The organism is Streptomyces dysideae (assembly GCF_001514305.1).
Taxonomy (GTDB): Bacteria; Actinomycetota; Actinomycetes; order Streptomycetales; family Streptomycetaceae; genus Streptomyces; species Streptomyces dysideae.
In genome coordinates, this window is sequence record NZ_KQ949111.1 from 1 (window position 1) to 56,200 (window position 56,200).

The 56,200-nt window shown below is 70.5% G+C and carries 51 protein-coding genes and 5 pseudogenes; 42 read left to right on the forward strand and 14 right to left on the reverse strand.

What is annotated here, in order from left to right; genetic code table 11:
- Positions 1-147 precede the first annotated feature (147 nt).
- The 3 genes from AQJ91_RS38875 to AQJ91_RS38885 all read left to right on the forward strand — a co-directional run bounded on the left by AQJ91_RS38875 (position 148) and on the right by AQJ91_RS38885 (position 4,557).
- Positions 148-843, forward strand: coding sequence for an HAD family hydrolase (locus AQJ91_RS38875; RefSeq protein ID WP_067031697.1), 696 nt, complete (start codon positions 148-150; stop codon positions 841-843).
- A gap of 459 nt (positions 844-1,302) precedes the next feature.
- The gene (locus AQJ91_RS38880) at positions 1,303-2,907 is read left to right on the forward strand and encodes an ABC transporter substrate-binding protein (RefSeq protein WP_067031700.1); all 1,605 of its coding nucleotides are present in this window, start codon (positions 1,303-1,305) and stop codon (positions 2,905-2,907) included.
- 69 nt (positions 2,908-2,976) lie between these two features.
- Complete coding sequence (locus AQJ91_RS38885; protein WP_067031703.1) at positions 2,977-4,557, forward strand: ABC transporter substrate-binding protein; 1,581 nt, start codon at positions 2,977-2,979, stop codon at positions 4,555-4,557.
- A gap of 59 nt (positions 4,558-4,616) precedes the next feature.
- On the opposite strand, the gene AQJ91_RS38890 is transcribed toward AQJ91_RS38885, so the two are convergent.
- Both AQJ91_RS38890 and AQJ91_RS38895 read right to left on the reverse strand, forming a co-directional pair.
- On the reverse strand, positions 4,617-5,288 hold the full coding sequence (locus tag AQJ91_RS38890) for a response regulator (protein WP_030946450.1): 672 nt from the start codon (positions 5,286-5,288) through the stop codon (positions 4,617-4,619).
- Between the two features lie 14 nt (positions 5,289-5,302).
- Positions 5,303-6,283 (reverse strand): RecB family exonuclease, encoded by a 981-nt coding sequence (locus AQJ91_RS38895; RefSeq protein ID WP_067031706.1) that lies wholly within the window; start codon positions 6,281-6,283, stop codon positions 5,303-5,305.
- A gap of 174 nt (positions 6,284-6,457) precedes the next feature.
- On the opposite strand from AQJ91_RS38895, the gene AQJ91_RS38900 reads away from it, so the two are divergent.
- The 3 genes from AQJ91_RS38900 (at position 6,458) to AQJ91_RS38910 (ending at position 10,396) form a co-directional block, all read left to right on the forward strand.
- The gene (locus AQJ91_RS38900; RefSeq protein ID WP_067031709.1) at positions 6,458-8,632 is read left to right on the forward strand and encodes a site-2 protease family protein; all 2,175 of its coding nucleotides are present in this window, start codon (positions 6,458-6,460) and stop codon (positions 8,630-8,632) included.
- 38 nt (positions 8,633-8,670) lie between these two features.
- On the forward strand, positions 8,671-9,573 hold the full coding sequence (locus AQJ91_RS38905; RefSeq protein WP_067031713.1) for a tRNA (adenine-N1)-methyltransferase: 903 nt from the start codon (positions 8,671-8,673) through the stop codon (positions 9,571-9,573).
- A gap of 244 nt (positions 9,574-9,817) precedes the next feature.
- Complete coding sequence (locus AQJ91_RS38910; RefSeq protein WP_067031716.1) at positions 9,818-10,396, forward strand: hypothetical protein; 579 nt, start codon at positions 9,818-9,820, stop codon at positions 10,394-10,396.
- A gap of 57 nt (positions 10,397-10,453) precedes the next feature.
- Here the strand turns inward: AQJ91_RS38910 and AQJ91_RS38915 are convergent, their stop codons facing one another.
- The gene (locus AQJ91_RS38915) at positions 10,454-10,759 is read right to left on the reverse strand and encodes a ferredoxin (protein ID WP_067031719.1); all 306 of its coding nucleotides are present in this window, start codon (positions 10,757-10,759) and stop codon (positions 10,454-10,456) included.
- A 244-nt stretch (positions 10,760-11,003) separates the two neighbouring features.
- On the opposite strand from AQJ91_RS38915, the gene arc reads away from it, so the two are divergent.
- From arc to prcA, 6 genes are all read left to right on the forward strand, one after another.
- A complete protein-coding gene (arc, locus tag AQJ91_RS38920) occupies positions 11,004-12,770 on the forward strand; it encodes a proteasome ATPase (RefSeq protein ID WP_067031721.1) in 1,767 nt (588 codons plus the stop codon).
- Between the two features lie 245 nt (positions 12,771-13,015).
- Complete coding sequence (gene dop / locus AQJ91_RS38925) at positions 13,016-14,527, forward strand: depupylase/deamidase Dop (RefSeq protein ID WP_407696989.1); 1,512 nt, start codon at positions 13,016-13,018, stop codon at positions 14,525-14,527.
- Positions 14,528-14,716: 189 nt separating this feature from the next.
- Positions 14,717-14,935 carry a ubiquitin-like protein Pup gene (locus AQJ91_RS38930; protein ID WP_020128324.1) on the forward strand — a complete coding sequence of 73 codons (219 nt, stop codon included), beginning with the start codon at positions 14,717-14,719 and terminating at the stop codon, positions 14,933-14,935.
- A gap of 129 nt (positions 14,936-15,064) precedes the next feature.
- On the forward strand, positions 15,065-15,577 hold the full coding sequence (locus tag AQJ91_RS38935) for an endonuclease VII domain-containing protein (RefSeq protein ID WP_234383306.1): 513 nt from the start codon (positions 15,065-15,067) through the stop codon (positions 15,575-15,577).
- A complete protein-coding gene (gene prcB, locus AQJ91_RS38940; RefSeq protein WP_067031965.1) occupies positions 15,529-16,374 on the forward strand; it encodes a proteasome subunit beta in 846 nt (281 codons plus the stop codon). The genes AQJ91_RS38935 and prcB overlap by 49 nt, the downstream gene beginning before the upstream one ends.
- A gap of 69 nt (positions 16,375-16,443) precedes the next feature.
- Positions 16,444-17,181: a proteasome subunit alpha gene (prcA, locus tag AQJ91_RS38945; protein ID WP_067031730.1), complete on the forward strand. Its 738-nt coding sequence runs from the start codon at positions 16,444-16,446 to the stop codon at positions 17,179-17,181.
- A gap of 67 nt (positions 17,182-17,248) precedes the next feature.
- Here prcA and AQJ91_RS38950 read toward each other — a convergent pair whose 3' ends face one another.
- On the reverse strand, positions 17,249-18,265 hold the full coding sequence (locus tag AQJ91_RS38950; RefSeq protein ID WP_067031733.1) for a LacI family DNA-binding transcriptional regulator: 1,017 nt from the start codon (positions 18,263-18,265) through the stop codon (positions 17,249-17,251).
- Between the two features lie 108 nt (positions 18,266-18,373).
- Here AQJ91_RS38950 and AQJ91_RS38955 point away from each other — a divergent pair, with 108 nt between their 5' ends.
- The 12 genes from AQJ91_RS38955 to AQJ91_RS39010 all read left to right on the forward strand — a co-directional run bounded on the left by AQJ91_RS38955 (position 18,374) and on the right by AQJ91_RS39010 (position 30,723).
- Complete coding sequence (locus AQJ91_RS38955; RefSeq protein ID WP_067031735.1) at positions 18,374-19,633, forward strand: MFS transporter; 1,260 nt, start codon at positions 18,374-18,376, stop codon at positions 19,631-19,633.
- A gap of 9 nt (positions 19,634-19,642) precedes the next feature.
- Entirely contained in the window at positions 19,643-21,004 is a 1,362-nt protein-coding gene (gene pafA, locus AQJ91_RS38960; RefSeq protein ID WP_059196529.1) for a Pup--protein ligase, read from the forward strand.
- Between the two features lie 163 nt (positions 21,005-21,167).
- Complete coding sequence (locus tag AQJ91_RS38965) at positions 21,168-22,160, forward strand: FKBP-type peptidyl-prolyl cis-trans isomerase (RefSeq protein ID WP_067031738.1); 993 nt, start codon at positions 21,168-21,170, stop codon at positions 22,158-22,160.
- A gap of 59 nt (positions 22,161-22,219) precedes the next feature.
- Complete coding sequence (locus tag AQJ91_RS38970; protein ID WP_067031741.1) at positions 22,220-22,591, forward strand: FKBP-type peptidyl-prolyl cis-trans isomerase; 372 nt, start codon at positions 22,220-22,222, stop codon at positions 22,589-22,591.
- A gap of 152 nt (positions 22,592-22,743) precedes the next feature.
- Complete coding sequence (locus AQJ91_RS38975) at positions 22,744-23,793, forward strand: helix-turn-helix transcriptional regulator (protein ID WP_067031744.1); 1,050 nt, start codon at positions 22,744-22,746, stop codon at positions 23,791-23,793.
- 17 nt (positions 23,794-23,810) lie between these two features.
- Positions 23,811-24,863: a helix-turn-helix transcriptional regulator gene (locus AQJ91_RS38980; RefSeq protein ID WP_067031747.1), complete on the forward strand. Its 1,053-nt coding sequence runs from the start codon at positions 23,811-23,813 to the stop codon at positions 24,861-24,863.
- Entirely contained in the window at positions 24,860-25,153 is a 294-nt protein-coding gene (locus tag AQJ91_RS38985; RefSeq protein WP_067031750.1) for a hypothetical protein, read from the forward strand. The genes AQJ91_RS38980 and AQJ91_RS38985 overlap by 4 nt, the downstream gene beginning before the upstream one ends.
- A gap of 10 nt (positions 25,154-25,163) precedes the next feature.
- Positions 25,164-25,358, forward strand: a complete 195-nt coding sequence (locus AQJ91_RS38990) for a hypothetical protein (RefSeq protein ID WP_067031752.1) — start codon at positions 25,164-25,166, stop codon at positions 25,356-25,358.
- 258 nt (positions 25,359-25,616) lie between these two features.
- Positions 25,617-25,907, forward strand: coding sequence for a Sec-independent protein translocase subunit TatA (gene tatA, locus AQJ91_RS38995; protein WP_067031755.1), 291 nt, complete (start codon positions 25,617-25,619; stop codon positions 25,905-25,907).
- A 47-nt stretch (positions 25,908-25,954) separates the two neighbouring features.
- Entirely contained in the window at positions 25,955-26,896 is a 942-nt protein-coding gene (tatC, locus tag AQJ91_RS39000) for a twin-arginine translocase subunit TatC (RefSeq protein ID WP_067031758.1), read from the forward strand.
- A 43-nt stretch (positions 26,897-26,939) separates the two neighbouring features.
- Positions 26,940-27,830, forward strand: a complete 891-nt coding sequence (locus AQJ91_RS39005; protein ID WP_067031761.1) for a diacylglycerol kinase — start codon at positions 26,940-26,942, stop codon at positions 27,828-27,830.
- A gap of 40 nt (positions 27,831-27,870) precedes the next feature.
- On the forward strand, positions 27,871-30,723 hold the full coding sequence (locus tag AQJ91_RS39010) for a DEAD/DEAH box helicase (RefSeq protein ID WP_067031765.1): 2,853 nt from the start codon (positions 27,871-27,873) through the stop codon (positions 30,721-30,723).
- 225 nt (positions 30,724-30,948) lie between these two features.
- Here AQJ91_RS39010 and AQJ91_RS39015 read toward each other — a convergent pair.
- Positions 30,949-31,341 (reverse strand): annotated as a pseudogene (locus AQJ91_RS39015) (allophanate hydrolase-related protein); the annotation flags it as partial.
- Between AQJ91_RS39015 and AQJ91_RS56620 the strand changes: the two are divergent.
- From AQJ91_RS56620 to AQJ91_RS39040, 6 genes and pseudogenes are all read left to right on the forward strand, one after another.
- Positions 31,325-31,471 (forward strand): annotated as a pseudogene (locus AQJ91_RS56620) (TetR family transcriptional regulator); the annotation flags it as partial. The pseudogenes AQJ91_RS39015 and AQJ91_RS56620 overlap by 17 nt on opposite strands.
- Positions 31,472-31,786: 315 nt before the next feature.
- Positions 31,787-33,391, forward strand: coding sequence for a sensor histidine kinase (locus AQJ91_RS39020; protein ID WP_079085551.1), 1,605 nt, complete (start codon positions 31,787-31,789; stop codon positions 33,389-33,391).
- On the forward strand, positions 33,388-33,795 hold the full coding sequence (locus AQJ91_RS39025; RefSeq protein WP_067031774.1) for a roadblock/LC7 domain-containing protein: 408 nt from the start codon (positions 33,388-33,390) through the stop codon (positions 33,793-33,795). The genes AQJ91_RS39020 and AQJ91_RS39025 overlap by 4 nt, the downstream gene beginning before the upstream one ends.
- Positions 33,792-34,208 (forward strand): DUF742 domain-containing protein, encoded by a 417-nt coding sequence (locus AQJ91_RS39030; protein ID WP_067031777.1) that lies wholly within the window; start codon positions 33,792-33,794, stop codon positions 34,206-34,208. Before AQJ91_RS39025 ends, AQJ91_RS39030 begins: the two co-directional genes overlap by 4 nt.
- Positions 34,189-34,809, forward strand: a complete 621-nt coding sequence (locus AQJ91_RS39035; protein ID WP_067031780.1) for a GTP-binding protein — start codon at positions 34,189-34,191, stop codon at positions 34,807-34,809. The genes AQJ91_RS39030 and AQJ91_RS39035 overlap by 20 nt, the downstream gene beginning before the upstream one ends.
- A 52-nt stretch (positions 34,810-34,861) precedes the next feature.
- Positions 34,862-36,352: a cytochrome P450 gene (locus tag AQJ91_RS39040; RefSeq protein WP_067031783.1), complete on the forward strand. Its 1,491-nt coding sequence runs from the start codon at positions 34,862-34,864 to the stop codon at positions 36,350-36,352.
- Here the strand turns inward: AQJ91_RS39040 and AQJ91_RS39045 are convergent.
- Positions 36,346-37,293 (reverse strand): pseudouridine synthase, encoded by a 948-nt coding sequence (locus AQJ91_RS39045; protein WP_067031786.1) that lies wholly within the window; start codon positions 37,291-37,293, stop codon positions 36,346-36,348. The two genes, AQJ91_RS39040 and AQJ91_RS39045, sit on opposite strands and share 7 nt — an antisense overlap.
- 84 nt (positions 37,294-37,377) lie before the next feature.
- Between AQJ91_RS39045 and AQJ91_RS39050 the strand changes: the two genes are divergently transcribed.
- Positions 37,378-37,980, forward strand: a complete 603-nt coding sequence (locus tag AQJ91_RS39050; protein WP_067031789.1) for a GNAT family N-acetyltransferase — start codon at positions 37,378-37,380, stop codon at positions 37,978-37,980.
- On the opposite strand, the pseudogene AQJ91_RS39055 reads toward AQJ91_RS39050, so the two are convergent.
- From AQJ91_RS39055 to AQJ91_RS39065, 3 genes and pseudogenes are all read right to left on the reverse strand, one after another.
- Positions 37,965-38,225: pseudogene (locus tag AQJ91_RS39055) on the reverse strand (amino acid permease); the annotation flags it as partial. The gene AQJ91_RS39050 and the pseudogene AQJ91_RS39055 overlap by 16 nt on opposite strands.
- A gap of 134 nt (positions 38,226-38,359) precedes the next feature.
- Positions 38,360-39,205 (reverse strand): siderophore-interacting protein, encoded by an 846-nt coding sequence (locus AQJ91_RS39060; RefSeq protein WP_067031795.1) that lies wholly within the window; start codon positions 39,203-39,205, stop codon positions 38,360-38,362.
- Between the two features lie 85 nt (positions 39,206-39,290).
- The gene (locus AQJ91_RS39065) at positions 39,291-40,220 is read right to left on the reverse strand and encodes a 5'-3' exonuclease (RefSeq protein ID WP_067031798.1); all 930 of its coding nucleotides are present in this window, start codon (positions 40,218-40,220) and stop codon (positions 39,291-39,293) included.
- A gap of 103 nt (positions 40,221-40,323) precedes the next feature.
- Between AQJ91_RS39065 and AQJ91_RS39070 the strand changes: the two are divergent.
- From AQJ91_RS39070 to AQJ91_RS39080, 3 genes and pseudogenes are all read left to right on the forward strand, one after another.
- A pseudogene (locus tag AQJ91_RS39070) lies at positions 40,324-40,590 on the forward strand (glycine betaine ABC transporter substrate-binding protein); the annotation flags it as partial.
- Between the two features lie 569 nt (positions 40,591-41,159).
- Entirely contained in the window at positions 41,160-41,726 is a 567-nt protein-coding gene (locus AQJ91_RS39075; protein WP_067031804.1) for a helix-turn-helix domain-containing protein, read from the forward strand.
- Complete coding sequence (locus AQJ91_RS39080) at positions 41,726-42,445, forward strand: helical backbone metal receptor (protein WP_067031807.1); 720 nt, start codon at positions 41,726-41,728, stop codon at positions 42,443-42,445. The genes AQJ91_RS39075 and AQJ91_RS39080 overlap by 1 nt, the downstream gene beginning before the upstream one ends.
- Here the strand turns inward: AQJ91_RS39080 and AQJ91_RS39085 are convergent.
- Positions 42,357-43,468, reverse strand: a pseudogene (locus AQJ91_RS39085) (TDT family transporter). The gene AQJ91_RS39080 and the pseudogene AQJ91_RS39085 overlap by 89 nt on opposite strands.
- 71 nt (positions 43,469-43,539) lie before the next feature.
- Here AQJ91_RS39085 and AQJ91_RS39090 point away from each other — a divergent pair.
- Both AQJ91_RS39090 and AQJ91_RS39095 read left to right on the forward strand, forming a co-directional pair.
- On the forward strand, positions 43,540-44,499 hold the full coding sequence (locus AQJ91_RS39090; protein ID WP_067031810.1) for a LysR family transcriptional regulator: 960 nt from the start codon (positions 43,540-43,542) through the stop codon (positions 44,497-44,499).
- A gap of 200 nt (positions 44,500-44,699) precedes the next feature.
- Positions 44,700-45,668 carry an aminoglycoside phosphotransferase family protein gene (locus AQJ91_RS39095; protein ID WP_067031968.1) on the forward strand — a complete coding sequence of 323 codons (969 nt, stop codon included), beginning with the start codon at positions 44,700-44,702 and terminating at the stop codon, positions 45,666-45,668.
- Here AQJ91_RS39095 and AQJ91_RS39100 read toward each other — a convergent pair.
- The 3 genes from AQJ91_RS39100 to AQJ91_RS39110 all read right to left on the reverse strand — a co-directional run bounded on the left by AQJ91_RS39100 (position 45,637) and on the right by AQJ91_RS39110 (position 48,727).
- Positions 45,637-46,326, reverse strand: a complete 690-nt coding sequence (locus AQJ91_RS39100; RefSeq protein WP_234383307.1) for a gamma-glutamyl-gamma-aminobutyrate hydrolase family protein — start codon at positions 46,324-46,326, stop codon at positions 45,637-45,639. The genes AQJ91_RS39095 and AQJ91_RS39100 overlap by 32 nt on opposite strands.
- A 28-nt stretch (positions 46,327-46,354) precedes the next feature.
- On the reverse strand, positions 46,355-47,800 hold the full coding sequence (gene eat / locus AQJ91_RS39105) for an ethanolamine permease (RefSeq protein ID WP_067031817.1): 1,446 nt from the start codon (positions 47,798-47,800) through the stop codon (positions 46,355-46,357).
- 180 nt (positions 47,801-47,980) lie between these two features.
- Positions 47,981-48,727: a FadR/GntR family transcriptional regulator gene (locus tag AQJ91_RS39110; protein ID WP_067031820.1), complete on the reverse strand. Its 747-nt coding sequence runs from the start codon at positions 48,725-48,727 to the stop codon at positions 47,981-47,983.
- Between the two features lie 85 nt (positions 48,728-48,812).
- Here AQJ91_RS39110 and AQJ91_RS39115 point away from each other — a divergent pair, with 85 nt between their 5' ends.
- From AQJ91_RS39115 to AQJ91_RS39130, 4 genes are read left to right on the forward strand one after another with little or no spacing between them, the layout of a single operon-like run.
- Positions 48,813-50,177 (forward strand): glutamine synthetase family protein, encoded by a 1,365-nt coding sequence (locus tag AQJ91_RS39115; protein WP_067031823.1) that lies wholly within the window; start codon positions 48,813-48,815, stop codon positions 50,175-50,177.
- An 8-nt stretch (positions 50,178-50,185) separates the two neighbouring features.
- Entirely contained in the window at positions 50,186-51,565 is a 1,380-nt protein-coding gene (locus AQJ91_RS39120) for an aldehyde dehydrogenase family protein (protein ID WP_199848141.1), read from the forward strand.
- A gap of 7 nt (positions 51,566-51,572) precedes the next feature.
- On the forward strand, positions 51,573-52,355 hold the full coding sequence (locus AQJ91_RS39125) for a 3-oxoacyl-ACP reductase (protein ID WP_067031828.1): 783 nt from the start codon (positions 51,573-51,575) through the stop codon (positions 52,353-52,355).
- Between the two features lie 27 nt (positions 52,356-52,382).
- Complete coding sequence (locus AQJ91_RS39130) at positions 52,383-53,315, forward strand: DUF2510 domain-containing protein (protein ID WP_067031831.1); 933 nt, start codon at positions 52,383-52,385, stop codon at positions 53,313-53,315.
- Between the two features lie 24 nt (positions 53,316-53,339).
- On the opposite strand, the gene AQJ91_RS39135 is transcribed toward AQJ91_RS39130, so the two are convergent.
- Positions 53,340-54,542, reverse strand: a complete 1,203-nt coding sequence (locus tag AQJ91_RS39135) for an amino acid deaminase/aldolase (protein ID WP_067031833.1) — start codon at positions 54,540-54,542, stop codon at positions 53,340-53,342.
- Positions 54,543-54,862: 320 nt separating this feature from the next.
- Here AQJ91_RS39135 and AQJ91_RS57570 point away from each other — a divergent pair, with 320 nt between their 5' ends.
- Positions 54,863-54,994 (forward strand): hypothetical protein, encoded by a 132-nt coding sequence (locus AQJ91_RS57570; RefSeq protein WP_267891287.1) that lies wholly within the window; start codon positions 54,863-54,865, stop codon positions 54,992-54,994.
- Positions 54,995-55,138: 144 nt separating this feature from the next.
- A complete protein-coding gene (locus AQJ91_RS39140; RefSeq protein ID WP_067031836.1) occupies positions 55,139-55,384 on the forward strand; it encodes a hypothetical protein in 246 nt (81 codons plus the stop codon).
- Positions 55,385-56,200: the final 816 nt, after the last annotated feature.

Consider the following 56,200-nt stretch of genomic DNA (forward strand, 5'->3'; position numbering starts at 1 on the left):
GTCCCCGGGGCGTTGTTCCCATGTGCCCCGGGGCACTCCGGTTAAACGAGGCGTTTCGTCGCGGCACGACGTACACTGGTCGGTCCACCGCAGGCCGGCTCCCTTAGTGGGAGCCGGCCTGATCGTCCCTCAAGGAGGTGCGCCAGGATGACCAGTACGGTCCCCGCGCTCGGAACCCGTACGGGCGAAGGCTCTGCCCTGCAGGCCGTGCTCCTCGACATGGACGGAACCCTGGTGGACACGGAGGGTTTCTGGTGGGACGTCGAGGTCGAGATCTTCGCCGGCCTCGGTCACACCCTTGACGACTCCTGGCGCCATGTCGTGGTCGGCGGCCCGATGACCCGCAGCGCGGGGTTCCTGATCGAGGCCACCGGCGCCGACGTCACCCTGCCCGAGCTCACCGTGCTGCTCAACCAGGGCTTCGAGGACCGCATCGACCGCGCCCTGCCGCTGATGCCGGGGGCCGCCCGGTTGCTGACCGAGCTGGTCGAGTACGAGGTCCCGACGGCCCTGGTCTCCGCCTCACACCGGCGCATCATCGACCGGGTCCTCACCTCGCTCGGCACCCAGCACTTCGCGCTGACGGTCGCCGGTGACGAGGTGCCGCGCACCAAGCCGCACCCGGACCCGTATCTGTTCGCCGCGGCCGGGCTCGGCGTCGATCCGGCCAGGTGCGCGGTCGTCGAGGACACCGCGACCGGCGTCGCGGCGGCCGAGGCCGCGGGCTGCCATGTGGTGGCGGTGCCCTCGGTGGCGCCGATCTCCCCGGCCGCCCGGCGGACCGTCGTGCCGTCGCTCGAACAGGTCGATCTGGCATTTCTGCGCGGGCTGATGTCGATCTGACGGCGGCCGATGACGGAAATACGCGACGTGTTCACCCAGTGTGCAAGGCCGATAGCGGGGGCATTCCGCGCCCCCGTCTCCGTACGTCTCCGAAGGAATTCGAGCCGAGCCGGATGGCTGAATTCCGGCACACACCAAGACCGTTCAGTTGGTGACGTTCGCCACTTCATGAGGGGTCGACAGGCGGTCTTTCCTGTGGCGCCAACCCTTGCTGGAGGGTTCTGAGCGCACCCTTGTGTCCCAATTAGTGGGATGCCGCACGAATCCTTCCGCTGTCGGGTTTTCGGTGTGTCCACACCCGGTTTCGCTGCGTGATGGGGGCTCAACTCCGGTGACTGCGAACCCTCCTGCTGGTGCGGACTAATCTCGTCGCGAGAACATCGCCTTTACCCCGTGGGCCGCTGCGAACACCCCCGCATGCCGGGTGCACGGACTTGACAGCTCTGGAGAAACTCGAGCATGAACCGCAAGACTTTGGTGCTGCCGGCCGTCGTCGGCCTGCTCGCGCCGGTGCTCGCCGCCTGTGGTGGGGCCGACGGCGGGAGCGATGGCGACGGCATCGTCGTCGGCACCACGGACCGGTTCACCGCCTCCAGCGAGGTCCCGGCCCCGCTCGACCCGGCCTACGCCTACGACGTCGGCCTCTGGAACATCCTGCGCCAGACCGTGCAGACCCTGATGATCCTGCCGAAGGGTGACGGCGCCCCGGTGCCCGAGGCCGCCGAGAGCTGCCGATTCACCGACACCGGCAGCGAGCGTTACGCCTGCACCCTGCGCGAGGGCCTGAAGTTCGCGAACGGCGACGACGTCACCGCGGCCGACGTGAAGTACTCCATCGACCGCGCCATCAAGATCAACGCCGACACCGGCCTGGTCTCCGCCCTGCTCTCCACCCTCGACACCGTGGAGACCCAGGGCGACCGCGAGGTGATCTTCCACCTCAACACCGCCGACGCCACCTTCCCGTACAAGCTGACCACCTCGGTCGCGGGCATCGTCAACCCGGACGACTACCCCAAGGACAAGCTGCGCGACGGCTTCCACATCGACGGCTCCGGCCCGTACACGTTCCAGGCCGAGGAGAAGGACGGCGTCCTCGTCAACTCCGTGTTCACCAAGAACCCCAACTACAAGGGGAGTCTGGAGGTGAACAACGACAAGGTCGAGCTGCGTGCCTTCACCAGCGCCGAGGACATGGGCACCGCCCTCGAGAAGGGCGACATCGACGTGATGACGCGCACCATGTCGCCGGAGCAGATCCAGAAGCTCTCAGCCGACTCGGACGACAGCATCGGCCTCGTCGAGATGGCCGGCCTGGAGATCCGCTACCTGGGCTTCGACACCGACGCCCCGACCGTGAAGGCCAAGGCCGTCCGCCAGGCGATGGCCCAGGTCATCAACCGCAGCGAACTCGTCTCCAAGGTCTACGGCACCCAGGCCGAGCCGCTGTACTCGCTGGTCCCGGCCACCATCACCGGCCACTCCAACGCCTTCTTCAACAAGTACGGCGACCCGAGCGTGGCCAAGGCCAAGTCCCTGCTGACCCGGACCGGCATCACCACGCCGGTGAAGCTGACGCTGCACTACACGACCGACCACTACGGTCCGGCCACCAAGGAGGAGTTCGAGGTCCTCAAGAAGCAGCTCGACGGCAGCGGTCTGTTCGACGTCACCATCAAGGGCGAGCCCTGGGACACCTTCCGCCCGGCCGAGAAGAAGGGCGACTATGAGGTCTACGGCATGGGCTGGTTCCCGGACTTCACGGACGCCGACAACTTCCTCGCGCCGTTCCTCGACAAGGACAACACCCTCCGTTCGCCGTACGCCAACAGCCGGATCCGCAACACCCTCATCCCGGAGTCCCGCCGCGAGGCCGACCGGCTGTCCGCGTCGACCAGCCTGACGGACATCCAGGACATCGTCGCCGAGGACGTACCCGTGCTGCCCCTGTGGCAGGGCAAGCAGTACATCGCGGCCCGCGGCGACGTGACGGGCACCGCGTACGCGCTCAACTCCTCCTCGACTCTTCAGTTGTGGGAACTCGGCCGTGGCGTGAGCGGCTGAGGTCTCCCTGCCCGGGGTCCGGGACGACGGCTCCGGGGTTCTTCGAAACCGACGACAAGGCACTCGCAAGTGAATATCCGTAACCAGTGGCCGGTCCTGCCCGTCGTGGCAGGGCTGGCCACCGGCCTGCTGACCGGCTGCGGCACCCAATCCGGTGACTCCGAGGGGACCGGTTCCTCGGTGGTGATGGGGATGTCCGACGACGTCCTGGCCACCGACCCCGCCTCCGGCTACGACCCCGGCTCCTGGCTGTTGTTCAACAACGTCTTCCAGTCGCTGCTCAGCTTCCCCAAGGGCGTCACCGAGCCGCAGCCCGAGGCCGCCGAACAGTGCGTCTTCACCGACACGTCGACCAAGGTCTACAAGTGCACCCTGAAGGACGGCCTGAAGTTCAGTAACGGTGACGCGCTCACCTCGGAGGACGTCAAGTTCTCCTTCGACCGCATGCTGAAGATCAACGACGAGTCCGGCCCGGCGATCATGTTCCCCATGCTCGACAAGGTCGAGGCGCCGGACGACAAGACGGTCGTCTTCAAGCTCAACACCCCGGACGCCACCTTCCCGAGCAAGGTAGCCTCGGGCGCCGGCTCCATCGTCGACCAGCAGAGCTACGACGCCAACGGCCTCCGCAAGGACGGCGAGGCGGTCGGCTCCGGCCCCTACAAGCTGGACTCGTTCACCGAGGACGAGGCCGTCTTCTCGGTCAACGAGCACTACAAGGGCACCGCCGAACCGCAGAACTCCGGCGTGACGCTGAAGTTCTTCCACGGCGACCAGAGCGCCCTGAAGGAGGCCCTGCTCGACAGCAAGGTCGACATCGCCTACCGCGGTCTCACCTCGAGCGACATCACCGACATCCAGAACGGCTCGCCCGACTCCGGTGTCGAGGTCGTCGAGGGCACCAGCGCCGAGGTCCAGCACCTGGTCTTCAACATGGACGACCCGGTCGCAGGAAAGGCCGGTGTCCGCAAGGCCATCGCCCACCTGATCGACCGCGACGCCCTCATCAAGGACGTCTACCAGGGCACGGCCACCCCGCTGTACTCGATCATCCCGGCGGGCATCGCGGGCCACAACACGGCCTTCTTCGACACCTACGGCGCCCGCCCCTCCAAGGCCAAGGCCGCCGCCGCCCTCGCGGCCGACGGCGTCACCGGCAAGGTCAAGCTGACCCTCTGGTCGACCCCGTCCCGCTACGGGCCGGCCACCGACCAGGAGCTGAAGACGATCGCCGAACAGCTCAACGCCAGCGGCCTGTTCGAGGCCGACGTGCAGTCCGTCGCCTTCGACCAGTACGAGAAGGACATCGCCGACGGCAAGTACGGCGTGTACGTGAAGGGTTGGATCCCGGACTACCCGGACGCCGACAACTTCACGGCCCCCTTCTTCGGCAAGGGCAACGTGCTGAGCAACAACTACAGCAACCACTCCATCACCGGCACGCTCATCCCGCGCACCGCCGCCCAGAGCGACCGCGCCGCGACCGACGACGACTTCGGCCGGCTCCAGGACATCGTCGCCGAGGAACTCCCCGTACTGCCGGTCTGGCAGGCCAAGCAGTACGCGGTCGTCCGGGACGACGTGTACGGCCTGGAGTACTGCCTCGACGCCTCGACGGTGTTCCGCTTCTGGGAACTCAGCAAGGCCTGACCGTGAGCGGTTCGCTGTACGACACACCGTCGTACGGCGAACCGCTCACCGCCGGTTGCTCACTGTGCGCCGGGACGCACCAGCCCGCTCTCGTACGCGTACACCGCGGCCTGCACCCGGTCGCGCAGCCCCAGCTTGGTGAGGACGTGCCCGACATGGGTCTTCACCGTGGTCTCGCTGACGAACAGGTCGGCGGCGATCTCGGCGTTGGACAGCCCACGCGCCACCAGCTTCAGCACCTCCACCTCACGCTCGGTCAGCGTGTGCAGGGTGTCCGGAACCGGCTCGTCGCCGGACGGCAGATGCGTGGCGTACTTGTCGAGCAGCCGACGCGTGATGCTCGGCGCGAGCATCGCCTCACCGGCGGCCACCACGCGAATGGCCTGTACGAGCTCATTGGCCGGGGCGTCCTTCAGCAGGAACCCGCTGGCGCCCGCCTTGAGCGCCTCCACCACGTACTCGTCGAGGTCGAAGGTGGTCAGCACCAGCACCTTCGCCGGGCCGTCCCGCCCCGGCCCGGTGATCTGCCGGGTCGCCTCCACCCCGTCCATCCGCGGCATGCGGATGTCCATCAGAACCACGTCGGGCTGCAGGGCCCGCACCTGGTCGAGAGCCTGGAGGCCGTCTCCGGCCTCGCCCACGACCGCGATGTCCTGCTCGGCCTCCAGAATCATCCGGAAGCCGGTGCGCAGCAGCGGCTGGTCGTCGACCAGTAGGACGCGGATGGCCACGTAAGTCTCCTTCGCTAGTCCGGCCCCATTCTGCCCTGCGGCGCGTCGCCCGACTCGGCCGCCCTGACCGGCAGCGGATACGGCGGGGGAGTGCCGCCGAATTCCGGGCAGTGGGCCTGGTGGTCGCACCAGCCGCACAGCTTGGTGGGCCGCGGCCGCCAGTCACCCGTCTCCGTCGCCTGCCGGATCGCCTCCCACAGCGCCAGCAGCTTGCGCTCGACGCGCTCCAGGTCGGCGAGGACGGGGTCGTACGTCAGGACGTCCCCGCTGCCGAGATAGACAAGCTGCAGCCGCCGCGGCACAACGTTCTTCAGCCGCCAGACGACAAGGGCGTAGAACGTCATCTGGAACAGCGCGCCCTCGGCGTACTCGGGCCGGGGCGCCTTGCCCGTCTTGTAGTCGACGATCCGCACCTCACCCGTGGGTGCCACGTCGACCCGGTCGATGATCCCGCGCAGCCGCAGCCCGGATTCCAGCTCGGCCTCCACGAACAGCTCGCGCTCGGCGGGCTCCAGCCGGGTCGGGTCCTCGAGGCTGAACCACCGCTCGACCAGCCGCTCGGCCTCACCGAGCCAGCGTGCCAGCCGCTCGCCGTCGGGATCGTCGGCGAACAGCTCCACGACCTCCGGCCTGTTCTCACGCAGCCGGTCCCACTGGCCGGGGACGAGGGACTTGGCGCGGGGCGCGGTCCGCTCGGCGGCCGGGGCGTCGAAGAGCCGCTCCAGCACCGCGTGCACCAGCGTGCCCCGGGTCGCCGCCTCGCTGGGCTTCTCGGGCAGCCGGTCGATGACCCGGAACCGGTACAGCAGCGGGCACTGCATGAAGTCGCCGGCACGGGAAGGGGACAGGGAGGCGGGCGGTATGGCGGGGACGGCGGTCGGCGCCACGGCGTCATGGACCGCCCCGGACCGACCCTGAACCGCCACCACCGGCGTTTCCACCGGCGGAACTTCGCTGCTGTGGGCCTCGGCCGCACCCTCCGTGCTCGTTTCCATGACCACAGACCATACGGCCCGCCACTGACAGTGACCCAGCCGCGGCCGTGACCGGTGCGACGGAGGAGGAAACACAGGGGGTGCCGGGGCGGAACGCGTGACGACGGACGCATACCATCGACCCAGACCCTCCCGTCCGGCAGGCGCGGGAGACGCATCGAACGAGGGGACACCGTGGACGAGAGCGGCGGGAGCGGGCAGCCGCGGTCCGGCACCGACGAGTCGGCCGAGCGCCGGACGGCCCGAGTGACCCCGGGCCCCGACGACCCCACGCCCGCCCCGGCCGACGAACACGCCACGGACCCACGCCGGTCCACCCTCGACGACACCGCGCCGCACGAGACGCCGGGCAAGCCCGACACCGCCGCCGACGCTGCCCTGCGACAGCCCTCGAACGGCTCCGCAGACCCTGTCGTGGGCCCGGCCGCCCCGGCGACGGCCTCGGGTGCCGAACTCGACGGTGCCGCGCCCCGGCAGAGCTCGAGCGACGCGACCGACGGCGGTGAGGTTGGGCAGAGCCCGGTCGGCCGTGCCGGAGGCGAGGCGCCCTGGCCGAGTCCGGCCGGCCATGCCGAGGGGGAGACGTCCCGGCAGGACGCGACCGGTTCCGACGACAGCTTCACGGACCCGCAGGATGCGGCCGGGGCCGGGGCCGGGGCCCAGCAGGGTGGCGGCGATGCCGCGCACCCGGTATCCGAGGACCCCCCGCTCACCGACGCCGACCCCGATGGCGCCGAACTCGGTCGTCCCGCCGACGACCCCGCCGGCGACGCGGGCCACGCCGCAAACAGCACCGGCCTCCCCGAGGGCGACAGCCCGTCGCCGCCCGCCTCCGACTCGGCCGACCGTAAAGCGTCCCATGCCGACGCCGACGCCGACGCCGACGCCCGTGCCGCAGGGCAGGGCCCTGACTTGGGCAAGCGTCTGCCCTCCCCTGCCGCCGACGCCGGTGCCCGTGCCGCCGGGCAGGTCCCGGACTCGGGTGAGCGTCTGCCCTCCCCTGCCGCCGACGCCGGTGCCCGTGCCGCCGGGCAGGTCCCCGACTCGGCCGAGCGTCCGGCCCGCCCCGCCCCCGCCGCCCCCGACCACCCGGCCGAGAGCCGGCCGACCAACCCCGCGCCCCAGCCCCCGGTCGATCACCGCACCCTCGCGCAGTCCGGGGTGACCAAGGGGCGTCCGCCTAGGCGGCCCCAGGAGTCGTCGCGGGGTGGGCTGCTGATGGGGCGGCCGTTCGGGGTGCCCGTCTATGTCGCGCCCAGCTGGTTTCTCGTCGCCGCGCTGATCACCTGGGTGTTCGGCGGACAGCTGGACCGCGTGCTGCCCGAGCTCGGTGCCGCCCGCTATCTCGTCTCCCTCTTCTTCGCGGTCGCCTTCTACGCCTCCGTGCTCGTCCACGAGCTCGCTCACACCGTCGCGGCCCTGCGCTTCAAGCTGCCCGTCCGCCGGATCCAGCTCCAGTTCTTCGGCGGCGTCTCCGAGATCGAGAAGGAGTCCGACACCCCGGGCCGCGAGTTCGTGCTGGCCTTCGTCGGACCGCTGCTGTCACTGGTCCTCGCCGGCGTCTTCTACCTCGCCCTGCAGACCGTCGAACCCGGCACCGTCCCCGGCGTCCTGCTGGCCGGCCTGATGATCTCCAACCTCATCGTGGCCGCCTTCAACCTGCTCCCCGGCCTGCCCCTCGACGGCGGTCGTATGCTCCGCGCCATCGTTTGGAAGATCACCGGCAAGCCGATGAGCGGCACCATCGCCGCCGCCTGGGTCGGCCGCGCGCTCGCCGTCTCCGTCCTCATCGGGCTCCCGCTGCTCACCCAGTCCGGCGCCCTGGGCTCCGACGCCGTCGACAACGTCGGCATGGACACCGTCATGGACGCCCTGCTCGCCGCCATCCTCGCCGCGATCATCTGGACCGGCGCCGGCAACAGCCTCCGCATGGCCCGGCTGCGCGAACACCTGCCCGAACTGCGCGCCCGCACCCTCACCCGCCGTGCCGTCCCGGTCGAGACCGACACCCCTCTCTCCGAGGCCCTGCGCCGTGCCAACGCCGCCGGTGCCCGTGCCCTGGTCGTCGTCGACGCCGACGGCAACCCCCTCTCCCTGGTCCGCGAGGCCGCCATCGTCGGCGTACCGGAACACCGCCGCCCCTGGGTCGCCGTCGGCGGCCTCGCCCAGGACCTCACCGAGGGCATGCGCGTCTCGGTGGAGCTCTCGGGGGAGGACCTCCTCGATGCCCTCCGCGCCGCCCCCGCCAGCGAGTACCTGGTCGTCGAGGAGACCGGCGAGATCTACGGCGTCCTGTCCGCCGCCGACGTCGAGCGCGCCTTCGTGAAGGCCATGGCCAGGCCGTCCTAGTGGTCGGCGGCCCCCACAAACCCCGGTAGGCTGTTCACATGTCCGAACCGACCGGTGCCGCCCGCAGGCGCGGGCCCTTCAAGGTCGGGGACCAGGTTCAGCTGACCGACCCCAAGGGCCGCCACTACACGTTCACGCTCGAGGCCGGGAAGAACTTCCACACCCACAAGGGTTCCTTCCCGCACGACGAACTGATCGGCGCTCCCGAGGGCAGCGTTGTCCGCACCACCGGGAACGTCGCCTACCTCGCGCTGCGCCCCCTGCTCCCCGACTACGTCCTTTCCATGCCCCGCGGGGCAGCCGTCGTCTACCCGAAGGACGCGGGGCAGATCCTCGCCTTCGCCGACATCTTCCCCGGCGCACGCGTCGTCGAGGCCGGCGTCGGCTCCGGCTCGCTCAGCAGCTTCCTGCTGCGCGCCATCGGCGACCAGGGCATGCTGCACAGCTACGAGCGCCGCGAGGACTTCGCGGAGATCGCCCAGCAGAACGTGGAGCGCTACTTCGGCGGCCCGCACCCCGCCTGGCAGCTCACTGTCGGCGACCTCCAGGACAACCTCAGCGACACCGACGTCGACCGCGTCATCCTCGACATGCTCGCCCCCTGGGAGTGCCTGGAGGCCGTCTCCAAGGCGCTCGTCCCCGGCGGCATCCTCTGCTGCTACGTCGCGACCACCACCCAGCTCGCCCGGACCGTCGAGTCCATCCGCGAGATCGGCTGCTTCAATGAGCCGACCGCCTGGGAGACGATGATCCGCAACTGGCACATCGAGGGCCTGGCCGTCCGCCCGGACCACCGGATGATCGGCCACACCGGCTTCCTGCTCACCGCCCGCCGCCTCGCGGACGGCGTCGAGCCGCCCATGCGCCGCCGCCGCCCCGCCAAGGGCGCCTACGGCGAGGACTACGCCGGCCCCAACGCCGACGGAGGCTCCGGCCGCTGAGCCGCCCGGTACCGCAGTCAACGTACAAGCGCTGTGGCCGAGTTCCCGGACCTAGCCGGGAACTCGGCCACAGCGCCTTTCTGTTGACCCGCTTGACACGACGGCGCCGACCGACAAGCTCCCACGGTCACCTGCCGCAACCCGGCACCACAACTCCACACCCCCGCCGTTCCCCCTCCCTGTGACGTGTGGCACCATGCTGGCCACCCCCCCACCGGCACAGCCCTCACAGGAGACACTCCTAGTGCAGCAATCCGCCGTCCCGGAACTGGCACACACGCACACCCGCCCGATCCACTGGGTCGCGACGGCCACCGCTCTCGCCGGGGTGATGGCCCTGTCCTCGCTCCTGCAACCGGATTCGGCGACGGCGGCCCAGGCGGCGGGCCCGGAGTCGCGGACCGCTCCCGCGGTCACCGCAGCCCCCGATCCGGCGGGCGTCGACTTCCCGCTCGAGTGCGGTCCGGTGAAAGCCCTGGTGATGAAGAAGGCCTCCGGGGACCTCGACGGCGACGGCAGGCCGGAGACCGTGGCCGTCGTGCACTGCGACTCCGCCATGGGCACCCCGCCCGACGCCGTGTACGTCCTCACCCGGGCCGCGGACACCGCCGAGCCCCGCCTCGTCGCGACCCTCGTCGCCACACAGGAGCGCCGCACCGTCACCGAGCTCACCGTCACGGACGGTGAGGTCCTCGCGACCATGCTGGGCTACTCGTCGAGCGACGTACCGAGTTGCTGCCCGGACCTGAAGGACGGCGTGAAGTGGGCCTGGAAGAACGGCGCGTTCGTCCGCTCGACACCCGCCGGAGCCCGCAGCGTCTGATTCACGCCACCCGGCGTGTGAGAAATCAGACAGTCGTAACAGGCGGTGTCTGTACGGTCACTCCGCGTTCGGACCGTAGATCTCGACCCTGTCCGAAACCCGACGAACGTGGATGCAGTCGCCCGGGCACTCCTTCGCCGAGTCCACCACATCTGTGAGAAGCGGCAGCGGAACGGGCGTTGTGGCGCCCTTGTCCTGCAGGAGTTCGTCCTCGGCGCTCTTCACATAGGCCAGCCCGTCGATGTCCAGCTCGAACACCTCGGGCGCGTACTGAGCGCAGATCCCGTCGCCGGTACAGAGATCCTGGTCGATCCAGACCTCCAGCGCCTCGGCGCCGACCTCGGCTGCCTGCTCCACGCTCATCTCTCCTGCCGTTTCTGCGCCGAGCCGTACGGGAATCCGGCCAGCTCTGACGGGTGTTGAACGCTTCGAGCCTACCTGTGGCGGCTTCCCAATCATGTTCGGTGGGTATTCCCCTGGCGTGAGGGAGAGCGCAAGGGTGAAGATCGGACACACCTCGACAGTCTTTGTGATCTAGGGGTTTCAATCGACACCCACCCAGGTAGGGTCTGGAAGCGTCCAGCTCCCCTTGGAGGAGGTGAGGACCGTGGCAGCCCACGACGACGACATGAACCGCGGCATCCGCCCGGGACGAGGGTCCGACGACCCGTCCGGGCAGATTGCCTACCTTGAGCAGGAGATCGCCGTCCTGCGACGCAAGCTCGCCGACTCTCCGCGACACACGAGGATTCTCGAAGAGCGGATCGTCGAGCTGCAGACCAACCTGGCCGGCGTGTCCGCCCAGAACGAGCGACTCGCCAACACGCTCCGTGAGGCCCGCGACCAGATCGTGGCACTCAAGGAGGAAGTCGACCGGCTCGCGCAGCCGCCGGCCGGCTTCGGTGTCTTCCTGCAGGCGAACGAGGACGGCACCGCCGACATCTTCACCGGGGGCCGCAAGCTCCGGGTGAACGTCAGCCCGAGCGTCGAACTCGACGACCTCAGGCGCGGCCAGGAACTGATGCTCAACGAAGCGCTCAACGTGGTCGAGGCCATGGAGTACGAGAGCGTCGGCGACATCGTCACCCTCAAGGAGATCCTCGAGGACGGCGAGCGCGCCCTCGTGGTGGGGCACACCGACGAGGAACGGGTGGTACGGCTCGCCGAGCCGCTGCTGGACGTCACCATCCGTCCCGGCGACGCCCTGCTGCTCGAATCCCGCTCCGGCTATGTCTACGAGGTCGTACCGAAGAGCGAAGTCGAGGAACTGGTCCTCGAAGAGGTCCCGGACATCGGCTACGAGCAGATCGGCGGCCTGGGCAACCAGATCGAGATGATCCGCGACGCGGTCGAGCTCCCCTACCTCTACCCGGACCTGTTCAGGGAGCACGAACTGCGGCCGCCCAAGGGTGTCCTGCTGTACGGGCCGCCCGGATGCGGCAAGACGCTCATCGCCAAGGCCGTCGCCAACTCGCTGGCCAAGAAGGTCGCCGAGGTCACCGGCCAGGCCACCGGCAAGAGCTTCTTCCTCAACATCAAGGGCCCCGAGCTCCTCAACAAGTACGTCGGCGAGACCGAGCGGCAGATCCGCCTCGTCTTCCAGCGTGCCCGTGAGAAGGCCAGCGAGGGTACACCCGTCATCGTCTTCTTCGACGAGATGGAGTCCCTCTTCCGCACCCGAGGCTCGGGCGTCAGCTCGGACGTGGAGAACACCATCGTCCCGCAGCTGCTCGCCGAGATCGACGGCGTGGAGGGCCTGCAGAACGTGGTCGTGATCGGCGCCTCCAACCGCGAGGACATGATCGACCCCGCCATCCTGCGGCCAGGCCGCCTGGATGTGAAGATCAAGATCGAGCGTCCGGACGCCGAAGCGGCGAAGGACATCTTCCAGAAGTACCTCACCGAGCGCCTCCCGCTGCACTCCGAGGACGTCGGCGAGCATGGCGGCGACAGGTCCAGCACGGTCCAGAGCATGATCCAGACCGCGGTGGAACAGATGTACGCCGAATCCGAGGAGAACCGCTTCCTGGAGGTCACGTACGCCAACGGAGACAAGGAAGTCCTCTACTTCAAGGACTTCAACTCCGGCGCCATGATCGAGAACATCGTCGGGCGCGCCAAGAAGATGGCGATCAAGGACTTCCTGGAGCACAGCCAGAAGGGTCTCCGCGTCTCCCACCTCCTCCAGGCCTGCGTGGACGAGTTCAAGGAGAACGAGGACCTGCCGAACACCACCAACCCGGACGACTGGGCCCGTATCTCCGGAAAGAAGGGCGAACGGATCGTCTACATCCGTACGCTCATCACTGGAAAGCAGGGCGCGGACACCGGACGCTCCATCGACACGGTGGCGAACACCGGTCAGTACCTGTAAAAGACAGGGCGGCTGCGGGTGCCCTCACCGGGTACCCGCAGCCGACTGTTTTTCGGGCGACGACTGGAACAAGGGGCGCGCAAGGCAATGACGCAAATGATCTCCCCACCAGCGCAAAGGCGTTCTAGGCTCTTCGGTACCGCCGAGTCGCGCAGTGCGGGGACGGGCACCGCATACGCACCGGAGCGCCAGCGGTACTTGAGCGGCGCCCCCGACCGAGGGCGCCGCCGGGCAAGGAGGGCCGCATGACCGTACGGCGAGTAATGGGCATCGAGACGGAGTACGGGATCTCCGTCCCCGGCCACCCCAACGCCAATGCCATGCTCACCTCGTCCCAGATCGTCAACGCCTACGCGGCGGCGATGCACCGGGCCCGGCGGGCCCGCTGGGACTTCGAGGAGGAGAATCCGCTACGGGACGCGCGAGGATTCGACCTCGCCCGCGAGGCCGCAGACTCCAGCCAGCTCACCGACGAGGACATCGGCCTGGCGAACGTCATCCTCACCAACGGAGCGCGGCTCTACGTCGACCACGCACACCCCGAATACAGCGCCCCAGAGGTCACCAACCCGTACGACGCCGTCCTCTGGGACAAGGCCGGCGAGCGGATCATGGCGGAGGCCGCGGAACGGGCCGCCCAGCTGCCCGGGGCCCAGCCGATCCACCTCTACAAGAACAACACCGACAACAAGGGCGCCTCCTACGGCACGCACGAGAACTACCTGATGAAGCGGGAGACCCCGTTCTCGGACATCGTGCGCCACCTCACGCCCTTCTTCGTCTCCCGCCAGGTCGTCACCGGAGCCGGCCGCGTCGGCATCGGCCAGGACGGCCACGAGCACGGCTTCCAGCTCAGTCAGCGCGCCGACTACTTCGAGGTCGAGGTGGGCCTTGAGACCACCCTCAAGCGCCCGATCATCAACACCCGCGACGAGCCGCACGCCGACGCCGAGAAGTACCGCCGGCTGCATGTGATCATCGGCGACGCCAACCTGTCGGAGATCTCCACCTACCTCAAGCTGGGCACCACGGCCCTGGTGCTCTCGATGATCGAGGACGGCTTCATCGCCGTCGACCTGGCCGTCGACCAGCCCGTACGCACGCTGCACCAGGTGTCGCACGACCCGTCCCTCAAGCGTCTGGTCACGCTCCGCAGCGGCCGGACACTCACCGCGGTCCAGCTGCAGATGGAGTACTACGAGCTGTCGCGCAAGTACGTCGAGGAGCGGTACGGCTCGGACGCCGACGACCAGACCAAGGACGTCCTGTCCCGCTGGGAGGACACGCTCAACCGGCTGGAGAACGACCCGATGAGCCTCGCCGGCGAGCTCGACTGGGTCGCCAAGCGCGAGCTCATGGAGGGCTACCGGCGCCGTGACAGCCTCGAGTGGGACGCCGCCCGGCTGCATCTGGTCGACCTTCAGTACGCCGACGTACGCGCCGAGAAGGGCCTCTACAACCGCCTGGCGGCCCGTGGGCGCATGAAGCGGCTGCTGAGCGACGCGGACGTGGAGCGGGCGAAGGCGAAGCCGCCGGAGGACACGCGCGCGTACTTCCGCGGACGCTGCCTGGAGCAGTACGCGGACGACGTCGCCGCTGCCTCCTGGGACTCGGTGATCTTCGATCTGCCGGGCCGGGACTCCCTCCAGCGCGTTCCAACCCTCGAACCGCTTCGCGGAACGCGAAATCACGTCAAGGAGCTCCTGGACCGCTGTCGCACGGCGGAAGACCTGGTCAGGGTGCTGTCCGGCGGCTGACCCGGCACCCGGACCGAGGCGGCCGGGCAGGGTGGAAAACCCTGCGCCCGGGAATCATCGAGGTGGCTCCCGTACGGTGAAGAAACCACGGGGCCGATGTCAGACCCGGCTTGTAGGGTCTGATCATCACCGATCGGCAGGATGCCGACCTGTCGACCATGTCGGGCGAATCTGAGCGGGGTGAGGGTTATGGCAACCAAGGACACCGGCGGCGGACAGCAGAAGGCCACGCGTTCCACCGAGGAGGTCGAGGAGCAGGCGCCCGAGGCGCAGGCTTCGGAGGACCTCAAGGAGCGGCAAGAGAAGCTGAGCGATGACGTGGACTCGGTGCTGGACGAGATCGATGATGTGCTCGAGGAGAACGCAGAGGATTTCGTTCGCTCCTTCGTGCAAAAAGGTGGAGAGTAGGCCACCTTTCCCTTCGAATCGAAGGCTGGCGGCTAACGGGGGCGTCGAGTGCAAGAAGAGCAAGGTGTGAAGCGCTGTCCGCGGTGCGAGGAGGAGAAGCCTCGGACAGCCTTCGCAAGGAATAAGGCGATGGGTGATGGGCTGCAGGTCTACTGCCGGGAATGCGCGTCGGCGTACCACCAGGCGCGGCAGGTGGCCAAGGGGCGCAACGTGCGGCCGCGAGTGGATGTACCCGCAGGCCACAAGTACTGCCGCACGTGCGGCAAGATCAAACCGCACAGTGAGTGGACGCGGAATCGCAGCGCTTCGGACGGCCTCGCGACGCTCTGCAAGTCATGCAAAGCGATCAAGGGGCGGGCGGGCCATCTCAAGCGCCACTACGGCATCACCGAAGCCGAGCGCAACGAGATGATCGCCTCTCAAATGGGGCTCTGCGTGATCTGCCTGAAAGCTCCGGCCGTACATGTGGATCACTGCCACGAGACGGGTAGGGTCCGTGGCGTACTGTGCTTCAACTGCAATTCGGCCATTGGAAAGTTGGGAGACGATCCCGACGCCGTCCGCCGGGCCGCCGCTTACTTGGAAGGAATCGCGTGGAAGCCAACACTCGTAGCACCGGGCGTCTACCAGCTGCCTTCCTGACGCCTGGGTCGTCGTCCTTCATGGACTTCCTGTCCGAGCACCAGCCGGAGATTCTGCCCGGCAACCGGCAGCTCCCGCCCACCCAGGGTGTGATCGAGGCGCCGCACGGCACCACGATCGTCGCCGTGACGTTCCCGGGCGGTGTCGTGCTCGCCGGTGACCGTCGCGCCACCATGGGCAACGTCATCGCGCAGCGCGACATCGAGAAGGTCTTCCCGGCCGACGAGTACTCGGCGGTGGGCATCGCCGGTACGGCGGGTCTGGCCGTCGAGATGGTCAAGCTGTTCCAGCTGGAGCTGGAGCACTTCGAGAAGGTCGAGGGTGCTCAGCTCTCCCTGGAGGGCAAGGCGAACCGCCTGTCGACCATGATCCGCTCCAACCTGGGCATGGCCATGCAGGGCTTGGCCGTGGTCCCGCTCTTCGCCGGGTTCGATGTGGACCGCGACAAGGGCCGCATCTTCTCCTACGACGTCACCGGCGGCCGCTCCGAGGAGCACGGCTTCGCGGCCACGGGCTCCGGCTCGATCTTCGCGCGCGGCGCCATGAAGAAGCTCTTCCACGACGGTCTGACCGAGGCCGAGGCCACGACCCTCGTGGTCCAGGCCCTGTATGACGCGGCAGACGACGACTCGGCGACCGGAGGTCCCGATGTCGCCCGCCGGATCTACCCGATCGTCACCGTGATCACCGAGGACGGATTTCGCCGGCTCACCGACGAGGAGGGCTCCGAGATCGCCCGCGCGATCCTGGAGCGGCGCCTCGAGCGGCCCGACGGCCCGCGGGCCGCGCTGCTGTAGCGGGCCCGGACTCTTGCCAAGGTGATCCAGTGAATTCGACGGAACTCTAACGAGAGGGACGGATAACCGGTGTCGACGCCGTTCTATGTCTCACCCCAGCAGGCCATGGCCGACCGGGCGGAGTACGCCCGCAAGGGCATCGCCCGTGGCCGCAGCCTGGTCGTGCTGCAGTACGCCGACGGCATCGTCTTCGTCGGCGAGAACCCGTCCCGCGCGCTGCACAAGTTCAGCGAGATCTACGACCGGATCGGCTTCGCGGCCGCCGGCAAGTACAACGAGTACGAGAACCTGCGGATCGGCGGCGTCCGGTACGCCGACCTCCGTGGGTACACCTACGACCGCGACGACGTGACCGCCCGCGGCCTCGCCAACGTCTACGCCCAGACGCTCGGCACGATCTTCTCCAGCGCGGCCGAGAAGCCGTACGAGGTGGAGCTGGTCGTCGCCGAGGTCGGTGAGACGCCCGAGGGCGACCAGATCTACCGGTTGCCGCACGACGGCTCGATCGTGGACGAGCACGGCTCGGTCGCGGTCGGCGGCAGTGCCGAGCAGATCAGCGGCTTCCTCGACCGGGAGCACCAGGAGGGCATGAGCCTCGCCGAGGCGCTCAAGCTTGCCGTCCGCGCCCTGTCCCGGGACACGAACGGCACGGAGCGGGAGATCCCCGCCGAGCGCCTGGAGGTCGCGGTCCTGGACCGGACGCGCCCGCAGTCCCGCAAGTTCAAGCGCATCGTCGGCCGCCAGCTCGCCCGGCTGCTGGAGACGGGTGGAGCGTCCACCGAGGCCGAGAGCTCCGAGGAGGAGTAGCGGGCCTCACCCACCACCCCGCCCCCCCCTGTGCCCCGGCCGACCGCTCGTCCGGGGCACAGGGCGTTCAGGAGGCGCTCGGCGGCGCCGTGGAGCCCCGTACGACCAGCTCGACCGGGATGTCCCCGGCCTGGGGTGTACGGCTCTCCAGGACCGCCAGCAGGGCCTGCATGCCCCGCTCCCCGAACAGCTCGGAATCCAGCCGCACGGTCGTCAGCTCCGGGTCCAGGGCGGTGGCGAGGGCGAGGTCGTCCAGGCCGGTGACGGAGATGTCGTCCGGGATGCGCAGGTCGAGGCGCCGGGCTGCCTTGTAGGCGCCGGCGGCCAGTTTGTCGTCGTCGCAGACCAGCGCGGTGGGCCGGGGCCCGGAGGTGGCGAGCGCGGCCTCCGCTGCGGTCCGGGCGCCCTCGATGGAGATCGGCGCGCGGGCCGTCCGTACCGATGTCCCCGGCACCGCGCCGACCCGGGTCGCCAGCTCACGCGCGCGTACCTCGAACGTCCAGGACGGCACGTCCGCCGCCAGGTGCAGGAAGTGCCGGTGCCCGAGATCCAGCAGGTGGTCGGCGACCCGCCGGATGCCGTCGGCGATGTCCAGGTTCACCGTCGCCGCGCCCAGGCTGCCCTCCGGGTCGCTGTCCAGCATCACCAGCGGCAGCTGGTCGCCGCGGATCGCGGTGAGGGCGTCGGCGGCCATGGAGGAGGCGATGACGCCGTCCAGGGCGGCCTGGGCGGAGGCGAAGGGATCGCGGGCGGGGCCGATGCCCTCGGGGGAGGGGTAGAGGACCACGCCGAAGCCGTGCCTGGCGGCGACGCGGGCGGCGCCGGTGTAGACGCCCGCGAAGAATTCCGTCGTCAGGGCCGGCACGACGAGGAGGACCGTGCGGGTGCGGCCGAGGCGGAGGTTGCGGGCGGCGAGGTTGGGCCGGTAACCGAGCTCACGGGCGGCCTCGCGGACGCGTTCCGCCGTGGTCTCCGAGACCCGCCCGCGCCACTTGTCGCCGAGCACCAGGGAGACCGCCGCCTGGGAGACCCCGGCGGCCTGCGCGACGTCACGGCTCGTGGGGCGGGTGCTGCCTCGTGCCACCGTGGGCCTGCTCTTTCGTCTGGACGCCTGAACAGCGGACATGGTACGTATGAGAACCGAAGTTATACGTAAAACGTCAGCGGGTCGGGGCGACGGAGAGGGCGGGGCATGGTCGCGGGATACCTGGAGATCCTCAGGGCGAAGCACGTCACCCGGCTGCTCGCCGGCACCCTCGTGGGCCGGCTGCCGTGCGCGACCGCCCCCATCGCGATCGTGCTCTTCGTGCGCGCCGACGGCGGCTCCTACAGCCTCGCCGGGGCGCTGGCGGCCGTGTACGGCATCGCCAACGCGGTGGGGCAGCCGCTGCTGGGGCGGCTCGTGGACCTGTACGGCCAGCCGCGCGTACAGCTACCGGCGGCGGTCCTGTCGGCGCTCGCCATGGCGGTGTTCGCCCTCGTGGGCATCGGGACGCTGCCGCTCGCCTATGCGGGCGTGGCAGCCGCCGGACTGTTCACCCCGCCCCTGGAGGGCGGGCTGCGGGCGTTGTGGCCGAGTGTCCTGCGCCGGGAGGAGCAGGTGCACACCGCGTACTCCATGGACGCGGTGGCGCAGGAAGTCATGTTCACCGTCGGGCCGTTGCTGGTGACGCTGTGCACGGCGCTGTGGTCGGAGCGGGCGGCGCTGCTCGTGCTGAACGCCGTCGGGGTGCTCGGCGCGCTCTCCGTGGTCGTGTCGGCGCCCTCGCGTGCCTGGCGCTCGGCACCGCGTGAGGCCCACTGGCTCGGCGCGCTGCGCTCACCCGGACTCCTCGCGATGCTGGGCGCGTTCCTGTTCGTCGGCATCGCGCTCGGCTCCATCACGGTCGCCGCCGTGCCGTACGCCGACGACAACGGCGGTGACGTGGTGTACGGCTGGCTGATGGCGGCCATCGGCCTGGGCGCGCTGATCGGCGGCGGGTTCTACGGGGCGGCGCGGTGGACCGGCGACCCGGCCCGGCGACTGCAGGTGCTGGTAGCCCTCCTGGCGGTGTGTTACGTGCCGCTGATGCTGATGCCCGGCCCGGTCGCGATGACACTGCTCACCGTGCTCGCCGGTGTCTTCCTCGCGCCGGTCCTCGCCTGCGCCTTCGTGCTCGTCGACCGGCACGCGCCGGCCGGCACGGTCACCGAGGCGTTCTCCTGGCTGGTGACGACGTTCACGGTCGGTATGTCGGTCGGAACGGGCCTCGCGGGGCCGGTCGTAGAGGCGGGCGGAGCCCTGTGGGGGTTCGCCGTGCCGGGTGCCGCGGGCGGGGTGTCGCTGGTCGTTCTGCTGGCCACCGGGCGGGTCCTCGCAGCTGCCGCCGGGGGAGCGGTGGTTGCGGCTTCATCGGAAAATGATCCAAACCGTGCCGCCGAACCTCGTTTCAGCTCAGGGGATCGGGCGTAATGTTCAGTCATGGACCGCCGCATTTTCGGGCTGGAGAACGAGTACGGCGTCACGTGCACGTTCAGGGGACAGCGCCGCCTGTCGCCTGACGAGGTGGCGCGGTACCTCTTCCGCCGTGTCGTGTCATGGGGCCGCAGCAGCAATGTCTTTCTGCGAAACGGCGCCCGCCTCTATCTCGACGTGGGCTCACATCCGGAATACGCGACACCCGAATGTGACAACGTGACCGAACTGGTCACCCACGACAAAGCGGGCGAGCGCATTCTCGAAGGACTCCTGGTGGACGCCGAACGACGCCTGCACGAGGAAGGAATCGCGGGCGACGTCTACCTCTTCAAGAACAACACCGACTCGGCGGGCAACTCCTACGGTTGCCACGAGAACTACCTGGTGGCCCGGCACGGGGAGTTCTCCCGGCTCGCGGACATCCTCATCCCGTTCCTCGTCACCCGTCAGCTGCTGTGCGGCGCCGGCAAGGTGCTGCAGACCCCGCGCGGTGCGGTGTACTGCGTCAGCCAGCGGGCGGAGCACATCTGGGAGGGCGTCTCCTCGGCGACGACCCGCTCCCGGCCGATCATCAACACCCGGGACGAGCCGCACGCCGACGCCGAGCGCTACCGCCGCCTGCACGTCATCGTGGGCGACTCGAACATGTCCGAGACGACCATGCTCCTCAAGGTCGGCGCGACCGACCTGGTGCTGCGCATGATCGAGGCGGGCACCGTGATGCGCGACCTGACCCTGGAGAACCCGATCCGGGCGATCCGCGAGGTCAGCCACGACATCACCGGCCGCCGCAAGGTGCGCCTGGCCAGCGGCCGGGAGGCCTCCGCCCTCGAGGTGCAGCGCGAGTACTACGAGAAGGCCGTGGACTTCTGCGAGCGCCGAGGCATCCGCACCGGCACCGTGGAGCAGGTCCTGGAGCTGTGGGGCCGCACCCTGGACGCGATCGAGGCCGAGGACCTCGACCGGATCGGCACCGAGATCGACTGGGTCATGAAGTACAAGCTCATCGAGCGGTACCGCGCCAAGCACAACATGACCATGTCGCACCCGCGGGTCGCGCAGATAGACCTCGCCTACCACGACATCCACCGCCGCCGCGGCCTGTACTACCTGCTGGAGAGGAAAGGCCAAGCCGCCCGTATCTGCAACGACTTGAAGATCTTCGAGGGCAAGTCCGTTCCGCCGCAGACCACTCGGGCCCGGCTGCGCGGCGACTTCATCCGCAGGGCCCAGGAACAGCGGCGGGACTTCACTGTCGACTGGGTCCACCTGAAGCTCAACGACCAGGCACAGCGCACGGTGTTGTGCAAGGACCCGTTCCGTTCCGTGGACGACCGGGTGGAGAAACTGATCGCCGGTATGTGAGCAACAAGTTCCACAGAATCCCCCACTCTCGAATCCGCTCGAGCGGGAGGGGCCCCCATCGGAACGCAACACGGGCGCCGTACGTTTCCCGTACGGCGCCCTTCTCACGCCGTAGAGTTGCGCGCACGCCATCACAAGATCGATTGATTACGAGGCCCCCACCGTGCGCCGACGCTCACTTCTCATTGCCGTACCCGCAGGACTGGCCACGCTCGCCGCATGCGGTGACGACAAGGCCGACTCCAGCGACAGCGCGTCGCCCTCGCCTTCGGCTCCGTCGGCCGCGCCGTCACCGAAGATCGTGGACGGCCCGCTGCCGGCGATCACCGAGGGCGCGAAGTTCGGCGAGAAGCCCACGGTCGCCAAGGGCAGCGGCGACCCGTCGAAGGACCTGGCGGTGAAGACGGTCATCGCGGGCAACGGCAAGACGGTCGCGGAGGGCGACTTCATCGTGGCCCACTACCTCGGCCAGATCTACGCCACGGCGAAGGTCTTCGACAACTCCTACGACCGCAAGACCGCGCTGGCCATCCAGCTCGCCCAGGGCAGCATCATCGACGGCTGGCGGTACGCGCTGGCCGGGAAGAAGGCCGGCAGCCGCGTCGAGATGGCCGTCCCGCCGACCTGGGGCTATGGCAAACAGGGCAACCCGCAGGGCGGCATCAAGGGCACCGACACCCTGGTGTTCGTGGTGGACGTGCAGGGCGCGTACGCCGCCACCAGCTCCGCCAAGGGCACGGACGTCGCGCAGGACAACGTCGACCAGCCCAAGGTCGGCACCAACACCGACGGCAAGGCCCCGTCCATCGAGATCCCCAAGTCGGTCGCGCCCACCAAGCTCGTGGCGAACTACGTCATCGAGGGCGACGGCGAGGAGGTCGCCGCGACCGACAGCGTGCTCGTGCAGTACAAGGGCGTGCTGTGGGACGGCGGCAAGGAGTTCGACTCGACGTACGCCCGCAAGACCCTGACGTCCTTCTCGCTGCAGGAGGTCGTCAAGGGCTGGGCGCAGGGACTGACCGGCAAGAAGGTCGGCAGCCGGGTCCTCATCGTCATCCCCCCGGCCCTCGGCTACGGCGACAACCCGCCCAGCGGCAGCGACATCAAGAAGGACTCCACGCTGGTCTTCTCGGTCGACATCCTGGCGAAGCTGTGACCCCGCGGAGATGCAAGACTGTGCCTGTTGCCTTTCCACAACAAGCAGGAGAGTAAGACGTGAGCATCGACAAGCCCGAGATCGACTTCCCGGGCGGCGAGCCCCCGGCGGACCTCGAGATCAAGGACATCTGGGAGGGCGACGGCGCCGAAGCGCAGGCGGGTCAGACCGTCACCGTGCACTACGTCGGTGTCGCCTTCAGCACGGGCGAGGAGTTCGACGCCAGCTGGAACCGCGGTACGCCGTTCCGCTTCCCGCTGGGTGGCGGCCGCGTCATCAAGGGCTGGGACCTCGGTGTGCAGGGCATGAAGGTCGGCGGCCGCCGCCAGCTGACCATCCCGGCCCACCTCGCCTACGGCAACCAGAGCCCGACCCCGGCCATCAAGCCGGGCGAGACCCTGATCTTCGTGGTCGACCTGCTCGGGGTCTGAGCAAGATCCGACGCGGGTTCCGACCGGAGCCGATCACCTGGGGCCCATGCCTGTCCGGGCATGGGCCCTCGGCTTTTGCCACGCCACTTCGGGGCGGTACGGTCATCGTTCGTAGGCACCATAGGGACCACAGAGGAAGACGTAGGGCGTCGATGGCCATTGCCAAGGCCGAGCGGCTCATGAATCTGGCGCTGTGTCTGCTCGGGACGCGGCGGCCGCTGAGCAAGCGTGAGCTGCGCGATTCCATTGAGGCATACGTCGAGGCCGTCAGGCCGGGAAACGGCGCGGCCGTCAGGCCGGGAAACGGCGAGGCCGTCAGGCCGGGAAACGGCGAGGCCGTCAGGCCGGGAAACGGCGCCGCGGGCTCCGACGACTCCTTCAACCGGATGTTCGAGCGCGACAAGGACGACCTGCGCGAGCTCGGTCTGGTCATCGAGACCGTGGAGAACCTCGACGGCGAGGTCGGCTACCTCGCCCGCCGCGACAGCAACCGCCTCCCGCCCATCACCCTGGACGCCGAGGAGGCCGCCGCCCTGGGCCTGGCCGCCAAGGTGTGGCAGCAGGCCCGGCTCGCCGGCGCGGCCAGCGGCGCCCTGCAGAAGTTGCGGGCGGCCGGGCTGCCCGAGGATGTCGACCCCTACGAGGCGCACGGCGCCCTTGAGCCCCGGATCCCCGTGCACGAGGCCGCGTTCGAGCCGCTGATGCTGGCCTGCCGCGACCGCCGCCCCGTCGTCTTCGACTATCGCAAGGCCACCGCCGCCCGCCCCGAACCCCGGCATGTCGAGCCATGGGCGCTGGAGTGCTGGCGCGGCCACTGGTACCTGGCCGGCTGGGACCGCGACCGCAGCGCCGAGCGCGTGTTCCGGCTGTCCCGGATCACCGGCAAGGTGCGCACCCGCAGCGGCCGGTACACCGCCGACGTCCCCGATGTCGTCACCGTGCGGGAGACCGTCGCGAGCTGGGCGGGCGAGACCGCCGACCGGTCCGCGCTGATCCGGCTGCGCACCGGCGCCGGGTACCCCCTTCGGGCGAAGGCCGGCGCGGTGCGGGAACTCGGCGACGGATGGGACGAGTTGGAGATTCCGTACGGCCACGGGCTCGACGCCTGGCTGGTGGAGTTCGGGCCGGACGTGGTGGTGCTGGAGCCGGCCGAGCTGCGCGCGGACGTGGTGGACCGGCTGCGTGCCGTGGCCAAGGGCTGAGGGGGAGCGGACACACAGTGGCAGGCAAACCGGTCAGACCCACGAACGCCATCGACCAGACCCGGCGGATGCTCTCCCTGGTGACATATCTCAGGGAGCGCCCCGGCGCCCGCGTCGAGGACGTCGCCCGCGCCTTCGGCATCACCGAGGACGAACTGGTCTCCGACCTCGATGTGCTGCCCATGTGCGGCACCAGCTTCCGGGGCGGTGACCTGCTCGACATCGACACCGACGGCGAGCGGATCTGGTGGCACAACCCAGCCGCCCTCGGGGCGGAAGCGGCCGAGCCGCTCAGGCTCGCCGCCGATGAGGCGACCGCACTGCTGGTGGCCGCCCGGGCCGTGTCCACCCTTCCCGGCCTGCGGGAGGGCGACCGGCAGGCGCTGCTGCGGGCCACCGCCAAGGTGGAGGCCGCGGCCGGTGAGCAGGCGGGCGCCAGTTCCCGGCTGTCGGTGACCTTCGAGTCCGAGGGCGGTGTCTTTGCGGACGTCGACCGGGCGATCTCCGAGCGGCGCCGGCTGTGGATCCGCTACTACTCGCCCGCCCGGGACGAGGTCACCGAGCGCGAGATCGACCCGATCCGCCTGGTCAGCGTCGGCCACACCTATGTGGAGGCCTGGTGCCGCCGCTCCGAGGCGCGGCGTACCTTCCGGCTCGACCGGGTCGCCGAGATCAGGATCCTGGACGAGCCGTCCGCGCCGCCCGAGGTCGAGCTGCGTGACCTGTCGGAGGGGCTCGTCCAGCCCGCCGCCGAGGACCCCGAGGTTGTCGTCGAGGTCGGCCCCGGCGGGCGCTGGGTGGCCGAATACTACCCGCACGACAGCGCGGATGAGCTTCCGGACGGCGGGCTGCGTATCTCCCTGCGGACGCCCGACCCGACGTCGCTGCGGCGCCTGGCGCTCCGGCTCGGGCGCGACGGCCGCATCGTCTCGCCGCCGGAGCTCGCCGACAGCGCCCGCCGGGCGGCCCGCGAGGCGCTGGCGGCGTACGACGGGGTCGAGGCGCAGGGCGCGAGCGGGGCGCACCGGGTTCACGACGGGCAGTACGGCAGGCAGGAGCAGGAGCTTTGAGCGAGTCGGCGGCGTCTGGTGTGCGGGAAGTGACGGTGGCGTCCGCGTTCGCCGGGATGAGAAGCGTCTCCCCGGTGGTGTTCAAGGCGGGCTGCCCGGACTGCCGGGGCCGCTTCGAGCTCGCCGCGAGCGCCCTGCGTCTCGCCATCGGCGCCAGCAGCCGCACCACCTTCTACTCCTTCACCTGCCCCGACTGCGGCGCCGCGGTCCGCAAGCCGGCCGGCGAGCGGATCGTCGAACTGCTCACCGGGGGCGGGGTCAGGACGCTGCGCCTGCACTCGACCCTCTAGGCTCGGCGTCATGTTCTGGCCGATGTTCGCGGTAGCTGTGGGTTTCCTGGGTCTGGCCGTTCTCGGTGTGCTCGCCGTGCGGGTTTTCCTGGAGGCGCAGCGGCTCGGCAGGCAGGTCACGGACTCCGCGCAGCGCATCAGCCGGGCGGCCGAGGATCTGGAACGGTCGACGGTCAGCGCGGCCCGCGCTGTGGACTCTCTGTGAGTACGGCTGTTCATCGCATGTGAGTCCTGCGGCTGAGGCGTTTTGGGCGACTTCGCCCTGTCATCCGGGGGGCTCCGCCAGGTACGCTGCTGGTCGCGGCCCGGAGAACGAGGCCCGGACCGCGGACCGGGAGTATGCACAGGCATTGCCTGACGTTTACTCCTGCGGGTTACGATCGCCCAAAGCCGATGGTCGGATCTCTGTTCGACCAGTCGGACACAAGGACTTCCTGTCGCCTCGGTGAAGAAGGTAAAAGCTATGGGTAGGCTCGGCCCCACCGAGATCATTCTCATCCTCGTCGTGATCATCCTGCTGTTCGGCGCGAAGAAGCTTCCGGACATGGCTCGGTCACTCGGCAAGTCCGCCCGCATCCTGAAGAGCGAGGCCAAGGCGATGAAGTCCGAGGGCCAGGACAACACGTCCACGGCCGCGGCCCCGCCGAACGACGACCAGCAGCAGCCCCCGGTTCAGCGCACCATCCAGGCCGCCCCCGGCGACGTGACGAGCTCGCGCCCGGTCACCGAGCCCACGGACACGACCAAGCGCTGACGCAGGGCCGGACATCTCCGGCCTGCCGCACGAGATGAGGACGTGGGTTGCTCAAGTCTGCCCGCAACAAGGAGAAGGATCCCGAGGGGCGGATGCCCCTCGCGGAGCACCTGCGCGAGCTCCGCAACCGGCTCGTCAGGAGCTTGCTGGCGATCCTCGTCATGACGATCGTCGCCGCCTTCTTCTACAAGGACATCATCCAGTTCTTCACGGATCCCATCCTCCAGGCGGTGGGATGCGAGTCCAGCTTCGCCGAGCTGAACACCAACGAGAGCCAGTGCGCGCGCATCGTGCAGAACGGTCTGATGAGCCCGTTCACACTCGCCCTCACGGTCTCGCTGTCGTCGGGTGTGGTGCTCGCCAGCCCGATCTGGCTCTACCAGCTCTGGGGGTTCGTCGCCCCGGGCCTGCACCGGCACGAGAAGAAGTACAGCCTCGCCTTCGTGGGCGCCGGCTTCCCCCTGTTCCTCACCGGGGCCTACTTCGCGTACTGGTCGCTGCCCAAGATGGCGTCCGTGATGCTCGAGTTCTCGATCATCGGCAGTGACAACCAGCTGCCGCTCGACGATCTCCTCCAGCTGATCATGCGGATGATCGTCGTGTTCGGCCTCTCCTTCGAGCTGCCGCTGCTCCTGGTCATGCTGAACTTCGGTGGCGTGCTCTCCGGCAAGAAGATCGCCGGCTGGTGGCGCGGGATGATCATGGGGATCACGGTCTTCGCCGCGGTCGCCACGCCCAGCACCGACCCGATCTCCATGCTGGCGCTCGCGGGCCCCATCTGGATCCTGTACTTCGCGGCCACGGCCATCACGCTGCTCAACGACCGGCGCCGTTCTCGCCGTGACGCGATGGGCCCCGCCGACGACGAGGCCTCCGACCTGGATCTCACGCCCGAGGACGTCGGCGAGGTCGAGGCGGTCTCCGCCAGCCGGGCGCTGCCCGAGCAGGCGACCACGGACCGGGTCAACGGTTATGACGACGTGACCTGAGGACCAGGACACAGTCTGGGACACAGCTCGTAGGGTCACTCCCGTGACCAGCGAGATCATCCTCTTCGTCAACCCCACCGCGGGGCGCGGCCGGGGCGCACACGCTGCGCAGCCGGCCGCTTCCGCGTTGCGGGCCGCCGGATTCACCGTGCGGACGGTCCTCGGGGAGAACGCCGACGACGCCCTCACACGCGCGCGTGCCGCCGTCGCGGACGGCACCGGCGCCCTCGTCGCCGTCGGCGGCGACGGCATGGCGCACCTCGCCCTGCAGGCCGTCGCCGGCACCCGCATCCCGCTCGGTCTGGTCGCCGTCGGCACCGGCAACGACTTCGCCCGCGCCCTCGGGCTGCCCGTGCGCGACCCGGCCGCCGCGGGCCGGCTGATCGCCGAGGCCCTCAAGGGCGCCCGCCTCCGCGAGGTCGACCTGGGCCGGGTGGACGGCCGCTGGTTCGGCACCGTCCTCGCCTCCGGCTTCGACTCCCGGGTCAACGACCGCGGCAACCGCATGCGATGGCCGGTCGGCCGCTTCAAGTACGACCTCGCGATGCTCGCCGAACTCGCCGCCTTCAAGCCCGTGCCGTACCGGATCACCCTCGACGGCGGCGAGGTCCGGGAGGTCGAGGCGACCCTCGTCGCCGTCGGCAACGGACCGTCGTACGGCGGCGGCATGAGGATCTGCCCCGGCGCCGATCTCAGCGACGGGCTGTTCGACATCACCGTGGTCGGGGACTGCAGCCGTACGACGCTGCTGCGGGTGTTTCCGACCGTTTACCGGGGCACCCACGTCGACCACCCCGAGGTCACCGTCCTGCGGGCCGCCCAGGTCGAGATCGCCGCCGAGGACGTCACCGGGTACGCGGACGGAGAGCCGCTCGGGCCGTTGCCGCTGACCGCGCGCTGTATACGGGGTGCTCTGCGGGTCGTAGGGCCGTGAGCTGCGGGGATCCGGGGTTTGCGGAGACCGGATCCGGATAATGATCGTCCTGTTGTCAGTGGGGCCCGGTACGCTCGAAAGCACGATGACAGAGGACCTCTCACCGGCCGAGCGGTATGCCGCTGCCCGTAAGCGTGCTGCCGAGCAGGCCACCGCGCTCGCCTCCTTCCGCGAGATGTACGACTTCGGCCTCGACCCCTTCCAGATCGAGGCCTGCCAGGCACTCGAAGCGGGGAAGGGCGTCCTGGTGGCCGCGCCCACCGGCTCCGGCAAGACGATCGTGGGCGAGTTCGCCGTCCACCTCGCCCTGCAGCAGGGCAAGAAGTGCTTCTACACGACACCCATCAAGGCGCTGTCGAACCAGAAGTACGCCGACCTGTGCCGCCGTTACGGCACCGGCATGGTCGGTCTGCTCACCGGCGACAACAGCGTCAACCCCGACGCCCCGGTGGTCGTGATGACCACCGAGGTGCTGCGGAACATGCTGTACGCCGGCTCGCAGACCCTCCTCGGCCTCGGTTATGTGGTCATGGACGAGGTGCACTACCTCTCCGACCGCTTCCGGGGCGCCGTCTGGGAAGAGGTGATCATTCACCTGCCCGAGTCGGTCACCCTGGTCTCGCTGTCGGCGACCGTGTCGAACGCCGAGGAGTTCGGCGACTGGCTCGACACCGTCCGTGGCCACACCGAGGTGATCGTCTCCGAGCACCGGCCCGTGCCGCTGTTCCAGCACGTGCTCGCCGGGCGCCGGATGTACGACCTGTTCGAGGAGGGCGAGGGCCACAAGAAGGCCGTCAACCCCGACCTCACCCGGCTGGCGCGGATGGAGGCGACCAGACCGTCCTACCAGGACCGCCGACGCGGCCGTGCCATGCGCGAGGCCGACCGGGAGCGGGAGCGCAGACAGCGCTCGCGGGTGTGGACGCCGGGGCGGCCCGAGGTCATCGAGCGGCTCGACGCGGAGGGGTTGCTGCCGGCCATCACGTTCATCTTCAGCCGGGCTGCTTGCGAGGCCGCCGTGCAGCAGTGTCTGTATGCGGGGCTGCGGCTGAACGACGAGGAGGCTCGGGAGCAGGTGCGGGCGCTTGTTGAGGAGCGCACCGCCTCCATCCCGACCGAGGACCTCCATGTCCTGGGCTACTACGAGTGGCTGGAGGGCCTGGAGCGCGGCATCGCCGCCCATCACGCGGGCATGCTGCCGACCTTCAAGGAGGTCGTCGAGGAACTGTTCGTTCGCGGGCTTGTGAAGGCCGTGTTCGCGACCGAGACACTTGCTCTGGGCATCAACATGCCCGCCCGGTCTGTGGTGTTGGAGAAGCTCGTCAAATGGAACGGCGAGCAGCATGCCGACATCACTCCTGGTGAGTACACCCAGTTGACCGGGCGGGCCGGGCGGCGCGGTATCGACGTCGAGGGTCATGCCGTCGTGCTGTGGCAGCGGGCGATGAGTCCCGAGCATCTCGCGGGTCTCGCCGGTACGCGTACGTATCCGCTGCGGTCCAGCTTCAAGCCGTCGTACAACATGGCGGTCAACCTGGTCGAGCAGTTCGGGCGGCACCGCTCGCGCGAGCTGCTGGAAACGTCCTTCGCGCAGTTCCAGGCCGACAAGTCGGTCGTCGGGATCTCCCGTCAGGTGCAGCGCAACGAAGAGGGACTGGAGGGCTACAAGGCCTCCATGACCTGCCACCTCGGCGACTTCGACGAGTACGCGCGACTGCGCCGTGAACTGAAGGACCGCGAGACCGAGCTGGCCCGGCAGGGTGTGGCGCAGCGGCGGGCCGAGGCGGCCGTCGCGCTGGAGAAGCTGAAGCCGGGCGATGTCATTCATGTGCCCACCGGCAAGTACGCCGGGCTGGCGCTGGTGCTCGATCCGGGCCTGCCCGCCGGGCGTTCCAACGGCCACCGCGGCTTCGAGCACCACGACGGGCCGCGCCCGCTGGTGCTGACCGCCGAACGGCAGGTCAAGCGGCTGGCGTCGATGGACTTCCCGGTGCCGGTCGAGGCGTTGGAGCGGATGCGGATCCCGAAGTCCTTCAACCCGCGCTCGCCGCAGTCCCGCCGGGACCTCGCGTCCGCGCTGCGCACCAAGGCCGGGCACATTCCGCCGGAGCGGGCCCGCAAGAAGCGGTCCCAGGCCGCCGACGACCGCGAGATCGCACGGCTGCGTACGGCGCTCCGGGCGCATCCCTGCCATGGGTGCAACGACCGTGAGGACCACGCCCGTTGGGCCGAGCGGTATCACCGGCTGCTGCGGGACACGTCGCAGCTGGAGCGGCGTATCGAGGGGCGTACGAACACCATCGCCCGGACGTTCGACCGGATCGTCGCGCTGCTCACCGAGCTGGACTATCTGCGGGGTGACGAGGTCACCGAGCACGGCAAGCGGCTCGCTCGGTTGTACGGCGAGCTCGATCTGCTGGCCAGTGAGTGCCTGCGGGCCGGGGTCTGGGAGGGGCTCGCCCCTGCCGAACTGGCCGCCTGCGTCTCGGCGTTGGTGTACGAGTCCCGGGTTGCCGACGACGCGATGGCACCCAAGGTGCCGTCGGGGAAGGCCAAGGCCGCGCTGGGGGAGATGGTGCGGATCTGGGGGCGGCTGGATGCGCTGGAGGAGGACTTCCGGATCAGCCAGACCGAGGGCGTCGGGCAGCGTGAGCCGGATCTGGGGTTCGCCTGGGCCGCGTATACGTGGGCCAGCGGTAAGGGGCTCGATGAGGTGCTGCGGGAGGCGGAGATGCCGGCCGGGGACTTTGTGCGGTGGTGCAAGCAGGTGATTGACGTGTTGGGGCAGATTTCCGCCGCTTCTGCCGTCGAGGGGTCGACTGTGGCGAAGAACGCGCGGAAGGCTGTTGACGGGTTGCTGCGGGGGGTTGTGGCCTACTCGTCGGTGGGGTGAGTTGTCGACACCGCCCCGCCCATCCCGCGCAGGGACCGTCAGCAGCACGACGAGCAGCAGAGTGTGGGGCCGGGCCGCGATGGCCCGGTCTCACTTCCCCCACCCCGGTCCTGCGCTCGTGGTGTCGTCCGACCTGTGGACCGCTCTGTCATCGGACCTGCCCCTCCCGAGTCGCCTGACGGGGGCTCGATGGTGGCGGACAGGCCCTGAGCGGCGACTGCGGTCCTATGGCCTCGGGTCCCGTCGTAGATACGCGCGCCAGCCGCCGTACGCCGTGATGTCCTCGGCGCCGCTCAGCGCGCCGGGCTCGCACAGGAACCCGGGCACGCGGGTGCCGTCCGCCAGCTCCACACCGCCCAGGGCCATCGGGCGGGGGAGCGCGGCGAGGAGCCGTCCGAGCCCCTCCGCCGGGAGCCGCCACACCTCGGCCTCGATCGCGGCCCCGCCCTCGCCGATGTGGACGAGGCCCGGTTTGGGCGGGGTCGTCGACAGGGCGTGCAGGCGGTAGCCGGGGGCGGTGGTGGTCGTACGGTCGAAATGGGCGCCCAGGGAGAGGAGTTGGGGGTTCAGGGGCTGGTCGGAGAGGTGTGCTCCGACCACCGCCAGCTCGACCTCCGGGCTGCGGACGGACCTGCTCTTCGGACTGATCGAGGGCGTCATCCTGGTCCACCGCTCCGATCCCGAACGGCCCGCGTCGGTGTTCGCCGAGGCCACGGCGGACGCCGCCCTGCGCATCGCCGGGATCTGAACACCCGTACCGGACCGTGCCCTTCACCCGTCACGGTGAGTGGTTTTCGTACGCCCGTACGTCGTGACCCAGTGTGTTCGAGAGAACCCTGAGCGTGTAAATGGAGCCGAGCGTACTCCCCTCGCGCGTCCCGTTTCAGGTGCTCGCTGAATATGACATGGCGATGATCCGGTCGGACTAAGCTCGCCCGCAGCGCACCGAGTTGAGGCATATTCGTGCGCTTGTTCCCAAAAGCGCAGTAGATCCAGACACATCCATGACATACCCCCCTGCAAGCTCCCCCGACACCCAGCCGATTTGTTTCAGAGGGCCCACATGGTGAGCGTTCAATCCCCACCCCGCAGCCGGGAACTTCCGTACGCGCGTGTGCTGTTGCTGCCGGCCATAGTGATGGCCGCGGCGACCGGAGCCGCCGTCGCCCTGGTGGCGGGACCGGCCCGACTGGCCGTCGGCGTCTGCGGTGCCGTGGCCACGCTGCTGGTGCTGGCCACGGCGGCCGAAGCGGTGCGCCGTGGCCGCGTCCTGCGCGGCGTACGCGCGGAGCACGCCCGTCACACCACCTATCTGGAACGGCGCATCGCCGGCCACGACGCGCAGATGGAGCGCCTCGCGAGGGAGGTCACGCCCGCGGCGCTCCACCGGCTGCGCGCCGGAGATTCCCCCAGAGAGGTGATTCACGGGATCGGCGAGATCGACCCGTCCTACCGCGAACTTTCGCAGGCGCAGCTCCACATGCTGAAGACGCTGCTCGACATCGTCGACCACGAGCATGCCGTGCGCGATTCCGTGCAGCGCTCCTTCGTCGACATCGCGCGGCGCGTCCAGGCCATTGTCCACCAGCAGGCCAAGGAACTCCGCGAGATGGAGGAGGACCACGGCCGCAACCCCGAGGTCTTCGACGACCTGCTGCGCATCGACCACGGCACCGCGCTGATCGGCCGCCTCGCCGACTCGGTCTCCGTCCTCGGCGGCGGCCGCCCCGGACGCCAGTGGCCCGAGCCGGTCCCGCTGTACAGCGTGCTGCGCGGCGCCATGTCCCGCATCCTGGAGTACCGCCGCATCAAGCTGGAGTCCATCGCCACGGTCAACATCCGCGGCATCTCCGTCGAGCCGGTCATCCACGCCGCCGCCGAACTCCTCGACAACGCCACGCGCTACTCACCGCCGCAGACCAAGGTGCACGTCACCGCCACCGAGGTGCAGACCGGCATCGCCGTCGAGATCGAGGACGCCGGCGTCAGCCTGAGCGAGGAGGCCCGCGCCCGCACCGAGGGCCTGCTGGAGCGTGCCAAGGCCGGCACCGACATCCAGGACCTGGGCGAGTCCCCCCGCCTCGGCCTGGCCGTCGTGGGCCGCCTGTGCACGGCGTACAACATGGAGGTCTCGCTGCGGTCCTCCGCGTACGGCGGCGTCCGCGCCGTCCTCATCGTGCCGCGCGAGATGATGACCACCCAGCCCGCACCGGGACTCGCCCACGGCATCGGCGCCACCTCGGTGCCCAAGGCCGCACCCGACGCGCTTCCGGGTCCCAAGCGCGCCCCCAAGAAGCGGCGCCCCACCAGCCCGCGCATCCCCGCCTCGGTGTCCATGGAGGACGACGTCCCCGAGGTCACCGAGTGGACGGCGAACGGGCTGCCGCAGCGCCGCAGCCGGGTCAAGACCCCGCTCAGTCAGCGGTACGCCGAACAGGCGGCCATCGAGCGGGCCGAACGGGAGGGCAGGCCGACCGTCTGGTCGCAGCACAAGCCCGAGCACAAGCCCGAGCCCGAGCCGGAGCCCGAGAAGGACGAGCCCGCCCCCGGAGCGTGGGTCGAGGCCTTCTGGAACGGACTCAAGCGCGACCCGGCCCCCACCGCATCCACCCAGCCGACCAACGAGCCGGCCCGCGTTGAGGCCGACGACGAGGGGGACCTCAAGTGATCCAGCAGCGAGCCAACTTCGACTGGATGCTCAAGGATCTGGCCGACGGCGTACCGGGCATCGAGATGATCGTGGTGCTCTCCGCCGACGGCCTGCGCATCGCCCGCCACGGCGGCGACCCCGACACCGCGGACCGTGTCGCCGCGGCCTGCGCGGGCCTGCAGAGCCTGGCGAGTGCCGTCGCCACCGAGCTCCCGGACAGCGACGGCAAGATGAAGATGGTCCTCATCGAGATCAACGGCGGCTACTTCTATCTGATGGCCGCGGGCGCCAACGCCTATCTCGCGGTGCTCTCCGACGTCGTCGCCGAACCCGGCCTGATGAGCAACCGCATGCAGGACCTCGTCATCCGCATCGGGGCTCACCTGACCAGTCCGCCCCGACGCAACGGGCACACCGTATGACTCCTCCGCAACGCCAGCGGCGCTACCCCAGGGAAGAACCCCCTCCGAAGCCGACACCGGCGCCCGCCAAAGAGAAAGAGGGTGACGGCAAGCAACCGGAGCGGCTGTACGTGGTCGCCGGGTCGGACGACGGCGAGCGCGCCGACCTCGACCTGGTCACCTTAATCGTGGCGAACGCCGAACCACCGCCCTCTGCGACGCCCGAGCAGACGGCGCTGCTCCGGCTCACCATCACACCTCTGTCCGTGGCCGAGCTGTCGGCCTATCTCAACCTGCCGTACAGCGTGATGACGGTCCTGATCACCGAGATGCTGACGGCCCAACTGGTGACGGCGCGCGCCCCGATCGTCCGCCAGGCGCTGCCCGACCGTTCCCTTCTCGAAGCGGTGATGCATGGACTTCAAAGGCTCTGACACGATCCCGGGCCCACGCTCCGAGGACCAGCTGCCCCACACGGCGCAGGCCGCGGTCAAGATCGTGATCGTGGGCGGCTTCGGAGTCGGCAAGACGACCATGGTCGGCTCGGTCAGCGAGATCAAACCGCTGACGACCGAGGAGACCATGACGCAGGCCGGCGTCGGGGTCGACGACAACTACGGCTCAGAAACCAAGACCGCCACCACCGTGGCCATGGACTTCGGCCGCATCAGCATCACCGAACAGCTGGTGCTCTACCTCTTCGGCACCCCCGGCCAGGAGCGCTTCTGGTTCCTGTGGAACGGCCTGTTCGAGGGCGCGCTGGGCGCGGTGGTGCTGATCGACACCCGCCGCCTGGAGGTCAGTTTCGACGTCATAGGGCGCCTGGAGGAGCGCGGCGTGCCGTTCGTGGTCGCCGTCAACACCTTCCCGGACGCGCCCCGTTACCCGGTCGCCGACCTGCGTGCGGCGCTCGACCTGTCGGCGGAGATCCCCATCATCGAGACCGACGTGCGGCGCCGCGCCGCCAGCCGGGACGTGCTGATGACCCTGATGCGCTTCCTGCACTCGCTCGCCATGTCGGGCGCCCTCAGGTAGGGCCCGGCTACCCCAACTCCCCAGACACCGCATCCACTTCGGAGCGAGAACTGTGACCCCTGAATCCCACTCCATGACCGGTACGGACGACCCACTGCTCGGTCCGCCACCCGGCTGCCCCGCCCACGGACTCGGCCCCGGGGGGCTGCACCGGCTCTACGGCCCCGACGCGGCGGACCTGGAGTCCCTGTACGAGAATCTCCGCGACCAGCACGGCCCGGTGGCGCCCGTCCTGCTCCACGACGACGTACCGATCTGGGTGGTCCTCGGCCACGCCGAGAACCTGCACATGGTGAGCGCGCCCTCGCTGTTCTGCCGGGACAGCCGCATCTGGAACCCGCTGCTGGAGGGCATGGTCAAGCCCGACCACCCGCTGATGCCGCACATCGCCTGGCAGCCCATCTGCTCCCATGCCGAGGGCGACGAGCACCTGAGGCTGCGCGCCGCGGTCACCGGCGCCATGTCGACCATCGACCACCGAGGCGTCCGCGGGCAGATCAACCGCTACACCCAGCGCCTCGTCAACCGCTTCTGCGAAGAGGGCACGGCCGATCTCGTAAGCCAGTTCGCCGAGCACCTGCCGATGGCCGTGATGTGCGAGATCCTCGGCATGCCCGACGAGTACAACGACCGCATCGTCGAGGCCGCCCGCGACTTGATCAGGGGCACCGAGACCGCGATCGCCAGCAACGCGTACCTCATGGACGTCCTGATGCGACTCACCGCCCGGCGCCGGGCCCAGCCGGAGGAGGACTTCACCAGCCACCTCATCAACCACCCGGCGCGGCTCACCGACGACGAGGTCGGCCAGCATCTGCGCGTCGTGCTGATCGCCGCGTACGAGTCCACGGCCAACCTCATTGCCAACGTGCTGCGCATGGTGCTCACCGACCCGCGCTTCCGTGCCCAGCTCAGCGGCGGCCAGATGACGGTGCCCGAAGCGGTGGAGCAGTCCCTGTGGGACGAGCCGCCCCTCAGCAACGTCCTCGGGTACTTCGCCAAACAGGACACGGAACTGGGCGGCCAGCGCATCCGCAAGGGCGACGGACTGCTCCTCGGGATCGCGCCGGGCAACGTCGACCCGCGCGTACGCCCCGACCTCTCGGCCAACATGCAGGGCAACCGCTCCCACCTCGCCTTCGGCGGCGGTCCGCACGAGTGCCCCGGCCAGGACGTCGGCCGCGCCATCGCCGACACCGGCATCGACGCGCTGCTGATGCGCCTGCCGGACGTTCAACTCGACTGCGACGAAGATGAGTTGGAGTGGCGGCAGTCGATGGCCTCACGCCACCTGGTGGAGTTGCCGGTCCACTTCGCACCGAAGCCGCCGCAGGACGTGACACAGAAGCCGAGCCACGCTCCGGTCCTGCCCCAGCGCGCCACCTGGCACGTCGGCACCTCCCAACCGCAGCCGACGCCCACCCCCGCCGCGCCGGCGCCGCAGCCGGCGGCCCCGCCGCAGTACCCCGCGCCGACGACGCCGGAACCGGCCCGTCCGATGGGTGCCTGGCAGCGCTTCCTGCGCTGGTGGCGCGGTTACTGACCACCGGCCCACTCGCCGTGGGAGTGCCAGGCCCCGAGGGTCCGCGCACTCCGGAACCGGTGCGCCGTCCCCGTGACCGGATCGGTGAACTCCAGCGCCCGCGCCAGCAGTTGGAGCGGCCGCCGGAAGTCGCCGGCCGGCACGGGGTCGGCCACCACCGGATACAGCGGATCACCGAGGATGGGCACGCCGAGCGCGTTCATATGGACCCGCAGCTGATGGGTCTGCCCGGTGGCGGGCACCAGCCGGTACCGGCCAAGACCGGCGCGGTGCCCGACGACCTCCACCCGGCTGACGGCGTTGGGCTCGCCCTCGACCTCCCGGGCGGCCAGTACCCCACGCTCCTTCAGGATCCGGCTGCGCACCATCCGGGGCAGGGCGAGGTCCGGATCGTACGGCGCCACCGCCTCGTACTCCTTGCGCACGCGCCGGTCCCGGAACAGCGTCTGGTACGCGCCGCGCTCCTCGGGCCGCACCGTGAACAGCACCAGCCCCGCGGTCAGCCGGTCCAGCCGGTGCGCGGCACCCAGCGCCGGAATGCCCAGTTCCCGGCGCAGCCGCGCCAGCGCGGTCTCGGTGACATGGCTGCCGCGCGGGGTGGTGGCCAGGAAGTGCGGTTTGTCGGCGACGACGATGTGCTCGTCGCGGTACACGACGTCGACCGGGAACGGCACCGGCACCTCGTCCGGCAGCTCCCGGTGGAACCACACGAACATCCCCGGCACATACGCCGCGTCGGCCGCCACCGCCGCCCCGTCGGCCCCGACGACGAGCCCGTCCGCGAGCATCCCGTCGATGACGCCCGCTCCCGCCGGGAGCCGCTCCACCAGGTGATCACGCACCGTCGCCCACGTCCCCGCGGCGGGCAGCCGCACCCGCACCGGATCGACCCCGTCGCGCTGCGGCAGGGGAGAGGGCGGGGGCGGGGTGCGGCGTCTCATCACGATCAAGCGTAAGACCCGTCGAACGCGCTGATCAGCCGAAAACCCGTTGGGCCCGCTCCCGCCCGTTGGCAGGATGCGGCCATGCCCTACTTGACCAGCCCCGCCCTGCCCACCGGAACCCTCGCGAGCACCCCGCAGCCCACCCTCCCCGCCGGGGACGGCCTGCTCCTGCGCCCCTGGCGGCCGTCGGACGCGCCCGCCGTCCACGAGGCCTTCCAGGACCCGGTCATGCACCAGTGGCACGCCCGTGCCGCCGACTCCGTGGACGAGGTCGGCGGCTGGATCGAGCAGTGGCTGAAGGACTGGACCGAGGAACGGACCGCCCAGTGGGCCGTCGTCGCCGCGGACCCCGACCGCCTCCTGGGCCGCGTGGCACTCCGCGAGATACGGCTCGACGACGGCCAGGCCGAGGTGGCCTACTGGACCACCTCCGCGGCCCGCGGCCAGGGCGTCGCCGCCCGCGCTACGACCACCCTCGCCCGCTGGGCCCTCGCCGACACCGGCTTCCACCGTCTGGAACTCCTGCACGCCGTCCGCAACGAGGCCTCCTGCCGCGTGGCCACCAAGACCGGCTTCACCCTGGAGGGCACCAAGCGCAGCGCCCTGCTCCACCAGGACGGCTGGCACGACATGCACCTCCACGCGCGCGTGCGGGGCGACTGGCCGACCTACACGGCCTCCTGAACCGCCGGCTCCGGTACCGCGGCCGGAGCCGCCGTCCGCTTCCGGTACGCGCGGAACGCGAGGCCCAGGGCGAGCGTGCTGCCCAGGAACAGCACGGTGAACCACTGGAAGTACCAGTGGCCGCCCGCCGGGTCGTACACCGCGGCCCGCGGCCAGGCCAGGTTGACCGTGATGAACAGGCCGTACAGCAGCGCGAGGGCGTTGACCGGGACGCCCCAGCGGCCCAGGGAGAACAGGCGGGCGCTGTTTCGCTCGCATGACGCGGCCATGTCCGGACCGGTCCCAATTCCTCACGCCCCCGCGGCAGCAGAAGCCGAAGGGGTGGCACCTGCGAAGGTGCCACCCCTGAGAGGTCGTCAACCGGCCTGCCCGGCCCGGGTCATGCGGCGGGCGCCGTGCCCTCCTGCTCCGCCTCGATGCGCGCGTTCCACTCCCGCTTGGCGGCCTGCCAGCCGTCCTCGTTGTGGCCGAGCCGCCAGTAGCCGGAGACCGACAGATCCTCGCGCGGAATCTGCAGCCCGACCCGGAGCAGCCGGCGCAGGTCCTTCACGAAAGCCGCCTCGCCGTGCACGAACGCGTGCAGCCTGCCCTCGGGGAACTCCAGTGCCCGTACGGCCTCCACCAGCGCCTCGCCGATGGGCCGGCTCCCGCGGTGCAGCCAGACGACCTCCACGTCGGAGTCGATCTTCTGCTCCTCCTCGGGCCCGGAGACCTCCACGAAGGCGTGCACCCTGGCACCGCCGGGCAGCGACTCCAGAGCGCGGGCGATCGCGGGCAGCGCGCTCTCGTCACCGACGAGCAGATGCCAGTCGGCGCTCGGATCGGGGGCGTAGGCGCCGCCGGGGCCCAGGAAGCGGACCGTCTCGCCCGGCTGGGCGCGCATCGCCCACGGGCCGGCCAGGCCCTCGTCGCCGTGCAGCACGAAGTCCAGGGTCAGCTCACGGTGTTCGGGATCCCAGGCACGCACCGTGTACGTCCGGATCACCGGCCACTGCTCGCGCGGGAACTCCGCACGGATCCGCTCCATGTCGAAGGGCTCCGGATAGACCGCGCCCTCCGCGGGGAACAGGATCTTCACGTAATGATCCGTGCAGGTGCCCGCCGCGAAGTCGGCGAGCCCCTCGCCGCCCAGCACCACACGCTGCATGTGTGGGGTCAGCCGTTCGGTACGGACGACCTGCGCGGAGTGGGGCTTCCGCGGCTTGCGGGCAGGGCGTTCTGCCATGACGGCCTCCCTCTTTTCAAGCTTAGGTTTACCTAAGTTAGCACCTCTCCCCAGTGAATACCTCCCCCACCCCTTCCCGGTTTTCTCACACCTCCAGTGTCGTCAGCAGCCGCTGCAGTGACCCGCCCAGCCCCCAGCGGACCGCCAGCGCGTCCAGCGCGGCCGGATCGCGCGGTGCCCGCGGCAGCGCCGGGTCGACGTCCGGCAGCGGGACGTCGTCCGCGACCCGCACGACCGTCGGCGCGACCGCGAGGTACGGCCGTGACTCGTCGAGCCGCTTGCGCTGCGACGGGGTGAGCTTCGCCTTCGGGTCGTCGACCGCCGCCATGATCCCGGCCAGGTCACCGAACTCGGCCAGCAGCTTGGCAGCCGTCTTCTCGCCGATGCCGGGCACGCCCGGCAGGCCGTCGCTCGGGTCGCCGCGCAGCAACGCCAGATCCGCGTACCCCCGCCCGTCCACCCCATACTTCTCGCGCAGCCAGGCCTCGTCGGTCAGCTGGAGCGTGCCCACGCCCTTCAGCGGGTACAGCACCCGCACCCCACGCGCGTCGTCCACCAGCTGGTACAGGTCGCGGTCGCCGGTGACGATGTCGACCGGGCCCTTCGCCCGCGCGGTGAACGTGCCGATCACATCGTCCGCCTCGTACCCCTCGACGCCCACGCGCGCGATGCCGAGCGCGTCGAGAACGGCCTCGATGACCGGCACCTGCGGCGACAGCGTGTCCGGCACCTCCTCCTCGTCCGGGCCCACCTCGTGCTCCTCGGCGACCCGGTGCGCCTTGTAGGAGGGGATGAGCTCGACCCGCCACTGGGGCCGCCAGTCGGCGTCCATGCACGCCACCAGCAGGTCGGGCTGGTGGTCCCTGACCAGGCGGTCGATGAACTCCAGCAGCCCGCGCACGGCGTTCACCGGCGTGCCGTCCGGGGCCTTCACGGAGTCAGGGACGCCGAAGTAGGCGCGGAAGTAGAGCGACGAAGTGTCAAGCAAAAGACATTTTTTTGGGCGGGTCGACATGCGCCCAGCATGCCACTGACGGCGGGTACGACGCCCGGCTCGACGGCGCCGCCAGGAGCACGCTGAAATCCCGCCCACCTGCCACGGGGAACGACAGGGGCGGGGCGGGTACGACCTGAAGAAGCTCGAGGACCCCGAGGGTGCCTGGGGCCAGGGTGAACAGATCCGCGTCGTGGGCAAGAAGGACTTCGGCCAGGAGTTCCCCGAACTGCACGGCTGGCTGGAGGACTTCAAGATGACCGAGGAGCAACTCGCGTCGCTCGAAGTGGAGATCCAGAAGGGTGGCGCCGGAAACGAGAAGGCGTCCGCACGCCGCTGGATGGACGCCCACCCGGGGATCGAGGACAAGCCGGCCCTGGTGGCCGGATAGTCCCCACCGGATCCTGACCGACAACTCCGACTGTTCCGACTACTCCGCGAAACCGACCGGTCACCACCGGTCCGGGGGGTGGGCCCCGTCGCGCAGGCGGGACCCACCCCTTCCGCCGTTCCTCCGCCACGACAAGGATCCGGCCAACCACACAGCGCTACGTCGTCCCCCTGACCGGCCGCGCCAACCCGCCATGCCACCCACCTACTTCACGCCCCGGCGCGAGCCCGCCGGCACCGCCTCCCACCAGGCCTTCCGCTCCTGACAGAAGGGCGAGAAAGGCCCGGGAACACAGCGGGCGGCCAGCGCATTGAACTGAGAGAAGGGTGCTCCGTGCTGAGCGAGGGTCAAGGGTGACGCGAGCGCGCCTCCAGACCTCGGCCCGTCCCGGGAGGTGATCCACTGGCGCGAACTGTGAGGTCGTACGCTCCCCAATGTGTCGTCGATGTGACGGGCGCCTGAAACGGTTTGCCGAACATGCGTAGGGTGCAGAGAACTCAACAGAAGGTGTGCGTGGGACGACCTGCGCGAGGACAGTGGACCGACGAGCGAAGGAGGGAGCCGGAGCGATGGGCGACCACAAAGAACAGCCTCTTCGGGTGGGCGCGGCCGTGCGGCGGCGACGCCGTGCGCTGGATCTCACCCTCGCCGTCGTGGCCGAGCGCAGCGGCCTGTCGGTCCCCTTCCTGAGCCAGGTGGAGAACGAGCGGGCCCGCCCCAGCCGAAGCTCCCTGGAGAAGCTCGCCGACGCCCTGCGCACCACCGCGGTCGAACTCCTCGCCGCCGCCGACCCGGCGTGCAGCGTCGACGTCGTCCGCGCGGAGACCACGGAACTGGCGCCCGAACCCCAGGCGCGCTCCCTGGTGCGCGGTCACCATCAGATGCACGCCTCGGAGTTCACCGGCGACCATGACGCGGGCCGGGAGTTCCAGTACCGCAACGACCAGTTGATGTACGTCGCCGACGGCGCCGTCGAGATCGAGGCCGAGGGCCGCGCCTACCGCCTGGGCCGCGGCGACACCCTGTACCTCACCGGCGGGGTCCGGCACCGCTGGCGGGCGACCGAGCCGGACACCCGCGTGATCGTCGTCGCGGTGGCCGAGCACATCGAGGCGGTCCAGGACCGCCGACGCTGATGCGGGCCGTCTCACTGGTGCCTTCCCTGACGGAGGCCGTGGCCGTCTCGGCGCCCGGCGTCCTGGTCGGTGTCACGGACTGGTGCAGCCATCCGCCGGACCTCGAGGTCGCCCGAATCGGTGGCACCAAGAATCCCAAGGTCGAACAGATCCTCGCGCTCGCCCCCGACCTGGTGATCGCCAACGAGGAGGAGAACCGCGAGCCCGACGTCGCCGCCCTGCGCACGGCGGGCGTCGAGGTCCTGGTCACGGAGGTGCGGGACGTGGCGCAGGCCTTCCCGGAACTGGCGCGCGTGCTGGCGGCGTGCGGGGTGACGGCCCGCCCGCGCTGGCTGGACGAGGCGGAGTCGGCCTGGTCGTCGCTGCCGTCGCCGGAGCGCCGTACGACGGCGGTGGTGCCGATCTGGCGCCGTCCGTGGATGGTGCTGGGCCGCGACACCTTCGCGGGCGACGTACTGGCGAGACTGGGCGTGGACCACGTGTACGCACGGCATGCGGACCGCTATCCGCGCGTCCCGTTGGAGGAGCTGCGGGCGAAGGCTCCGGATGTCGTGGTCCTGCCCGACGAGCCGTACCGTTTCACGGCCGACGATGGCCCCGAGGCCTTCCAGGGCCTGCCGTGCGCGCTGGTCAGCGGACGGCACCTGACGTGGTACGGCCCGTCCCTGGCCGAGGCGCCGGGGGTGCTGGCCGAGGCCCTGCGAGCAGCGCACCGCTGAGAAGACCGCGCGTGGTCTGTACGGCGGCGACGCCGAAGGCGCCGACCAGCACGACGTACAACCCGGTCGCGAGCCAGTCGTAGACGACGAGCCCGGTGTGCCGCCCGAGCGCCTCCGCACCGGTCACACAGGTGTCGACGGGGAAGGTGAACGCCCACCAGGTCATCGCGAACCGCATCCCGTGCCGCCGTGCCCGTACGACATGGGCGGTGGCCAGCCCGAACCACAGCAGCGCGAAGCCCATGACGGGCACGCCGTAGAGGACGGCGAGGACGCCGAAGCCCTCGCTGTAGGGGGCCGGGGCGACGTCCGCGAACTTGTCGACGGCGGTGGTGGACTGCCCGAGCGGTCCGAGGACCAGGAACAGGGTCGGCGTGAGGGCGAGCGGCAGGGGCCCACCGGTGAGCAGCCGGGCGAAGACGAGGGGAAGCACGAGGAGCGTCGCGAGGAGTCTGAGCCCGAACAACGCGAAGCAGGCGAACAGCAGGGTCTCCCGTGCCTGCCCGGCCGGCAGATACGGCACCAGGAGCGGCCCGAGGGCGGCGGACACCATGGGCGCGACGAGCGGCAGCAGCCACACGGGCGTGGCCTGTGACGGCTCGATCCGATGGCGTACGGCCATGAGGTACGGGACGGCGAGGGCGGCGGCGAGCCCGATGACGGTACCGGCGCCGAACAGGACGACGTCGAGAGCGACCGCGGTACCGGTCCCGATCCAGTCGTGCCCGACGGTCACGGCGCCGCCGCCGACGGCCAGCAGGCCATGGCGAGGCAGCCGTAGAAGGGAGCCGTGGCCGGGTCGAGGAGGTGGGCGCGGGCCTGGTCGCGATGATGGGTCCAGTGCAGGGCACGGGCGCCGAGCAGGGCGAGGAGGAGGGCGAGGGAGAGGGCCCAGACAGCCGTGCAGGCGGAACGCAGGCCCGGGATGTGCACGGGCAGCGAGGCCCCCGCGGTGGCGACGATGGCGGTGCCCATGACGGTGGCGTACCAGTTGGGTCCGAGGTGACGGACGGCGGTGACCATGGTTTCCACGGTGTCGCCGGTGGTCGTCCGCGACCAGGGAGTATGTCTCTGTGAGGGCATAAGCTGAGGTTATGAGCAGGACGGGCAGAAGCAGAACGGAAGAGCAAGGGGGCGACGACGCCACCCGGCCGGGGGTCGGGGGCTCGCTGGCCCACCGGGTGCCGGAGCTGGGTGCGCTGGAGCTGCTGCTGGCGGTGGCGCGGCTGGGGAGTCTGGGCGGGGCGGCGCGGGAGCTGGGGATCACACAGCCGGCGGCGAGCAGCAGGATCCGGTCGATGGAACGCCAGCTGGGGGTCGCGCTGGTGGACCGCTCACCGCGCGGGTCGCGGCTCACGGACGCGGGTGCGCTGGTGACGGACTGGGCGCGGCGGATCGTGGAGGCGGCGGAGGCGTTCGACGTGGGTGCGCAGGCCCTGCGGGACCGTCGTGACTCGCGGCTGCGGGTGGCGGCGAGCATGACGATCGCGGAGTACCTGCTGCCGGGCTGGCTGCTGGCCCTGCGTGCGCAACGCCCGGACACGGCGGTGTCGCTGCTCGCCGGGAACTCGGCGGCGGTGGCGGAACGGCTGCTGTCGGACGAGGCGGACCTGGGCTTCGTGGAGGGGCTGACGGTCCCGACGGGCCTGGACTCGGTGGTGATCGCCCACGACCACCTGATAGTGGTCACGGCACCGGGCCATCCCTGGTCACGCCGTCGGCGCCCCCTGGAGGCCACGGAGCTGGCGGCGACGCCACTGATCCTGCGCGAGAAGGGGTCGGGCACGCGTCAGGTCCTGGACGTGACGCTGGGCGGCTTGGCCCGCCCACTGATCGAACTGTCGTCCACTACGGCGGTGAAGGCGGCGGCGGTGAGCGGTGCGGGTCCGGCGGTCCTCAGCGAACTCGCGGTGGGCGAGGAACTGGCGATGCGGCGCCTGGTGAGCGTGCCGGTACAGGACGTGTCGCTGGCGCGGGACCTCAGGGCGGTGTGGCCGACGGGACACCGACCGGTGGGGCCGGCACGGGAGCTGCTGTCGCTGACGCGGGGATAGGTGACCGTCTTCCAGGGGGCGCCGCCCCCTGGACCCCCGGCCTGTGCCCACCCACCACCCGTCTCGCTTGGGAGAATGGCCGGCCTCGCACCTCTCAGCGCCGGCGAAGGGGCGGAGCCCCTGGGGATGGGGCGGGTAGGGGCGGCGGGGGCGAGGAAACCCTTGGCGAGCCTCAGCCACGGCCCGTCACCATGAACCGCATGACCCCCTCAGCCCCGCCCGCCGCAGGCGTCCGCACACCGTGGGAAGACCTTCCCCACCTGGTCCGTGACGCCCTCGCGCACGTGCTCGGCACCCCCGTCACCCACGCCGAAACCCAACCCGGCGGATTCTCCCCCGGCGTAGCCGCCCGCGTCCGCACCGTCGAAGGCCGGCGCGCCTTCGTCAAGGCGGTCAGCGCGGAAACCAACCCCCACAGCCCGGACTTCCACCGAGCCGAGGCCCGTAACGCCGCCGCCCTCCCACCCACCGTCCCCGCCCCCCGCCTCCTCGGCACCTACGACGACGGCACCTGGGTCGCCCTGGTCTTCGAGGACGTACCCGGCCGCCAGCCCCATGTCCCCTGGCGGGAGGCGGAGTTGCGCCCCGTCCTGGACGCCGTCACGGAACTGAGCCGCACCCTCACCCCGTGCCCCGTACCCACCGCGCCACCCGCCGCGGAGTCCCTCGCCGAAACCTTCGACGGCTGGCGGCACCTACTCGACACGGCACCCGCACCCACCCCCGCCGTCGACCCCTGGGCGGCCGCCAACCTTCCCCGCCTCGCCGAACTCGCCGCCCCCTGGCCGGAGGCCACCGCCGGCGACACCCTCGCCCACGCCGACCTGCGCGCCGACAACATGCTGCTCACCCCCGACGGCCGCGTCGTCTTCGTCGACTGGCCGCACGCCCTGCGCGCGGCGCCCTGGTTCGACCTGCTCCTCATGCTGCCCTGCGTCAGGGCACAGGGCGGACCGGACCCGGAGGAGGTGTTCACGAGGCATCCCCTGGGCCGGGAGGCCGATCCGGACGCCGTCACCACGGCGCTGGCCGCGCTGGCCGGCTTCTTCGTCGAGCACTCCCTGCGTCCAGCGCCCCCGGGCCTGCCCACCCTGCGTCCCTTCCAGCAGGCCCAGGGTGACGCGGCGCTGGCCTGGCTCAGGACGCGGCTCGGACCAGGGCGCGCATGACCCGCAGGTCCTCGCCCATCTCCGGGTGCCACTGCACGCCCAGCACCCACCCGACCGCAGCCGGAAGTTCCAGGGCCTCGACCGTCCCGTCCGCCGCGTACGCCGACGCGACCAGCCCCGTACCGAGGCGGTCCACGGCCTGATGGTGGTACGTCGGCACGGACGACTCCTCCGGCACGGCACTGGCGTACAGCGTCCCCGGCACCGGCTTGACCGGATGCCGGCCGAAGACGCCGACCGCCTCCACATGCCCGTCGACGTGCTGCGTCAGCGTGCCGCCGAGCGCGACGTTCAGCAGCTGCATGCCCCGGCAGATCCCCAGCAGCGGGACGCCCGCCGCGAGGGCCGCGTCGATCAGGGCCAGCTCCCAGTCGTCACGCGCACGCGCGGGCGGCCCGGTCCGCGGGGCGCGCTCCGCGCCGTAGCGGACCGGCTCCACGTCCGGGCCGCCCGCGATGACCAGGCCGTCCAGGCGTGCCACGGTCGCCGCGGCGTGCTCCGGGCCGTCCGGCGGAAGCATCGCGGCCAGGCCGCCCGCCGCCTGCACCAGCCGGGGGTAGCCGGCGGGCAGCAGGGCCGCCTCCAGCTCCCACACGCCCCAGCGCGCCCCGGACTCCAGATAGGTGCTGACACCGATCAACGGCCTGGCCACATGCACTCCTTCGCACTCCTTCACCAAACGACGGTCAGTCCCGTGCCAACTCTGCCTCGGCGGCCGCCAGCGCCGCGAACTCCTCCTCCGGCGCCTTCGCCACCAGATGCTTACGGCTGTACAGACCGAAGTACCCGATCGCCACCACGTACACCGCGAGCGCGATGAACGCCGCCGTCACATCCACCAGGAACGTGGCCACCAGCGCCGCGCAGGCCAGCACCAGGGCGACGGAGGACGTCAGCACGCCACCCGGCGTGCGGTACGGCCGCGGCAGCTCCGGCTCGCGGCGGCGCAGCACGATGTGGGACAGGGACATCAGGGCGTACGAGATCGTGGCGCCGAAGACGGCGATGTTCAGCATGCGGGCGCCGTCGCCGGTCGTCGCCGCCAGCAGGAAGCCGATCGTGCCCGGCACCAGCAGACCCAGGTACGGGGCCTTGCGGCTGCTGGTGAGGGACAGGAAGCGGGGGAGGTAGCCGGCGCGGGACAGGGCGAACAGCTGGCGCGAGCCCGCGTAGATGAGCGAGAAGAACGACGCCACCAGGCCGGCCAGGCCCGCGTAGTTCACGATCCGGCTCAGCACCGTCGGCTCGCCGTCCGGCTGGAGCGCCTCGACGAGCGGGTTGCCGGCCTCCTGGATGGCGTTCGCGCCGCGCGCTCCGGCGGCGGCGAAGAACGTGACCACGGCCAGCACCACCAGGATGCCCATCGACCAGCGGATGGCCTTCGGCAGCGTACGGGCCGGGTCCTTGGTCTCCTCGGCGGCCAGCGGCACACCCTCGACGCCCAGGAAGAACCACATGCCGAACGGGAACGCCGCCCAGATGCCGAGCAGACCGAAGGGCAGCCACGAGCTAGCACCGGCGGCGGAGGCGTCGACCGGGATGTCGTCCAGCTGCCCGAAGCTGAAGTCGGGCAGCGCCGCCGCCGCGAACACGATCAGGGCGACCACGGCGATGCCGGTGACGACGAAGCTGAACCGCAGTGCCTCGCCCACGCCCCACAGATGGATGCCGAGGAAGATCGCGAAGCAGACCAGGTACACCGGCCAGCCGGACTCCAGGCCGAACAGGCCCAGCGACTCGACGTAGTCCCCGATGAAGATGACGATGGCGGCGGGCGCCAGGACGTACTCGATGAGGATCGCCGTACCGGTCAGGAAGCCGCCCCACGGACCGAGCGCCCGGCGTGCGAAGCCGTAGCCGCCGCCCGCCGTGGGCAGGATCGAGGACAGCTCGGCGAGCGCGAAGACCATGCAGCAGTACATCGCGCCCATGAGCACCATGGCGATCGCCAGACCGCCGAAGCCGCCCTCGGCCAGACCGAAGTTCCAGCCGGAGTAGTCACCGGAGACGACGTAGGCGACGCCGAGTCCGGTCAGCAGCACCCAGCCGGCGCTGCCGCGGCGGAGCGTCCTGCGCTCCAGATAGTCGTCCGCCTCGTCGGCGGCGGGGGTACTTGTGGATTCCAGGGACATGGGTAGGACTCTCCACGGGGCGGGGACACGGATCCATTCCGGGACCGGTGGGGTGGACCGGGCCTCGGCTCAATGGAATGGATCCACACCTTTGCGGTGTCGGTGGTGGGAAAGCAATACCCGTGCGTTACGCGTCCGTAAATCCGCACTCTCCCCGCACCTGCCCGAGGAACCCGCGACTCACCCCAGGAACCCGCGCAGCAGCGCCGCCGTCCCGCTGCAGTGCTCCCGCATGATCTCCCGCGCCTCGTCGGCGTTCCCCTCGATCACGGCCTCCACCAGGGCGGTGTGCTGCCGCTGGGAGTGCTCCAGATTGCGTACGAGCAGCGGAATGCAGTCCAGGAGGTCGTTGACGTTCGCGCGCACCGCCGCGTACTGGGCGGTGAGCGTGGGGGAGCCGGACAGCTCGGCGAGGGTGAGGTGCAGCAGCGTGTCCAGGCGGCGGTACTCGGTCAGCGGCGCGTCATGGGTGCGGGCGAGCGCCTCGCGCAGCCGGTCCGCCTGCTCCTCGCCCAGCCCGTGCGCCGCGCACAGCCCGGCCGCGCCGACCTCCAGCACCTCGCGGAAGCGCAGCGTGTCCTCGACGTCGACGCCCTTGAGGCGGCGGCGCAGCTCCTCCTCGCCCGGGGTGTCGGTGCGGGCCAGCACGAACGTCCCGCCGTAGCGCCCGCGCCGTGACTCGACCAGGCCCTGGTCCTGCAGGACCTTCAGCACCTCGCGCAGCGTCACCCGGCTGATCCCGAGCCGGTCGGCCAGCTCCCGCTCCGCCGGCAGCCGCTCGCCGCCCGGCACCAGGCCGAGCCGGACCACCTGGAGGATCTGCTCCAGGGCCTCCTCGAAGCCGTTGCCGGCCCGCACCGGCCGCAGGACCGACGTCAGCCGGTCGTCGGCCCCCGGAGCCCCCTGCTCCGTGCCTGCCTGCGACATGTGGCCGAACCCCCTTCCCAATCAATGGTTACGAGCAATACCTTATGGCTTCCGGCTGACCGAAGAAGCCGAAGGAGGCTCTCCCGTGGCAGACCGCACACCCCCGCTGAGCGTCGAGGAGCTGCACGCCCTCGTCGCCGGCGGAGAGATCGACACTGTCGTCCTGGCATTCCCCGACATGCAAGGGCGGCTGCAGGGCAAGCGGTTCGCCGCCAGATTCTTCCTCGACGAGGTGCTCCAGCACGGCACCGAGGGCTGTAACTACCTCCTCGCCGTGGACACCGAGATGAACACCGTCGACGGCTACGCGATGTCCTCCTGGGACCGCGGCTACGGCGACTTCGCCATGCACCCCGACCTGAGCACCCTGCGTCGCGTCCCCTGGAACGAGGGCACGGCCATGCTCATCGCCGACCTCGCCTGGAACGACGGCTCACCCGTGGTCGCCGCACCCCGGCAGATCCTGCGCCGCCAGCTGGAGCGCCTCGCCGAGCACGGCTACACCGCCCATGTCGGCACCGAGCTCGAGTTCATCGTCTTCAAGGACACCTACGAGCAGGCCTGGGACGCGAACTACCGCGGGCTCACCCCGGCCAACCAGTACAACATCGACTACTCGGTCCTCGGCACCGGCCGCATCGAGCCCCTGCTCCGCCGCATCCGCAACGACATGACCGGCGCCGGCCTGACCGTCGAGTCCGCCAAGGGCGAGTGCAACCCGGGCCAGCACGAGATCGTGTTCAAGTACGACGAGGCCCTGGTCACCTGCGACCAGCACGCCATCTACAAGACCGGCACCAAGGAGATCGCCGCCCAGGAGGGCGTGTCGATCACCTTCATGGCCAAGTTCAACGAGCGTGAGGGCAACTCCTGCCACATCCACCTCTCGCTGGCCGACTCCGCCGGGAACAGCGCCATGGCCGGGGACGGCCCCGGCGGCATGTCCGACGTCATGCGGCACTTCCTCGCCGGGCAGCTGGCCGCGCTCCGCGACTTCTCCCTGCTCTACGCCCCCAACATCAACTCGTACAAGCGGTTCCAGCCGGGCTCCTTCGCCCCGACCGCCGTCGCCTGGGGCTACGACAACCGCACCTGCGCCCTGCGGGTGGTCGGCCACGGCCGCTCCCTGCGCTTCGAGAACCGGCTCCCCGGCGGCGACGTCAACCCGCACCTCGCGGTGGCCGGACTGGTGGCGGCCGGCCTCTACGGCATCGAGCAGAAGCTGGAGCTGCCCGAGGCCTGCGCGGGCAACGCCTACAGCGCCGACTTCGAACACGTCCCCACCACGCTCCGCGAGGCCGCCGAGCTCTGGGAGAACAGCCCGATCGCCAAGGCCGCCTTCGGTGACGAGGTCGTCGAGCACTACCGCAACATGGCGCGCGTCGAACTGGACGCCTTCGACGCCGCGATCACCGACTGGGAGCTGCGCCGCTCCTTCGAACGCATGTGAGGCCCTTCTTGTCGCACGAGTACGAGCTGGAAGTACTGAACCCGGCCACCGAAGAGGTCGTCGCCACGGTCCCTGCCGCCTCCGCCGCCGACGTGGACGCCGCCGTCGTACGCGCCACGAAGGCACAGGCCCTCTGGGTCGCCCTCGCACCCGGCGAACGGGCCCGGCTGCTGCGCCGGTTCGCCGTCGCCGTCGACGAACACCTCGAAGAGCTCGCTCAGTTGGAGGTGCGGGAGGCCGGGCACACCGTCGGCAACGCCCGCTGGGAGGCGGGCAATGTCCGCGACCTCCTCGACTACGCGGCCGGGGGAGTGGAGCGGCTGACCGGACGCCAGATCCCGGTCGCCGGCGGCCTGGACGTGACGATCCTGGAACCGCTGGGCGTCGTCGGCGTCATCGCGCCCTGGAACTTCCCGATGCCGATCGCCGCCTGGGGTACGGCCCCGGCGCTCGCGGCGGGCAACGCGGTCCTCCTCAAGCCCGCCGAGGCGACGCCCCTCACGGCCCTCCGGCTCGCCGAGCTCGCCCTGGAAGCCGGGCTTCCGGAAGGCCTGTTCCAGGTGCTGCCCGGTCACGGTTCCGTCGCGGGCAACGCCCTCGTCGAGCACCCGGGCGTCGCGAAGATCGTCTTCACCGGGTCAACGGCTGTGGGCAAACAGGTGTTGGCGAAGGGTTCGGCGCTCCTCAAGCGCGTCACCCTCGAACTCGGCGGCAAGAGCCCCAACATCGTCTTCGCCGACGCGGACATCGAGGCCGCCGCCGCAGCGGCTCCCATGGCCTTCCTCGACAACTCCGGCCAGGACTGCTGCGCCCGCACCCGCATCCTCGTCCAGCGCTCCGCCTACGACCGCTTCCTCGACCTCCTGGCTCCGGGTATCGAGTCGGTGCTCGTCGGCGACCCGGCGGACGAGCAGACGCAGATGGGCCCGCTGATCTCCAAGGTCCAGCTGGAACGCGTGCGTTCGTACGTGACCGATGACCTGGGCGGCATCCGCGGCAAGACCCCCGAGGGCCCCGGCTTCTGGTTCCCGCCCACCGTCCTCACCGGCGTCGACCCGCACGCGCGCGTGGCCGTCGAGGAGGTCTTCGGCCCGGTCGCCGTGGTCCTGCCCTTCGAGGACGAGGCAGAGGCGATCCAGCTGGCCAACGCCACCGACTACGGCCTGTCCGGCTCGATCTGGACGAGGGACGTCGGCCGCGCCCTGCGCGTCTCGCAGGCCGTCCGCGCCGGCAACCTTTCCGTCAACTCCCACTCCAGCGTCCGCTACTGGACCCCCTTCGGCGGCTTCAAACAGTCCGGCATCGGCCGCGAACTGGGCCCGGACGCCCTGACCGCCTTCACCGAGACCAAGAACGTCTTCATCAGCACGGAAAGCACGGAGGCCTGAGCCGCTCATGACCGAACAGACCATCTGCCGCCGCCTGGTCGGCCGTACCGCCGTCATCACCGGAGCCGGCAGCGGCATCGGCCTCGCCACCGCCCGCCGTCTCGCCTCCGAGGGCGCGCACGTCGTCTGCGGCGACGTCGACGAGCAGCGCGGCAAGGCGGCCGCCGAGGAGGTCGGCGGGATCTTCGTCAAGGTCGACGTCACCGACCCCGAGCAGGTCGAGGCCCTGTTCAAGACGGCGTTCGACACCTACGGCAGCGTCGACATCGCCTTCAACAACGCGGGCATCTCGCCGCCCGACGACGACTCCATCCTGGAGACCGGCCTGGACGCCTGGAAGCGCGTCCAGGAGGTCAACCTCACCTCCGTCTACCTGTGCTGCAAAGCCGCGATTCCCTATATGCAGCGCCAGGGCAAGGGCTCCATCGTCAACACGGCGTCCTTCGTGGCGCGGATGGGCGCCGCCACGTCCCAGATCTCGTACACGGCGTCCAAGGGCGGCGTCCTCGCCATGTCCCGCGAACTGGGCGTGCAGTTCGCCCGTGAGGGCATCCGCGTCAACGCCCTCTGCCCAGGCCCGGTGAACACCCCGCTCCTCCAGGAGCTGTTCGCCAAGGACCCGGAGCGCGCCGCCCGTCGCCTCGTCCACATCCCGGTCGGCCGTTTCGCCGAGGCCGAGGAGATCGCCGCCGCCGTCGCCTTCCTGGCCAGCGACGACTCGTCCTTCATCAACGCCACCGACTTCCTGGTCGACGGCGGAATCTCGGGGGCGTACGTCACGCCCCTGTAGGGCGCGTCCTAAAGTGCCGGAATGAGCATGACGCCCCCGCCCGGCTGGTACCGCGACCCCAAGGCTCCCCACCTGGAGCGCTGGTGGGACGGAACGGCCTGGACCGACCACCGGCGCGCCCCCGAGGTCCCCGGGGCGCCGGTGCCGGCCGCGCCGTCCGCCGGCGGGGCCTCCGGGCAGCGGGCCAAGGTGATCTCCCTCACCGTCGCCGCCGTCGTCCTCGTCGCCGCGATCGTCACAGGCGCGATCGTGCTCGGCGAGGACGACGGCGGCGCACAGGTGAACACCGCCCCGACGCCGGCGACCTCGGCGCCGGTCACTCCCACCACGGACGCTCCCTCGCCGTCGCCGTCGCCGTCGGCCTCGACCAGCGAGCCCTCCGCAGACGACCCGGCCGTCGTGGAGGACCAGCTCAACGGCATCACCCTGCCGCTGCTCGACGGCTGGGTCCGGCCGCAGTACGTCGCCCAGGACGACGTCCTCATGACCACCGACGGCACCTACGACTGCCCGGGCGACCGCGGCCTGTGCCGGCACGGACTGGTCATCTCGCGCACGGTGACCGCGAACGATGAGCAGTCCCCCGAGGCCCTCGCCAAGGGCGACATCGCGGACGCGGCCGACGACGCCTACGACCGCGACCGGATCGGCAAGCGCCCCTTCGGCGGTATCGAGTCCCACCAGGTCGTGAAGTCCGGCCCGGTCGCGGTGGCGGGCCGGTCCGGCTACTTCGTGCGCTGGCGGGTCAAGACGGCCAAGGGACCCGGCGGTTACGTCCAGTCGCTGGCGTTCCCGTCCAGCGTCGGCAGCGAGTCCCCGGTCATCGTCCGCTATGTCTTCGACGCCGGTGAGGACGGGCCGCCGACGGCCGACATGGACCGTTTCACCCAGGGCATCCGGTCCGTCGACGATCCCGGCGCGGGCGGCGGCGTGGGCAGCAGCATCGGCCCGACGGACTGAACCCGCCGGCCTACGGCCGACCGCCTACAGGAAGGTGTGGCCTTCTCCGCGATACGTCGGCACGGTCGCCGTCACCGCGTCCCCTTCCACCAGGTGCAGCACCTCGAACCGCTCGCACAGCTCACCGGCCTTGGCGTGCCGGAACCACACCTTGTCGCCGATGAGCAGATCGTCGGCCGGGGAACCGAGCAGCGGCGTCTGCACCTCGCCGGGCCCCTCCTGGGCGTCGTAGCGCAGCCCCTCCGGCAGATACGGCACCGGCAGCCGGTCGGGCCCGGCCGCACCGGAAGCGGGATACCCGCCACCGAGGACAGTGACCACCCCGACCCCCGGCCTGCGCACCACGGGCTGGGCGAAGAGCGCGGCCGGACGCCCGCTGAACGACGTGTAGTTGTCGAACAGCCGCGGCACGTACAGCCCCGACCCGGCCCCGATCTCGGTGACCGAGTCCTCAGCGGCGGTGTGCTGCACACTGCCGGTCCCGCCACCGTTCACGAACTCGAGCCCCGGCACCACGGCCCGTACCGCCCGCACCACCTCGGCCCGCCGCTCGGCGAGTTCACGCTTGGCGGTGGCCTGCATCAGCCGGACCGCACGCGACCTGAACGGCCGCCCGGCCACGGCGTCACCGACACCCGCGATGTGCCCCTCGTACGCCATGATCCCGACGACCTGGAACCCCGGCCGCCGGTTCACCACACGGGCCATGTCCGCGACCTGGGCGGCGGAGTGCAGCGGCGACCGCCGCGCCCCGACCCGCACCCGCCCGCCGAGCATCTTCAGCGAGGTGTCCAACTCCAGGCACACCCGCACGACTTCTCGCCCGCCGTCCCGAGCCTCGTCGATGAACCGGAGCTGGGCGGGGTCGTCGACCATCACGGAGACGGCGGAAGCAAGCTTGGGATCACTGGTGAGCTCGGCGAACGCCTTCCGGTCCGCGGACGGATAGGCGAGAAGAACGTCGTCGAACCCGGAGCGCGCCAGCCAAAGGGACTCAGCGAGAGTGAACGACATGATGCCCGCGAAGCCGTCCTTCGCGAGCACCCGCTCCAGCAGGGCCCGGCAGCGTACGGACTTGCTGGCGACGCGGATGGGCTTCCCGGCGGCGCGGCGGACGAGATCGTCCGCGTTGGCGTCGAAGGCGTCCAGGTCCACGATCGCGAGAGGGGCGTCGAGATGGGCGGTGGCCCGGTCGTAACGGGCCCGGTCGGCGGCGCGCGCAGTCATGAACGCAGCCTGCCAGACAGGATTACCGCAGGGTAGGGGGACGTTCCGGGCAGATGCCACGGGGTCGTGGACTGGTTCCCGTTCGCCCAGGATCAACCCGTAGAGTGACGCGCACGCACGTGATGAACGGGTCCGTGGCGCGGTTGAGCCGGGATGACGGTCCACCCGTACGGGTATGCGTGCCCAGGGAGGGACGCGTCCGCGCCGGCCCTGGCCGGGCGGAGACACGGAACAACGGCCCGCGCAGGAGACCAGGCCCGGGCCCGAGGAAACGGGGGGTGCATGAGCACGGAAGCGCCACGCCGCGCCCCCGTCCCACCATGCCCCACGACCCCGCCCCGCCCGACGACGCCACCGAGGCCGACGGTGCCACCGACGACGGTGGAGACACCGGCCGACGCAGCGAACGGGCCGAACGAAGGGCGCCGGCCTGCGGAGAGGCCGGTGCGTGAGCCAGGTCCGATGCGGGGTGGCTCTGCCGCGGAGGCAGGCTCGGGCCGAGGCGGCGCTGCGACGGGGCCCGGCTCGGGCTCAATGCAGGGCGTTACCGGGGAGCCGGGGCGCGTGGTGAGCCAGGGGCGACAGAGCACGGGCTCATGGCAGCCGGGCACCGACGCGAGCTCGGGCGGGTCCGCCCCGACGCCGGGTGCCTCGACGGACGATCGCACGGCCCCGGCGGATGGTTCCTCGGGCCGGCGTATGTCGGCGGCTTCGGCGGATGGTTCCTCGGGCTCGCGGGCGTCGTCGGCGCCCACGGCGAACGGCCGCCCTTCGGACCCGCGTACGTCAGCCGCGTCGACGGCCGGGAGCGGATCGGGCGGGCAGTCGACGCCCCGGCGTGACGGTGCGGCCGACGAGGCTCGTGCGGGGTCCTCCGGTGGCCGCACCTCGGCCCCGTCCTCGGCCACGGGCAGTTCCCACGGAGCCTGGTCGCCCTGGCACGGCACGCAGACCCACCCGGACCGCCCCACTGCCGCCACCCCGGACACCGGGTTCCGTTTCCCGAGCCTGCGGGCCCCGTCCTCCGGAGCTTCCGCCCCCATGACCCCGCCCCCGCCACGCGCCTCGTCCCGCTTCCCGGACGCACCGCCGTCGGCAGGACAAGAGGAGCACCGCGAGAACACCGGGTCGCCGACCCCCGAAGGCGTACCACCCCGCCCGACGGACCGCCCCCCGGCACCCCCGGAGACCGCCGCGGAGAAGACCTTCCGCCTCCGCCCGATCCCGGCGAACCCGTCCGATGTCGGCCGCGGGGGTTCATCCGACGCGCCCCCGAGGCCGGACTCCGCGCCGCCCCAGCCCTCCGGTCGCCCGGGCTCGGTTGGTGACACCCCTAGGCGGGGCACCGCGCCGCCCCAGTCTCCCGGCCGCCCCGGTTCGCCCGGCGCGCCTCCGCGGCCGGCCAACGGCCCTGACTCCGCACCCGCCCAGCCCTCCGCCCGCCCGGGCTCGTCCAGCGTGCCTCCGAGGCCGGCGTCCGGCCCTGGTTCTGCGCCTGCTCAGTCTCCTGGCTGGTCGGGTCCGGCCGGTGTGTCTGCCGGGTCGGACAGCGACTCTGGCCGCGATCCCGGCCGGCCTTTCGGTCGTTCGGGTTCTGCTGATGCGCGCGCCGGTTCCGACTCTCGCTCGGGTTCCACATCCGCCCAGTCCTCCGCCCG

Coding starts and splice junctions, on each gene's coding strand:
- AQJ91_RS38875 (WP_067031697.1), top strand. CDS start 148: ATGACCAGTACGGTCCCCGCGCTCGGAACCCGTACGGGCGAAGGCTCT.
- AQJ91_RS38880 (WP_067031700.1), top strand. CDS start 1,303: ATGAACCGCAAGACTTTGGTGCTGCCGGCCGTCGTCGGCCTGCTCGCG.
- AQJ91_RS38895 (WP_067031706.1), bottom strand. CDS start 6,283: ATGGAAACGAGCACGGAGGGTGCGGCCGAGGCCCACAGCAGCGAAGTT.
- AQJ91_RS38905 (WP_067031713.1), top strand. CDS start 8,671: ATGTCCGAACCGACCGGTGCCGCCCGCAGGCGCGGGCCCTTCAAGGTC.
- AQJ91_RS38915 (WP_067031719.1), bottom strand. CDS start 10,759: ATGAGCGTGGAGCAGGCAGCCGAGGTCGGCGCCGAGGCGCTGGAGGTC.
- dop (WP_407696989.1), top strand. CDS start 13,016: ATGACCGTACGGCGAGTAATGGGCATCGAGACGGAGTACGGGATCTCC.
- AQJ91_RS38930 (WP_020128324.1), top strand. CDS start 14,717: ATGGCAACCAAGGACACCGGCGGCGGACAGCAGAAGGCCACGCGTTCC.
- AQJ91_RS38935 (WP_234383306.1), top strand. CDS start 15,065: ATGGGTGATGGGCTGCAGGTCTACTGCCGGGAATGCGCGTCGGCGTAC.
- AQJ91_RS38955 (WP_067031735.1), top strand. CDS start 18,374: ATGGTCGCGGGATACCTGGAGATCCTCAGGGCGAAGCACGTCACCCGG.
- pafA (WP_059196529.1), top strand. CDS start 19,643: ATGGACCGCCGCATTTTCGGGCTGGAGAACGAGTACGGCGTCACGTGC.
- AQJ91_RS38975 (WP_067031744.1), top strand. CDS start 22,744: ATGGCCATTGCCAAGGCCGAGCGGCTCATGAATCTGGCGCTGTGTCTG.
- AQJ91_RS38990 (WP_067031752.1), top strand. CDS start 25,164: ATGTTCTGGCCGATGTTCGCGGTAGCTGTGGGTTTCCTGGGTCTGGCC.
- tatA (WP_067031755.1), top strand. CDS start 25,617: ATGGGTAGGCTCGGCCCCACCGAGATCATTCTCATCCTCGTCGTGATC.
- AQJ91_RS39010 (WP_067031765.1), top strand. CDS start 27,871: ATGATCGTCCTGTTGTCAGTGGGGCCCGGTACGCTCGAAAGCACGATG.
- AQJ91_RS39020 (WP_079085551.1), top strand. CDS start 31,787: ATGGTGAGCGTTCAATCCCCACCCCGCAGCCGGGAACTTCCGTACGCG.
- AQJ91_RS39030 (WP_067031777.1), top strand. CDS start 33,792: ATGACTCCTCCGCAACGCCAGCGGCGCTACCCCAGGGAAGAACCCCCT.
- AQJ91_RS39035 (WP_067031780.1), top strand. CDS start 34,189: ATGGACTTCAAAGGCTCTGACACGATCCCGGGCCCACGCTCCGAGGAC.
- AQJ91_RS39045 (WP_067031786.1), bottom strand. CDS start 37,293: ATGAGACGCCGCACCCCGCCCCCGCCCTCTCCCCTGCCGCAGCGCGAC.
- AQJ91_RS39050 (WP_067031789.1), top strand. CDS start 37,378: ATGCCCTACTTGACCAGCCCCGCCCTGCCCACCGGAACCCTCGCGAGC.
- AQJ91_RS39060 (WP_067031795.1), bottom strand. CDS start 39,205: ATGGCAGAACGCCCTGCCCGCAAGCCGCGGAAGCCCCACTCCGCGCAG.
- AQJ91_RS39065 (WP_067031798.1), bottom strand. CDS start 40,220: ATGTCGACCCGCCCAAAAAAATGTCTTTTGCTTGACACTTCGTCGCTC.
- AQJ91_RS39075 (WP_067031804.1), top strand. CDS start 41,160: ATGGGCGACCACAAAGAACAGCCTCTTCGGGTGGGCGCGGCCGTGCGG.
- AQJ91_RS39080 (WP_067031807.1), top strand. CDS start 41,726: ATGCGGGCCGTCTCACTGGTGCCTTCCCTGACGGAGGCCGTGGCCGTC.
- AQJ91_RS39090 (WP_067031810.1), top strand. CDS start 43,540: ATGAGCAGGACGGGCAGAAGCAGAACGGAAGAGCAAGGGGGCGACGAC.
- AQJ91_RS39095 (WP_067031968.1), top strand. CDS start 44,700: ATGACCCCCTCAGCCCCGCCCGCCGCAGGCGTCCGCACACCGTGGGAA.
- eat (WP_067031817.1), bottom strand. CDS start 47,800: ATGTCCCTGGAATCCACAAGTACCCCCGCCGCCGACGAGGCGGACGAC.
- AQJ91_RS39110 (WP_067031820.1), bottom strand. CDS start 48,727: ATGTCGCAGGCAGGCACGGAGCAGGGGGCTCCGGGGGCCGACGACCGG.
- AQJ91_RS39125 (WP_067031828.1), top strand. CDS start 51,573: ATGACCGAACAGACCATCTGCCGCCGCCTGGTCGGCCGTACCGCCGTC.
- AQJ91_RS39130 (WP_067031831.1), top strand. CDS start 52,383: ATGACGCCCCCGCCCGGCTGGTACCGCGACCCCAAGGCTCCCCACCTG.
- AQJ91_RS39135 (WP_067031833.1), bottom strand. CDS start 54,542: ATGACTGCGCGCGCCGCCGACCGGGCCCGTTACGACCGGGCCACCGCC.
- AQJ91_RS57570 (WP_267891287.1), top strand. CDS start 54,863: ATGCCCCACGACCCCGCCCCGCCCGACGACGCCACCGAGGCCGACGGT.
- AQJ91_RS39140 (WP_067031836.1), top strand. CDS start 55,139: ATGGCAGCCGGGCACCGACGCGAGCTCGGGCGGGTCCGCCCCGACGCC.